Origin of the sequence: Streptomyces sp. NPDC058274 (assembly GCF_042881375.1) — a bacterium.
Taxonomy (GTDB): domain Bacteria; phylum Actinomycetota; class Actinomycetes; order Streptomycetales; family Streptomycetaceae; genus Streptomyces.
In genome coordinates, this window is the sequence record NZ_JBHVXW010000012.1 from 80118 (window position 1) to 137788 (window position 57671).

General features: G+C 68.7%; 41 protein-coding genes and 1 pseudogene (1 of these 42 only partly in view). 14 read left to right on the plus strand and 28 right to left on the minus strand.

Annotation, left to right across the window (positions count from 1 at the left end; translation table 11 throughout):
• Nucleotides 1-191: 191 nt before the first annotated feature.
• On the minus strand, nt 192-1316 hold the full coding sequence (locus tag ACFVYF_RS23380) for a hypothetical protein (RefSeq protein WP_389458164.1): 1125 nt from the start codon (nt 1314-1316) through the stop codon (nt 192-194).
• Nucleotides 1317-1460: 144 nt separating this feature from the next.
• Here ACFVYF_RS23380 and ACFVYF_RS23385 point away from each other — a divergent pair, with 144 nt between their 5' ends.
• Nucleotides 1461-1832 carry an NTP pyrophosphohydrolase gene (locus ACFVYF_RS23385; RefSeq protein ID WP_389458166.1) on the plus strand — a complete coding sequence of 124 codons (372 nt, stop codon included), beginning with the start codon at nt 1461-1463 and terminating at the stop codon, nt 1830-1832.
• 45 nt (nt 1833-1877) lie between these two features.
• On the opposite strand, the gene ACFVYF_RS23390 is transcribed toward ACFVYF_RS23385, so the two are convergent.
• From ACFVYF_RS23390 to ngcE, 10 genes are all read right to left on the minus strand, one after another.
• Entirely contained in the window at nt 1878-3383 is a 1506-nt protein-coding gene (locus ACFVYF_RS23390) for an ArnT family glycosyltransferase (protein WP_389458168.1), read from the minus strand.
• 74 nt (nt 3384-3457) lie between these two features.
• Complete coding sequence (locus ACFVYF_RS23395; protein ID WP_389458170.1) at nt 3458-4981, minus strand: amino acid permease; 1524 nt, start codon at nt 4979-4981, stop codon at nt 3458-3460.
• A 148-nt stretch (nt 4982-5129) separates the two neighbouring features.
• The gene (dxs, locus tag ACFVYF_RS23400) at nt 5130-7061 is read right to left on the minus strand and encodes a 1-deoxy-D-xylulose-5-phosphate synthase (protein ID WP_389458172.1); all 1932 of its coding nucleotides are present in this window, start codon (nt 7059-7061) and stop codon (nt 5130-5132) included.
• 200 nt (nt 7062-7261) lie between these two features.
• Entirely contained in the window at nt 7262-8554 is a 1293-nt protein-coding gene (locus ACFVYF_RS23405) for a sugar ABC transporter permease (RefSeq protein WP_389458174.1), read from the minus strand.
• The gene (locus tag ACFVYF_RS23410) at nt 8551-9339 is read right to left on the minus strand and encodes an ATP-binding cassette domain-containing protein (protein ID WP_389458176.1); all 789 of its coding nucleotides are present in this window, start codon (nt 9337-9339) and stop codon (nt 8551-8553) included. Before ACFVYF_RS23410 ends, ACFVYF_RS23405 begins: the two co-directional genes overlap by 4 nt.
• A gap of 183 nt (nt 9340-9522) precedes the next feature.
• Nucleotides 9523-10620: a substrate-binding domain-containing protein gene (locus ACFVYF_RS23415; protein WP_389458341.1), complete on the minus strand. Its 1098-nt coding sequence runs from the start codon at nt 10618-10620 to the stop codon at nt 9523-9525.
• 133 nt (nt 10621-10753) lie between these two features.
• Nucleotides 10754-11953 (minus strand): ROK family transcriptional regulator, encoded by a 1200-nt coding sequence (locus ACFVYF_RS23420; protein WP_389458178.1) that lies wholly within the window; start codon nt 11951-11953, stop codon nt 10754-10756.
• Between the two features lie 292 nt (nt 11954-12245).
• The gene (locus tag ACFVYF_RS23425) at nt 12246-13163 is read right to left on the minus strand and encodes a carbohydrate ABC transporter permease (RefSeq protein WP_389458180.1); all 918 of its coding nucleotides are present in this window, start codon (nt 13161-13163) and stop codon (nt 12246-12248) included.
• Nucleotides 13164-14087 (minus strand): carbohydrate ABC transporter permease, encoded by a 924-nt coding sequence (locus tag ACFVYF_RS23430; protein WP_389458182.1) that lies wholly within the window; start codon nt 14085-14087, stop codon nt 13164-13166.
• Nucleotides 14088-14149: 62 nt separating this feature from the next.
• A complete protein-coding gene (gene ngcE / locus ACFVYF_RS23435) occupies nt 14150-15598 on the minus strand; it encodes an N-acetylglucosamine/diacetylchitobiose ABC transporter substrate-binding protein (RefSeq protein WP_389458184.1) in 1449 nt (482 codons plus the stop codon).
• A gap of 440 nt (nt 15599-16038) precedes the next feature.
• Between ngcE and ACFVYF_RS23440 the strand changes: the two genes are divergently transcribed.
• On the plus strand, nt 16039-19839 hold the full coding sequence (locus tag ACFVYF_RS23440) for a GH92 family glycosyl hydrolase (RefSeq protein ID WP_389458186.1): 3801 nt from the start codon (nt 16039-16041) through the stop codon (nt 19837-19839).
• A 177-nt stretch (nt 19840-20016) separates the two neighbouring features.
• Nucleotides 20017-21015 carry an alpha/beta fold hydrolase gene (locus tag ACFVYF_RS23445; RefSeq protein WP_389458188.1) on the plus strand — a complete coding sequence of 333 codons (999 nt, stop codon included), beginning with the start codon at nt 20017-20019 and terminating at the stop codon, nt 21013-21015.
• A 94-nt stretch (nt 21016-21109) separates the two neighbouring features.
• On the opposite strand, the gene ACFVYF_RS23450 is transcribed toward ACFVYF_RS23445, so the two are convergent.
• The 4 genes from ACFVYF_RS23450 to acnA all read right to left on the minus strand — a co-directional run bounded on the left by ACFVYF_RS23450 (nt 21110) and on the right by acnA (nt 29751).
• On the minus strand, nt 21110-24388 hold the full coding sequence (locus tag ACFVYF_RS23450) for a GH92 family glycosyl hydrolase (protein ID WP_389458190.1): 3279 nt from the start codon (nt 24386-24388) through the stop codon (nt 21110-21112).
• Between the two features lie 365 nt (nt 24389-24753).
• Complete coding sequence (locus ACFVYF_RS23455) at nt 24754-26568, minus strand: ATP-binding protein (protein ID WP_389458192.1); 1815 nt, start codon at nt 26566-26568, stop codon at nt 24754-24756.
• Nucleotides 26565-26855, minus strand: coding sequence for a hypothetical protein (locus ACFVYF_RS23460; RefSeq protein WP_389458194.1), 291 nt, complete (start codon nt 26853-26855; stop codon nt 26565-26567). Before ACFVYF_RS23460 ends, ACFVYF_RS23455 begins: the two co-directional genes overlap by 4 nt.
• Nucleotides 26856-27036: 181 nt before the next feature.
• Nucleotides 27037-29751: an aconitate hydratase AcnA gene (gene acnA / locus ACFVYF_RS23465; RefSeq protein WP_389458196.1), complete on the minus strand. Its 2715-nt coding sequence runs from the start codon at nt 29749-29751 to the stop codon at nt 27037-27039.
• 245 nt (nt 29752-29996) lie between these two features.
• Here acnA and ACFVYF_RS23470 point away from each other — a divergent pair, with 245 nt between their 5' ends.
• From ACFVYF_RS23470 to tgmC, 3 genes are all read left to right on the plus strand, one after another.
• Entirely contained in the window at nt 29997-30194 is a 198-nt protein-coding gene (locus ACFVYF_RS23470; protein WP_389458198.1) for a DUF4236 domain-containing protein, read from the plus strand.
• 117 nt (nt 30195-30311) lie between these two features.
• Nucleotides 30312-31841 carry a helix-turn-helix domain-containing protein gene (locus ACFVYF_RS23475; protein WP_389458200.1) on the plus strand — a complete coding sequence of 510 codons (1530 nt, stop codon included), beginning with the start codon at nt 30312-30314 and terminating at the stop codon, nt 31839-31841.
• A gap of 1614 nt (nt 31842-33455) precedes the next feature.
• Nucleotides 33456-34565, plus strand: a complete 1110-nt coding sequence (gene tgmC, locus ACFVYF_RS23480) for an ATP-grasp peptide maturase system methyltransferase (RefSeq protein ID WP_389458202.1) — start codon at nt 33456-33458, stop codon at nt 34563-34565.
• Nucleotides 34566-34795: 230 nt separating this feature from the next.
• On the opposite strand, the gene ACFVYF_RS23485 is transcribed toward tgmC, so the two are convergent.
• Nucleotides 34796-35971 carry a hypothetical protein gene (locus tag ACFVYF_RS23485; protein WP_389458204.1) on the minus strand — a complete coding sequence of 392 codons (1176 nt, stop codon included), beginning with the start codon at nt 35969-35971 and terminating at the stop codon, nt 34796-34798.
• 736 nt (nt 35972-36707) lie between these two features.
• On the opposite strand from ACFVYF_RS23485, the gene ACFVYF_RS23490 reads away from it, so the two are divergent.
• On the plus strand, nt 36708-36833 hold the full coding sequence (locus ACFVYF_RS23490; RefSeq protein WP_389458343.1) for a hypothetical protein: 126 nt from the start codon (nt 36708-36710) through the stop codon (nt 36831-36833).
• A 901-nt stretch (nt 36834-37734) separates the two neighbouring features.
• Entirely contained in the window at nt 37735-37992 is a 258-nt protein-coding gene (locus ACFVYF_RS23495) for a hypothetical protein (protein ID WP_389458206.1), read from the plus strand.
• On the opposite strand, the gene ACFVYF_RS23500 is transcribed toward ACFVYF_RS23495, so the two are convergent.
• The gene (locus ACFVYF_RS23500) at nt 37952-39184 is read right to left on the minus strand and encodes an MFS transporter (protein WP_389458208.1); all 1233 of its coding nucleotides are present in this window, start codon (nt 39182-39184) and stop codon (nt 37952-37954) included. The two genes, ACFVYF_RS23495 and ACFVYF_RS23500, sit on opposite strands and share 41 nt — an antisense overlap.
• 198 nt (nt 39185-39382) lie before the next feature.
• Between ACFVYF_RS23500 and ACFVYF_RS23505 the strand changes: the two are divergent.
• Nucleotides 39383-39805 (plus strand): annotated as a pseudogene (locus ACFVYF_RS23505) (transposase); the annotation flags it as partial.
• 123 nt (nt 39806-39928) lie between these two features.
• On the opposite strand, the gene ACFVYF_RS23510 reads toward ACFVYF_RS23505, so the two are convergent.
• Together ACFVYF_RS23510 and ACFVYF_RS23515 are read right to left on the minus strand one after the other, a co-directional pair.
• Nucleotides 39929-40966, minus strand: a complete 1038-nt coding sequence (locus ACFVYF_RS23510; RefSeq protein WP_389458210.1) for an LLM class flavin-dependent oxidoreductase — start codon at nt 40964-40966, stop codon at nt 39929-39931.
• A gap of 28 nt (nt 40967-40994) precedes the next feature.
• A complete protein-coding gene (locus tag ACFVYF_RS23515) occupies nt 40995-41450 on the minus strand; it encodes a MarR family winged helix-turn-helix transcriptional regulator (protein WP_389458212.1) in 456 nt (151 codons plus the stop codon).
• Nucleotides 41451-41570: 120 nt separating this feature from the next.
• Between ACFVYF_RS23515 and ACFVYF_RS23520 the strand changes: the two genes are divergently transcribed.
• From ACFVYF_RS23520 to ACFVYF_RS23530, 3 genes are all read left to right on the plus strand, one after another.
• The gene (locus tag ACFVYF_RS23520; RefSeq protein ID WP_389458214.1) at nt 41571-42131 is read left to right on the plus strand and encodes an NADPH-dependent FMN reductase; all 561 of its coding nucleotides are present in this window, start codon (nt 41571-41573) and stop codon (nt 42129-42131) included.
• A gap of 122 nt (nt 42132-42253) precedes the next feature.
• The gene (locus tag ACFVYF_RS23525) at nt 42254-42847 is read left to right on the plus strand and encodes an ester cyclase (protein ID WP_389458216.1); all 594 of its coding nucleotides are present in this window, start codon (nt 42254-42256) and stop codon (nt 42845-42847) included.
• Between the two features lie 61 nt (nt 42848-42908).
• Complete coding sequence (locus tag ACFVYF_RS23530; RefSeq protein ID WP_389458218.1) at nt 42909-43097, plus strand: methyltransferase; 189 nt, start codon at nt 42909-42911, stop codon at nt 43095-43097.
• A 59-nt stretch (nt 43098-43156) separates the two neighbouring features.
• On the opposite strand, the gene ACFVYF_RS23535 is transcribed toward ACFVYF_RS23530, so the two are convergent.
• The 6 genes from ACFVYF_RS23535 to ACFVYF_RS23560 form a co-directional block, all read right to left on the minus strand.
• Entirely contained in the window at nt 43157-44335 is a 1179-nt protein-coding gene (locus tag ACFVYF_RS23535; protein ID WP_389458345.1) for an ROK family transcriptional regulator, read from the minus strand.
• Nucleotides 44336-44493: 158 nt separating this feature from the next.
• Nucleotides 44494-47592 carry an alpha-mannosidase gene (locus ACFVYF_RS23540; RefSeq protein WP_389458220.1) on the minus strand — a complete coding sequence of 1033 codons (3099 nt, stop codon included), beginning with the start codon at nt 47590-47592 and terminating at the stop codon, nt 44494-44496.
• Nucleotides 47585-49567: a DUF2264 domain-containing protein gene (locus ACFVYF_RS23545; protein ID WP_389458222.1), complete on the minus strand. Its 1983-nt coding sequence runs from the start codon at nt 49565-49567 to the stop codon at nt 47585-47587. The genes ACFVYF_RS23540 and ACFVYF_RS23545 overlap by 8 nt, the downstream gene beginning before the upstream one ends.
• Entirely contained in the window at nt 49564-51258 is a 1695-nt protein-coding gene (locus tag ACFVYF_RS23550) for an ABC transporter substrate-binding protein (protein WP_389458224.1), read from the minus strand. The genes ACFVYF_RS23545 and ACFVYF_RS23550 overlap by 4 nt, the downstream gene beginning before the upstream one ends.
• An 8-nt stretch (nt 51259-51266) precedes the next feature.
• Nucleotides 51267-52208, minus strand: a complete 942-nt coding sequence (locus tag ACFVYF_RS23555) for a carbohydrate ABC transporter permease (protein WP_389458226.1) — start codon at nt 52206-52208, stop codon at nt 51267-51269.
• Complete coding sequence (locus tag ACFVYF_RS23560; protein WP_389458228.1) at nt 52205-53182, minus strand: ABC transporter permease; 978 nt, start codon at nt 53180-53182, stop codon at nt 52205-52207. Before ACFVYF_RS23560 ends, ACFVYF_RS23555 begins: the two co-directional genes overlap by 4 nt.
• 626 nt (nt 53183-53808) lie before the next feature.
• On the opposite strand from ACFVYF_RS23560, the gene ACFVYF_RS23565 reads away from it, so the two are divergent.
• The gene (locus ACFVYF_RS23565) at nt 53809-55638 is read left to right on the plus strand and encodes a glycosyl hydrolase family 28-related protein (RefSeq protein WP_389458230.1); all 1830 of its coding nucleotides are present in this window, start codon (nt 53809-53811) and stop codon (nt 55636-55638) included.
• 65 nt (nt 55639-55703) lie between these two features.
• Here the strand turns inward: ACFVYF_RS23565 and ACFVYF_RS23570 are convergent, their stop codons facing one another.
• Nucleotides 55704-56168, minus strand: a complete 465-nt coding sequence (locus ACFVYF_RS23570; RefSeq protein WP_389458232.1) for a DUF6299 family protein — start codon at nt 56166-56168, stop codon at nt 55704-55706.
• A 540-nt stretch (nt 56169-56708) separates the two neighbouring features.
• Here ACFVYF_RS23570 and ACFVYF_RS23575 point away from each other — a divergent pair.
• Entirely contained in the window at nt 56709-56900 is a 192-nt protein-coding gene (locus tag ACFVYF_RS23575) for a DUF5999 family protein (protein WP_389458234.1), read from the plus strand.
• Nucleotides 56901-56952: 52 nt separating this feature from the next.
• Here ACFVYF_RS23575 and ACFVYF_RS23580 read toward each other — a convergent pair whose 3' ends face one another.
• Nucleotides 56953-57351, minus strand: coding sequence for a RidA family protein (locus ACFVYF_RS23580; protein ID WP_389458236.1), 399 nt, complete (start codon nt 57349-57351; stop codon nt 56953-56955).
• Nucleotides 57348-57671: the 3' end of an acyl-CoA dehydrogenase family protein gene (locus tag ACFVYF_RS23585; RefSeq protein ID WP_389458238.1), read on the minus strand. 828 nt of this gene lie beyond the right edge of the window; 324 of the gene's 1152 nt are visible here — the last part of the coding sequence; its start codon lies beyond the right edge, outside the window; it ends in the stop codon at nt 57348-57350. The genes ACFVYF_RS23580 and ACFVYF_RS23585 overlap by 4 nt, the downstream gene beginning before the upstream one ends.

The window sequence follows — 57671 nt, forward strand, 5'->3', positions numbered from 1 at the left end:
CGGACCCGGCCTCGCGTCGCAGGAGGGCGGACCCGGCCTCGCGTCGCAGGAGGGCGGACCCGGCCTCGCGTCGCAGGAGGGCGGACCCGGCCTCGCGTCGCAGGAGGGCGGACCCGGCCTCGCATCGCAGGAGGGCGGGTCTCGGCCGAGCAATGAAGCCCGCGTCGGCGGGAGTCACGCCCGGGCTGACGTCACACGCGGGTCGAAGGAGCCATCGCGAGGCCCGCCTCGTCGTTCTGCCGGGCGATGTACAGCGCGCCGTCCGCGCCGATCAGCCCGAGCACGACCCGGCCGTACCCGTCCAGCGCCAGCGCCGGTGCGCCCACGCACCGTTCGCCGGTCGGCGACCACCACAGGCCCGCCTGTTCGTTCTCCGTGCCGCAGGCGGCGAGCATGATCTGGCCGTCGAGATCGCGATGGGCCAGCACGGTGCAGTCGTATCCGTCCAGCACCGCCCGCAGCACCGCGACGGGGTCGCCGCCCGGCGCGCCGCCGAGCGGGATGACCCAGCCACCGGGCCGGTGGGCGACGATGCCGCCGGTCGCCGGATCGGTCCAGTAGTACGTGGCCCGGTCCGGCGCGGTCTCCAGGACCGACGCCGTGCCGGGGGCCAGGACGAGCGGGATGTTGCGGTCCTGGTGGAAGTCGCCGTCGGCCTCGGGCTGCAGCCACCGCATGGCGTCGCTCTCGCTGCCGGCCAGGACCTCGATCCGCCCGGAGGCGTGCCCGACCACGGCGAGTCCGTCCCGTACCCGGCTGCCCTTGAGGTCCGCCCACGCCTCCCACTTGCCGGTGGGCCCCTCACGGCGCAGCATGAGCCCGCCGCCGGCATTGCGCACGAAGACGTTCACCCGGCCCGACGCGCTGACCGCGCCGGCCGGAACGCCGAAGCGGGCGGCCTTCTCCCGGTCCTTGTGCGGGTTCCCGAGCGAGCGCCACTCGGTGACCGGACGGCCGGTCTGGTACTGGATGGCGTGCACGATGTCGACGGCGGGCGGCCCGTCGCCCTTGCGGACCTCGCGCCGGCCGAGGAAGTGGACGTAGGTGTCCGCGCCCTGGGTCACCGAGAGGTAGGTCAGGTCCCCCACCGGGAAGAAATCGGGTCCCGTCCACCGCGGGCCGCCCGGCCGGGTCTCGGTCCAGCGCAGCAGTCCCGTACGGGTGCGGGCGAAGGCGGTGAACCTGCCGTCCTTGCCGAGGACGAGCCAGGGACCGCCGACCGCGGCCTCGCCGGCGCGCCGATCGGTGCCCGTGTACTCGACGGCGTCGGACGCCGCCCTCCCCTGGGCGGCGGCGCGCCCGGATCTGGTCCGCATGACGTGACCTGCCCCTTCCCATGACGCTCGGCGCGGCTCCCCTGCCGCCTCCCCGTACCGGTACGGGGAAGGCCGAGCGCGCCCCATCATAGGATGAACGTTCGACGAAGACGGTGTGGCGGTCCTGCGTGCGACCCTGGCCCCATGGACGAACCCCTGCTCGTGATCATCGACGGCGCCAATGTCGTCGGGTCCGTGCCCGACGGCTGGTGGCGGGACCGGAAGGGTGCCGCGGAGCGGCTGCGTGACCGGCTCGCGGCGCACGGATTGCCCGGGCACGAGGGCCCCGTGGAGATCGTGCTCGTGGTCGAGGGCCAGGCGCGCGGTGTCGATTCGGTGCCCGGCGTACGCGTCGAGTCGGCGTCCGGGAGCGGCGACGATCACATCACCGACCTGGTCGCCGGGGCCCGCGGGAGGGACCGGCTCGTGGTGACGGCGGACCGTGAACTGCGCCGCAGAGCAGTCGAATGCGGAGCCGAGGTGACCGGCCCGCGAGCGGTGCTCGGGGGCGCGTGACGTGACGCGGGCCGGGAGCGTACGCCCGCTGAGGGCCGCCCCCGCTCACCCCCGCCCGTCGGCCCTCACGTACAGCACCGCCCCGTCCACCACTCCCGCCTCCTCGTACCGCGCCGCGAGGAGCCGGCGCAGTGAGGGGACCCGCTCCGGGGCGTACGGCTTGTCCCGGGAGTCGTCGATGACGAGGACCGGCGGATGCTCGGCCATCTCGTCGCGGAAGACCGGCCAGGCGCCCTCGACGGCGTACTTCTCCCCGACCTGCGGGCCGTTGCGGCCACCGCTGTAGTTCGTGAGGAGGCCGGCCGTCAGATAGCGGCTGGCGGGGGTCCGATCGGCGAGCCAGTACGTCTCCGGGTGTATCCCCCACACCAGGACCCGGTCGCCGGGGTCCGTACGGCGGGCCATCGTGTCCGCGAGGCGTTGCGCGTGCGTGAGGTCGGAGCGGGGCGCCAGCAGACCCCACGCGAGGAAGAGCGTGCAGCAGCAGGCCGACGTCAGGACCGCCCTCACCAGCCGCTCGCGCGGCAGGATCTGCAGCGCGGCGGTCGCCAACAGGGCGACCGGCGGGATGAGTTGCAGGTAGTAGTGCCCGAAGAAGTGGAACCCCAGCAACACGGCCGCCACCGAGGAGCCCAGCCACAGCCACAGGTCCCCCGACCCCGTGCGCGCGATACGCAGCACGCGCACGACCGGCGGCAACAGGCCCGCACAGGCCACGGCGAGGATCACGGTGTTGGTCAACCCCCGTGCCAGTACGTGGAGTTCGGAGCCCGTGAAGGAGGCGTACGCGGCGGAGCCCGTCACCGTCCAGAAGACGAAACCCGCCGGGTCGGTCAGCAGGGCCGCCGCGAGGACCGGCAGGACGGCACCCACCGCCAGCCGCAGGGCGCCGGGCTCGCGGGACCGCCACAGCAGCCACGCCACCGGCACCAGCACCGCCCCGCCCGTCTGCTTCGCCAGGAACGCGCAGGCGACGGCGGCCCCCGCCGCTCTCCAACGGCGCCTGTCCGCACACCACATGGCCAGCGCGGTGAACGGCAGCATGAAGACCTCGAAGGTCGCCGCCTGCGCGTCCTCGGGATTGAGCCCGACCGAGACCAGCAGGTACAGCACCCCCGCCGTACGGCCCGCGCCGTCGCCCCAGCGGCGGCGGGCCAGGGAGGCCAGCAGTGCGGCGGTCAGCAGCTGGGCCACGACCGCGAGGACCCGCACCGAGGTGAGCGATCCCGAGCCGAACACCGCGAAGGCGGCCTCGTACAGCCAGGGCACCAGCGGCGGTTTGCGGTCCACGACCGTCTCGTACAGCTGTCCGCCGTCCGCCAACAGCCGTGCCTGGACGGCGAGATAGCCCTCGTCCGGATTCCAGACCGGGCGCGCGAAAGAGGGGACGCGGGTCACGGCGGCCAGCGCAGCGAGCAGCGGGAGCAGGCGGCGCCAGTAGCCGCGCGCCGGGCAGCGGCGCTGTATCGCGGATACGGAGCGTGGCGGGACTGAGCGATGCCGGGGGCGTGCCCGCACTTCCCCGACACCGCCGAGGGGCTCGACGAGCATATGGTGCACGCTATCCGGCCCCGCAGTCTCCACCGAAGCAGGACATACGGGGCCGGAGCATCAACCGGGACCGATTACTCGCTGTCGCGGCCCGGCGGAGGTGTGACAGCGGCCGACGGGGCCTCCTCGCGCTTCGCGAGCCGGCTGTGCGTACGCCCGTAGAGGAAGTACACGACGAAGCCGATGGCCATCCAGATGCCGAACCGGAGCCAGGTCTCGGCCGGCAGGTTCAGCATCAGCCACAGCGACGCGAGAACGGACACGATCGGCAGGATCGGCACCAGCGGGGTGCGGAAGGAGCGGGGCAGCTCGGGTCGGGTCCGGCGAAGGATGATCACGCCGAGGGCGACGACGACGAACGCGAACAGCGTGCCGATGTTCACCAGTTCCGCGAGCTCGCTCAGGCTGGTGAAGCCGGCCACGATCGCGATGATCACACCGAGCAGGATGGTCGGGCGGTGCGGGGTCCTGAACCGCGGGTGGACGTGCGAGAAGAAGCGGGGCAGCAGTCCGTCGCGGCTCATCGCGAAGAAGACCCGGGTCTGGCCGAGCAACAGGATCATGCAGACCGTCGTCAGGCCGACGGCGGCGCCGAAGCTGATGAAGCCCGCGTACCAGGGATGCCCGGTGGCCTTGAACGCGTCGGCGAGCGGGGCGTCCACGGACAGCTTGGTGTAGTGCTGCATACCGGTCACGACGACCGACACCGCGACGTACAGGGTGGTGCAGATGAGGAGCGAGCCGAGGATGCCGCGTGGCATGTCCCGCTGCGGGTTGCGGGTCTCCTCGGCGGCCGTGGCCACGACGTCGAAGCCGATGAAGGCGAAGAAGACCACCGAGGCGGCGGTGAAGATGCCCATCACACCGAAGTTGGAGGGGGCCCAGCCGAACATCAGCTGGATGAGCGGGGACTTGAGACCCCCGCCCGCGTCCACGGGCTGCGCCTTCGGGATGAACGGGTCGTAGTTGTCGCCGTTGATGAAGAAGGCGCCCGCGATGATCACGACGAGGACGACGGTCACCTTGATGGCGACCACGACGGCGGTGACCCGCGCGGAGAGCTTCGTGCCGACCACGAGGATGGCGGTGAGCACGAGGACGAGGGCGGCCGCGAGGATGTCGAAGCCGAATCCGTCGGCCCCCTCCCGCCCGCTGAGCGCTTCCGGCAGATGCCACCCGGCGTTGTCCAGGAGCGAGGCGATGTAGCCGGACCAGCCGACGGCGACCACCGCCGTGCCGAGCGCGAACTCCAGGACCAGGTCCCAGCCGATGATCCAGGCCGGCAGCTCACCGAGCGAGGCGTACGAGAAGGTGTACGCCGAGCCGGCCACCGGGACGGTGGACGCGAACTCGGCGTAGCAGAGCGCGGCGAGCGCGCAGACGACCCCGGCCACCACGAAGGCCAGGGCGACGGCCGGGCCTGCGTTGTTCTTGGCGACCGTGCCGGTGAGGACGAAGATGCCGGTACCGATGATGACGCCGACGCCGAAGACGGTGAGATCCAGAGCGGACAGCGACTTCTTGAGTGCGTGCTCCGGCTCCTCAGTGTCCAAGATCGATTGTTCGACCTTCTTCGTCCTGAAGAGGGTGCTGCTCACGGGCGTACCTCCCACGCTTTGTCGTCCTCGACATGATCGAGGGGGCTGCTGCTCCGTATGCCCCGGCGCGGGCCGGTTCACGCGAATGGGCCGCTTCCACCACCCGTACAGGGTGCTGAAAGCGGCCCATTGGCCCTGTGGAGGTACGTCAGTCGCGGGCGGGCTCCACGGCGTCCACGGTCTGCGCCGCCTCTTCCTCGAACCGGCCGTCGAGCTTGGAGACCAGGCCGGTGACCTGGCGGGCGATGTCCGGGGCGGTCAGGCCGATCTCCGCGAGGATCTCGCCCCGGGAGGCGTGGTCGAGGAACCGCGGCGGGATGCCGAAGTCGCGCAGCGGCACATCGACGCCCGCGTCGCGCAGCGCCTGTGCGATCGCCGAACCGACGCCGCCGACGCGGGAGTTGTCCTCGACCGTGACGACCACCCGGTGCTGCTCGGCGAGCGGGGCCATGGCCTCGTCGACGGGCTTGACCCAGCGCGGGTCGACGACCGTGGTGGAGATGCCCTGCTGGTCCAGGAGACCGGCGATCTCCAGGCACATCGGCGCGAGGGCGCCGACCGAGACGAGCAGCACGTCGGGCGCGTCGGTGCCCGGCGCGCGCAGCACGTCCATGCCGCCGATCCGGCCGACGGCCGGCACGGCCGGGCCGACCGCGCCCTTGGAGAAGCGGACCACGGTGGGCGCGTCGGTGACCTCGACGGCCTCGCGCAGCTGGGCGCGGACCTGGTCGGCGTCGCGCGGCGCGGCCAGCCTGAGGCCCGGCACGACCTGGAGGATCGACATGTCCCACATGCCGTTGTGGGAGGCGCCGTCGGTGCCGGTGACGCCGGCCCGGTCCAGCACGAAGGTGACACCGCACTGGTGCAGGGCCACGTCCATCAGGACCTGGTCGAAGGCGCGGTTGAGGAAGGTCGCGTAGACCGCGAAGACGGGGTGCAGTCCGCCGGTGGCGAGGCCGGCCGCGGAGACGGCGGCGTGCTGCTCGGCGATGCCGACGTCGTACACCCGTTTGGGGAAGGCCTTGGCGAACTTGTCGAGGCCGACCGGCTGGAGCATCGCGGCGGTGATGGCGACGATGTCCGGGCGCTCCCGGCCGAGCTGGAGCATCTCCTCGCCGAAGACCGAGGTCCAGTCGGCGCCGGAGGAGGCGAGCGGCAGGCCGGTGTCCGGGTGGATCTTGCCGACCGCGTGGAAGCGGTCGGCCTCGTCCTGGAGGGCGGGCTGGTAGCCGCGGCCCTTCTCGGTGAGGCAGTGCACGATGACCGGGCCGCCGAAGCGCTTGGCGCGGGCCAGCGCCGACTCCAGGGCCTCGATGTCGTGGCCGTCGATCGGGCCGACGTACTTCAGGCCCAGGTCCTCGAACATGCCCTGGGGGGCGATGAAGTCCTTCAGGCCCTTCTTCGCGCCGTGCAGGGTCTCGTAGAGGGGCTTGCCGACGACCGGGGTGCGCTCCAGGAGGTCCTTGCCGCGGGCCAGGAAGCGCTCGTAGCCGTCGGTGGTGCGCAGGGTCGCCAGGTGGTTCGCGAGGCCGCCGATGGTGGGGGCGTACGAACGCTCGTTGTCGTTGACGACGATCACCAGGGGGCGGTCCTTGGCGGCCGCGATGTTGTTGAGCGCCTCCCAGGCCATACCGCCGGTCAGGGCGCCGTCACCGATGACCGCCACCACGTGGTCGTCGCGCTCGAGGACCTCGTTGGCCTTCGCGAGACCGTCGGCCCAGCCGAGGACCGTGGAGGCGTGCGAGTTCTCGATCACGTCGTGCTCGGACTCGGCCTGCGCGGGGTAGCCCGAGAGGCCGCCCTTCATCTTCAGCTTCGAGAAGTCCTGGCGGCCGGTGAGCAGTTTGTGGACGTAGGACTGGTGGCCCGTGTCCCACAGCACCCGGTCCTTCGGCGACTCGAAGACGCGGTGCAGGGCGATGGTCAGCTCGACGACACCGAGGTTGGGGCCGAGGTGGCCGCCGGTCTTGGAGACCGCTTCGACGAGGAAGCTCCGGATCTCCTCGGCCAGCTGGTTCAGCTCTTCCGGGCTGAGCCGGTCCAGATCGCGCGGTCCCCTGATGCGGGTCAGCAGCGGCACCCGTGCCTCCTTGCAGTAGAGCTGTTCGAGCTGTGACGGGTCTGTCGAGTCTAATGTTCCGCCTTTCACGACGGCGCCCGGGCTCCGCGTCGTACGTCACGCGATTGGCCGTAAAACACCGTACGCGCGTTCTCGCACGGACAGAAAAGTGCCCGGCACCTCAGGGGTGCCGGGCACTTTCGGGTCAGGAGTGGGAGCCGTCAGGCACGGCCCGCCGACTTCTGGGTCTTGCGGGTGACCGCGTCGATCACGACGGTCGCCAGCAGCACGCCACCGGTGATCATGTACTGGACCGGCGAGGCGATGCCCTCGAGGGCCAGGCCGTACTGGATCGAGACGATGACGAGCACGCCGAGCAGCGCGTTCCAGGTGCGGCCACGGCCACCGAAGAGGCTGGTACCGCCGATGACGGCCGCCGCGATGGCGTTCATCAGGAGGTCACCGCCACCCGCGCCCTGGTTGGCCGCGGTGATCTTCGAGGCGAGGAACAGACCGCCGATGGCGGCGAAGGTGCCCGAGATCGCGTAGACCGAGATCCGGACCCCCGTGACGTTGATACCGGCACGGCGGGACGCCTCGATGCTGCCACCGAGCGCGAAGATCTTGCGGCCGTACGCGGTACGGCGCAGCACGAAGTCCGTGATCACCAGGACCGCCAGGAACAGCACGACGGCCAGGGGCAGGCCCTTGTTCTGGTTGAACACGGCCGCGGCCGCGAAGGCGATGACCGCGAGGAGCACCGTACGGACGACGATCTCGCTCACCGGACGCGACGGCACACCCGCGGCCTCACGGCGGCGGTTGTCGAAGAACGAGGTGAGGAAGAAGACCACGACGGCGACCACGGCCAGGCCGTAGGCGGCCGCCACGTCGCTGAAGTAGTAGCCGCTGAGCTTGGCGACCAGGCCCGAGTCGTCCAGGTTGATCGTGCCGTTGCTGCCGAGGATCTGCAGCATGAAGCCGTTCCAGAACAGCAGACCGGCCAGCGTGACGGCGAAGGCGGGGACACCGACCCGGGCGAAGAAGAAGCCGTGGATCGTGCCCGCGACCGCGCCCGTGAGGATGGCGAGAATCAGCGCCAGCCACTCGGCCATGCCGTGGGTGATGTTGAGGACGGCGAAGGTGGCGCCCGCGACACCGCTGACCGAGCCGACCGAGAGGTCGATCTCGCCGAGCAGCAGCACGAAGACGATACCGACGGCGATCATGCCGGTGCCGACCATGGCGACGGCGATGTCGGAGAGGTTGCCCGCCGTGAGGAAGTTCTCGTTCAGGCCGGCGAAGATCGCCCAGATGACGATCAGACCGATGACGACCGGGATGGACCCGAGGTCACCGGCGCGGATCTTGCGCTTGAACTCGGAGAGGTAACCGGCGAAGCCCTGCTCGCGTACGAGCAGCCGGGGGTCGATGGCGACATCCGCACCCGCGGCGGCCTCCGGGTTCTCGACGGTGTGCTTGTCCGCGGTGGCGGAGGTCTTGTCGATGCTCACTTCTGAGCCTCCCCGTTGCGGGCCGCACGACGGGTCACGGCGTTGTCCGTGGCACCCGTGATGGCGGAGATGATCTCTTCCTGCGAGGTCGACTTGACCTCGAAGACGCCGTTGTTGCGCCCGAGGCGCAGGACGGCGACCTTGTCGGCCACGGCCTTCACGTCAGCCATGTTGTGGCTGATGAGGATCACGGCGTGGCCGCGCTCGCGCAGCCGCTCCACGAGGTCGAGGACCTGTGCGGTCTGCTCGACACCGAGGGCCGCGGTGGGCTCGTCGAGGATGACCAGCTTGGGCTCGCCGAGCATGGAGCGGGCGATGGCCACGGTCTGGCGCTGACCGCCGGAGAGCGAGGCGATCGGGATACGGACGCTGGGGATACGGATCGACAGCGTCTGGAGCAGCTCACGGGAGCGGCGTTCCATTTCGACCTCGTCCAGGATGCCGCGCTTGATCAGCTCGCGTCCCAGGTAGAGGTTGCCGACCACATCGATGTTGTCGCACAGCGCGAGGTCCTGGTAGACGGTCGCGATGCCCAGGTGCTGGGCGTCGTGCGGCTTGTTGATCTGGACGGACTTGCCGTCCCATTCGATGACGCCCTCATCGATGGGATGCACGCCGGCGATCGTCTTGACCAGCGTGGATTTTCCGGCGCCGTTGTCGCCCACCAGGGCGACCACTTCACCGGCGTGGACCTCAAGCTCTACGTCGGTGAGCGCCTGGACGGCACCGAACCGCTTGGAGATCCCGCGCAACGCCAGCACGGGCGTAGCGGACACGTGAACCATCTCCTTCGCCGCCTGACCCGGCGGGAGGTTGTGCAGAAAGTGTGGGAGGGGTGTTCCGTCCGGCGCCCCGCCCTAGCTTTGCGGGGCTGATGGATGCGGGGCGCCGGAGGGGTTTGGAGTGCGCAAGCCCCGTACGGGAATTCAATAGCGAATTCCCGTACGCGGTAAGGGACTTGCAGCTACTTACTTGAGACCGATCTTGTCGCAGGCCGCCTTGTACTTGGCGGTGCAGATGTCGTTGACCGTGTAGATGCCGTCCTTGATGACGGTGTCCTTGATGTTGTCCTGGGTCAGCGAGACGACCGGGACGATGACCGAGGGGACGGCCTTGGTGGTGGGGCTGTCGACCTTGTCCTTGGCGATGTCGCTGAGCGACGTGCCCTGGGCGAGCGCGACGGCCATCTTGGCGGCGACCGCGGCCTCTTCCGGGTAGGACTTGTACACGCTCATGTACTGGTCACCCGTGACGATGCGCTGCACACCGGCGAGCTCGGCGTCCTGGCCGGTGACCGGGACCTTGATGCCCGCGGCCTTGAGCGCGGTGATGATACCGCCGGCCATGCCGTCGTTGGCGGAGTAGACGCCGACGATGTTGTTCTTGCCGAGGGCGGAGATGGCGCCCTCCATGTTGGCGTTGGCGTTCTCCGGCTTCCACTCCTTGGTGTCGTACGACTTCGCGATGTCGACCTTGCCCTTGAGCTCGGCAAGCGCGCCCTTCTTGAAGAAGGCGGCGTTCGGGTCGGTGATCGCGCCGTTCATCATGACGATCTTGGCGGAGGGCTTGGCCTTGTCGCCGAGCGCCTTCAGGAGGGCCTTGCCCTGGACGTGACCGACCTCTTCGTTGTCGAAGGAGGTGTAGGCGTCGATCGGGCCCTCGGCCAGGCGGTCGTAGGCCACGACCGGGATGCCGGCGTCCTTGGCCTTCTTGACCGAGGTGGCGATCGCCTTGGAGTCCACCGCGTCCACGATCAGCACGTCGACCTTGTTGGTCACCATCGTGTCGACCTGCTGGTTCTGGGTGCTGGCGTCCTGCTTGGCGTTGGCGTAGACGACCTCGCCCTTGCCGTTGGTCAGGTCCTTGACCTGCTTCTCGATGATCGGCTTGTCGAACTTCTCGTAGCGCGCGGTCTGGTTCTCCGGAAGGAGCAGACCGACCTTGATCGCGTCGCCCTTCTTGGGGCTCGAGGAGCCGTTGTCATTGCCGGAATCCTTGGCACTGCCACAGGCAGCCAGCGAAACGGCCATCGCACCTGCGGCAACAGCAACGGCGGCACGACGCATACGCGTGTTCACTTCAGAAACCTCCCTGACGAGGCCGCGACGTTGCGGCCGAGGTGGCTGGAAGTCAACTCGGCCGCACGTGCGACGTCAAGAAGTAAATCCTTAACGAGATGGCAACGGTGCCATCCGTTCTCTAAGTGAAGGCAGGAGTCACTGCGGGCAGCGAGCCATCCAAAAGGGTCGAATCACCCATCTCGCTCAGCGCGAGGGCGAGTGCTCCGAGCACCTCCGCACGGCCCCCAAGGGCCCCTGGCAACACCGAGAGCTGACGCGCGGCGCTGGGGATCGCATAGCGGCCGACGGACTCCCTGATGGGCCCCAGAACCAGCTCTCCGGCCTCGGCGAGATCGCCGCCGAGAACCACCCGGCTCGGGTTGAGCAAATTGCAGAGGTTCGCGACTCCACTGCCGATGTGGCGGCCGACGTCGGCGATCACCCGACGGCAGCCCGGATCACCGTCCCGCGCCAGCCTGACGACGCCCTCCATGCTCAGATCCGTGCCGTGGCTGGACTGGAGGAGCGGCAGCACATAGCGGGCGGCCGCGAAGGTCTCCAGGCAGCCCCGGTTTCCGCAGCGGCAGACGGGGCCGGACTCATCAAGAGTAATATGCCCGATTTCTCCCGCTGTGCCACCCGGGCCCCGGTAGATCTTGCCGCTGATCACGAGCCCCGCGCCGACACCGCTCGCGACCTTGATGTACGCCAGGTCCCTGACCCCGCGGCCACTGCCCCACACCAGCTCACCGAGGGCGCCCAGGTTGGCGTCGTTGTCCACGTGCACGGGCACGCCGAGCCGCCCCCGCAGCTCCTCGGCGGGCTTCGTACCGGTCCAGCCCGGCAGGATGGAGGTGGAGCCGAGCGTCCCGGACTCGACGTCGATCGGTCCCGGCACGCCGAGGCCCACGCCGGCGATCTTCGAACGGTCGACTCCCGTTGCTGCGATCAGGCGACTGACCAGCTCTTCGGCCCGGTCGAAGCCCTGCGCGGCGGAGGCGTCCACATCGAGGGGCTCGGACTCCTCGGCCAGCACCTGATGGGCCAGGTTCCCGACCGCGACGCGCAAATGCGTGTGTCCGAAATCGACACCTATGACAATGCCGGCATCACCGCTGAGCGAGACGCTGCGGGCCCGGCGGCCGCCCGCCGAAGTGGGCGTGACCTCGACCGTTCCCCCGTCCTTGAGCTCGCGCACGATATTGGAGACCGTTGCGGCGGACAGGCCGGTCGTCCTCGCGATCTCCGCCTGCGTGAGCGACCCGGCAAGGCGCACCGCACGGACGACGCGCTCCAGATTTGCTCGGTGCAGCGACGACTGCGACCCCGGAGTCTCCATCGACTCATCCACTCCTGCCGTCAGCCGGACGGCGCCGATGCCGTCCGTGTGGCCCAGGTCACACCAGTGGAACCCGGGTCACTTACAAGTTGTGAACTCCAAGCTCCGCTGAACGGGTTACCGCAGTCAAGTCCTTGACGGAAAATCGGGGACAACGGGTCGGACCGCTCATGGCTGCGCCGGCGCCGCCCCGGGTTCACGGGCGCGACGCCGGCGTGTGCGACAAGTGGTTGCCCGGGGCACCGTACGACCGGCGCCCGGGACCGGACGGCTATGTCCGTGCAGGGCGCAGCTACTTCAGCGCTCCCGCGGTCAGGCCCTGCACCACCTGGCGCTGGAAGATGATGTACGCGGCGAGGACGGGCAGCATCGCCATCACCAGGCCCGCGAACAGACCCGACCAGTCGCCCTTGTAGCCCTGGCTCGTCGCGAGCTCCACCAGGCCCTGGGCGAGCACCTTCCGGTCGCCGTTCATCAGCACCGTCGGCAGCATGTACTGGTTCCACTGCCCGAGGAAGTTGAAGATGCCGACGCTGATCAGGCCCGGCTTCGCCATCGGCAGCATGATCTGGAAGAACGTCCTGGTGTGCGACGCGCCGTCGACGAAGGCCGCCTCGGCGATCGACGACGGCAGCGTCCTGAAGAACGACGTCAGGAAGAAGACCGTGAACGGCAGCGAGTAGGCGATGTAGACGAGGATCAGACCCGGCAGCGTGTTCAGCAGGCGCATGTTGTTCAACACGTAGAACAACGGCACCAGGGCCAGCATCACCGGGAAGCTCATGCCTCCGACGAAGAGGTAGTAGATGAAGCGGTTGCCCGGGAACTCGAAGCGGGCCAGGACGTAGGCCGCCATCGAGCCGAGGACGAGCGTGCCGACCAGCGAGAAGCCCACCACGATCAGCGTGTTGGCGAAGTACTCGCTCATGTGTGCCTCGGACCAGGCACGCGACCAGTTGTCGAAGTGCAGCTTGTCGGGCAGCGACCAGGGCGAACTGAAAATGGAGGCGTCGTCCTTGAAGGACGTCATCACCGCCCAGAGGAGCGGCATCACGACCATGATCGCCCAGAGGATCAGGACGCCGTGCGAGAAGACGTTGAGGACGCCTCCCTCGCTGCTCTTCGCCTGCTGGGGCACGGCCGGCGTCTTCGTCACCCGGGGGTGGTCCTCGACCGGACCCGCGGGCGGCGGGGTCTCAGTGGTCTTCATCTAGAACTCCAGCCGCTCGCGCCGGCCCAGCCGCATCACGACCACCGCGAAGAGCAGCGTGACGATGAGCAGGGCGACACCGATCGTCGTTGCGTAGGCGGCGTTCGCGTCGCGGAACGCCGATTGGTACACGTACAGCGGAAGGACCGTGGTCGAGTAGTCGGGACCACCGGGACCCACCGTCATGATCTGCACGGCGGCGAACGCCTCGGCGCCGAGGGACAGGATGCCCATGTAGACCCAGCCGGACTGCACGGTGTCCCAGAGCAGCGGAAGGGTGATTTTGAAGAACGTGGTGAAACGGCTCGCGCCGTCCAGGAGTGCCGCTTCGTAGAAGTCCTTCGGAATGGAGGCCATTCCGGCGGAGAAGAGCACGACGAAGAATCCGACCGTGCTCCACAGCAGCGCCGCCATCACACACCACAGGGCGAGATTCGGGTCGCCCAGCCAGTTCGGCTGCACGCTGTCGAGGCCAATGGCCTCCAACGTCCCGTTGATCACGCCGTCATTGGGGTTGTACGCGAACTGGAAGAGCAGGGCGACGATCGAGATCGACAGTACCTGTGGAAAGAAATAGGCGATCTTGTAGAAACCGGAACCGCGCACTCCGGTGATGGCGGCGCCCTTACGGCGCCGCCCACCGACATTGAGCATGAAGGCGAAGAAGAGCGCGAGACCCAGCGTCACCAACGGCAGCAACAACGCGAATACCAGGCTGTGCTGCAACGATTTCCAGAAGACGTCGTCGTCCAGCATTCTGGTGTAGTTCGCGAACCCGACCATCTTGAAGTCCGGGCTCAGGCCGGTCCAGTCCGTGAACGAGTAGTAGATCGCCTGGATGAACGGCCAGATCACAAAGATCGCGTACAACGCCAAGGGGGCCACCAAGAACCCCGCAATGAACCTGTACTTGCCGTGTTGCATGGTTACCGACCCCGATCGTTTCGCGGGTGCCGCCGCTGGTGACGCGTCCGCACGTGCTGCTACTAGTGCTTGTAGTGCTTGATGGACTGGTCCTTGGCCGCCGCGTCCGCGTAGCCCTGGATCTTCTTGATGGCCTCGGCCGGGGTCAGTCGCCCTGCCATCATCTCGCCGAGACCGGAGACACCGATCTGCTCCTTCTGGAGCTTCACGTACCAGTCCTGCAGACGCGGGTTGACCACGTTGTCGCCGGCCTTGTCCAGAGCCGCGACACCGGACTTCAGGCCTGGGGTGAGCTCGATGCCGTCGGTGCCGCCGTTGAACGCGGTGAGGGACTTGACCTGGCTGGTGAAGTTCTTCGACGAGGCCTCGCTGAGCATGATGCGCAGCTGCTCCATGCCGCCCTCGGCGTTCTTCGCCTTGGCGGGCACGATGAAGGGCTCACCGCCGGACGCCCAGATGGTGCCGAACGGCATCTTGTCGGAGCTGTCGAGGCCGGAGGGCCCGCTGACGGCCAGGTTGAAGTCCTTCGGGATGACCTTCGCGGACTCGTTCTCCACCCAGGACCCGTTCGGGATGAAGAGGGCCTCGCCCTTGGCCCAGGCGGTCTGCGACTGGATGTGGTCGATGCCCGGGGTGCCCTTGAGGACGTAACCCTTCTTGTAGAGCTCGTAGTACGCCTCGAAGGCGGACTTGACGGCCGGGTCCTTCCAGGCGTTCGGCTCCAGGTTGTCGATCTTGTCGAGAACCTCGCGGCCACCGATCTTGGCGATGAAGGGGTACAGCGAGAACGGCAGGTAGTACGGGTACTTGCCCGCGTACGTCCAGCCGGCGATGCCCTTCTTCTTCGCCTTCGCGCAGAGCGCGAGCATCGCGTCCCAGTCCTCGGGGTACGTCGAGTCGAGCTTGTCGAGGGCGGTCTGCGAGTACCAGACGCCGTACACCGTGTAGGCGTAGTACATGATCCAGACGGGGTCGCCGTCGAACTGGCCCATCTCGACGATGCCGGGGCGCAGCGTGTCGCGGACCTTCTTCGCCGGGTCGTCGATCGACGGCGCGTCGAGGAGCGGCGTGAGGTCGGTCAGCTGCTTCTTGCCGACGAGGACACCCATGTCCATCTGCTGGGCGCCCGAGTTGTCGATCAGGTCCGGCGGGGTACCGCCGTTGAACTTGGGCTGCAGCTCGGACTGGATCTTCTGGGTCGGGTGGAAATCGATCTTGGCCTTGGGGAACGCCTTCTTGTACTCGGCGTTCGCGTCCGTCGCGTACTTCGTGCCGAAACCGCCGTCGAAGATGACAACGGCAAGCGGGGCGGTCTCGTTGACGCCCAGCGGATTCTTGTCCGTCTTCTTGCCGGTCTTGGCCTTGCCCTCCGAACCACTGTCGCTGCTCGCACAAGCAGACAAGAAGCTCATCGTGGGAACGGAGATCAGGCCCAGCGCAGCGGACCGCTTGATCAGGTCGCGGCGGCCGACGCCTCCGGTGTTGCTGTTCTCGGCGGAAGTGGATCCCATGCTCAAGTCCTCGCCTTCTCCAGGACTCAGGCGGTGAACCGGATCCTCCCCGGCACCGCGGTTGGTGAAGCTGGGGTCGTGCATGGGGGATTCAGCTGGCCCGCTCGGCATTGGACATGCTCGACGCAGACCGTGACATCGCGATTCCCCCCGGGTCCTGCCTGTCCACGACCGTGGAACGGCGGGGGCAGATGCCGACAGGTATAGTCCACTTCCCGCCAACGGAGCAAGATCGAATGCAGGTTTGGCCGACGTTCTTTCCCGAGTTGAGACCTCCCGGAAATATCGGACGTCTCTGTGCCGCTTCCGAGAGAAATCATCAACATCGAGCCCGAATGCCACATTCAACACCCTTGACATCACTGGCAACTTGACTCCCTACTGGTCCATGCGCAGCGAAGTTGACAACGTTGTCCAAGGCGCAGGGAGGGTGCTCGCGCATGCATCTCAGAGCTCGGCACAGATGGAGTTCCTCGGCGGTCGTGGCAACGACCGCCTTCGTCGTGGTGGTGGCCTCACAGGGGGCCGCCGTCGCCAGGCCCGCCCAAGCGGCCAAGGCCGACCGGGAGTTCGCCTCCTCGTTCGAGACCGGTGAACCCGCACCCGACTGGCTCAATACGGTGGATACGGCATCGGACGGGACGAAACGCTCCTCCGGAGTCGACGGCGGATACAGCAGCGGCATTCCCGGCAACGTGACCGACCATGTCACGGATGTCCGGGCCAACGACGAGAACACCGGCGGCGGGGAGGTGAAGGAGAACCTCGTCGACGGCGAGCCGAGCACCAAATGGCTGACCTTCTCGCCGACCGGCTGGGCCGAGTTCGACCTGGACGCGCCGGTCAAGCTGGTCACGTACGCGCTGACGTCCGCGAACGACCACGACGAGCGCGACCCCAAGGACTGGACCCTGCAGGGCTCCACCGACGGCAAGGACTGGAAGACCCTCGACAGCCGCTCCGACCAGTCCTTCTCCGAGCGCTTCCAGACCAAGACGTACGACCTCGCGGCTCCGGCGGAGTACGCGCACTTCCGGCTGGATGTCACCAAGAACAACTCCGGTGACATCCTGCAGCTCGCCGATGTCCAGTTCTCCACAGGCGGCAGTACCGACCCGACGCCCAAGGACATGCTGTCGCTGGTCGACCGCGGTCCGAGCGGCTCCCCGACCGCCAAGGCCGGCGCGGGGTTCACCGGCAAGCGGGCCCTGCGCTACGCCGGCTCGCACAAGGCCGACGCGCGCGCCTACTCGTACAACAAGGTCTTCGACGTCAATGTGGCCGTCGGCCGGGACACCGAGCTGTCGTACCGGATCTTCCCCTCGATGGCGGACGGCGATCTGGACTACGACGCCACGAACGTGTCCGTGGACCTGGTCTTCACGGACGGCACCTATCTGAGTGACCTGAAGGCCACCGACCAGCACGGGTTCGCGCTGACCCCGCAGGGCCAGGGCGCGTCGAAGGTCCTTTACGTCAACCAGTGGAACAACGTCCAGTCGCGGATCGGGTCCGTCGCGGCGGGCCGCACGGTGGACCGGATACTGGTGGCGTACGACTCCCCGAAGGGGCCGGCGAAGTTCCGCGGCTGGCTGGACGACATCGCCCTGAAGACCGTCGCGCCCGAGAAGCCGAAGGCGCACCTCTCCGACTACGCCTCCACCATCCGCGGCACCAACTCCAGCGGCGGTTTCTCGCGGGGCAACGACTTCCCGGCGACCGCCGTGCCGAACGGCTTCAACTTCTGGACGCCGGTGACCAACGCGGGTTCCCAGAGCTGGCTGTACGACTACGCCCGCGCGAACAACTCGGACAATCTGCCCACGATCCAGGCGTTCAGCGCGAGTCACGAGCCCAGCCCCTGGATGGGTGACCGGCAGACCTTCCAGGTGATGCCGTCGGCCGCGTCCGGAACCCCGGACACCGGCCGCACCGCCCGTGCGCTCGCCTTCAGGCACGAGAACGAGACGGCGCGCCCGTACTACTACGGCGTGACGTTCGAGAACGGCCTCAAGGCGGAGATGGCGCCCACGGACCACGCGGCCGCACTGAAGTTCACCTATCCCGGTGACGACGCGAGCGTGGTCTTCGACAACGTCACCGACCAGGCCGGGCTCACGCTCGACAAGACGAACGGGATCGTCACCGGCTACTCGGACGTGAAGTCCGGGCTGTCCACGGGGGCCACCCGGATGTTCGTCTACGGCGTCTTCGACGCGCCGGTGACGGACAGCGGCTCGTCGGGCGTCAAGGGCTATCTGAAGTTCAAGCCCGGCTCCGACCACTCGGTCACCCTGCGGCTGGCCACCTCGCTCATCAGCGTCGACCAGGCCCAGGACAACCTGCGGCAGGAGATCCCGGACGGCACGTCCTTCGGGACCGTCAGGACCCGGGCCCAGCAGCAGTGGGACAAGATCCTCGGCAAGGTCGAGGTCGAGGGTGCCACGCCGGACCAGCTGACCACGCTGTACTCCAGCATGTACCGGCTGTACCTGTACCCCAACTCCGGCTTCGAGAAGGTCGGTTCGAAGGACCAGTACGCCTCGCCGTTCTCCCCGATGCCGGGTCCGGACACCCCGACCCACACGGGCGCGAAGATCGTCGACGGCAAGGTGTACGTCAACAACGGCTTCTGGGACACCTACCGGACGACCTGGCCGGCCTACTCGTTCCTGACCCCCGGCAAGGCCGGAGAGATGGTCGACGGGTTCGTGCAGCAGTACAAGGACGGCGGCTGGACCTCGCGCTGGTCCTCGCCCGGATACGCGGACCTGATGACCGGCACGTCCTCCGACGTGGCCTTCGCCGACGCGTACGTGAAGGGTGTCGACTTCGACGCGGAGTCGGCGTACAACGCGGCTCTGAAGAACGCCACGGTCGTCCCGCCCTCCTCCGGCGTGGGCCGCAAGGGCATGACGACCTCGCCCTTCCTCGGCTACACGAGCACGGACACGCACGAGGGCCTGTCGTGGGCGCTTGAGGGCTACCTCAACGACTACGGCATCGCCAAGATGGGCCAGGCGCTCTACAAGAAGACCGGCAAGAAGCACTACAAGGAAGAGGCCGCCTACTTCCTCAACCGGGCCCAGGACTACGTCACCCTCTTCGACCCCAAGGCCGGCTTCTTCCAGGGCAGGGACGAGAAGGGCAACTGGCGGGTCGAGTCCTCGAAGTACGACCCGCGTGTGTGGGGCTACGACTACACCGAGACGAACGGCTGGGGGTACGCCTTCACGGCCCCGCAGGACAGCCGTGGCCTCGCGAACCTGTACGGCGGCCGCAGCGCTCTCGCCGACAAGCTCGACACGTACTTCGCCACGCCCGAGACGGCCGCCCCGGAGTTCGTCGGCTCGTACGGCGGGGTCATCCACGAGATGACGGAGGCCCGTGACGTACGGATGGGGATGTACGGCCACTCCAACCAGGTGGCGCACCACGTCAACTACATGTACGACGCGGCGGGCCAGCCCTGGAAGACGCAGAAGAACGTCCGCGAGGTCCTCTCGCGCCTCTACATGGGCAGCGAGATCGGCCAGGGCTACCACGGCGACGAGGACAACGGCGAGCAGTCCGCCTGGTACCTCTTCTCGTCGCTGGGCTTCTACCCGCTGGTGATGGGCAGCGGCGAGTACGCCGTCGGCTCCCCGCTCTTCACCAAGGCGACCGTCCACCTGGACAACGGCAAGGACCTGGTGGTCAAGGCGCCGAAGAACAGCACGAAGAACGTGTACGTGCAGGGGCTGAAGGTCAACGGCAAGAAGTGGACGTCGACCGCCCTGCCGCACACGCTGCTCTCCAAGGGTGCCGTCCTGGAGTTCGACATGGGCTCGAAGCCGTCCTCGTGGGGTACCGGCAAGAACGCGGCGCCCGTGTCGATCACCGACGACGACAAGGTGCCCGCTCCCCGCTCGGACGCCCTCAAGGGTGACGGCGCGCTCTTCGACAACACCTCGGCGACGAACGCGAGCGTGACGTCGGTGGACCTGCCGGTCGCCGCGCGCACCAAGGGAGTTCAGTACACGCTGACGTCCGCCGACCACACGAAGGCACCGACCGGCTGGACCCTGCAGGGTTCCTTGGACGGCACCCACTGGTCGACGCTCGACAAGCGCTCCGGTGAGTCGTTCACCTGGGACAAGCAGACCCGCGCGTTCTCGGTGCCGGCTCCGCGGCCGTTCACGCACTACCGCCTGGTCCTCACCGGCGAGGCGACGCTGGCGGAGGTGGAACTGCTGTCCTGACCTTCCCCCCACGGGAACGGAGCGGGCGCGGAGCATTCTCCGCGCCCGCTTCGTCGTACCGGGGCCGTCCGCGTGGTGTCCCGGCGGCGGTTTTGCCGGACCGGCAAAATTCTCGTCGACCGCCGTGGGCTGCTGCGATGTTGGTCGTGACAGCCGACGGAGCCAGCGGGAGTACCCATGCCACAGCCCACGCAGCCCCCCGCCCCGAAGCAGGCCGCCAGGCATCGCCTGGTGCGCGTGCCCGGTGGCCGCGTTCACCTCGTCGAGCAGGGCACCGGCCCCCTGGTCCTGCTCGTGCACGGCTTTCCCGAGTCCTGGCGGTCCTGGCGCCACCAGCTGCCGGCTCTCGCCGCGGCGGGCTTCCGCGCGGCGGCCGTCGACGTACGCGGCTACGGCCGCTCGTCGAAGCCGCGCGAGGTGGAGGCCTACCGGATGCTCGAACTCGTCGACGACCACACCGCCGTCGTGCGCGCCCTCGGCGAGTCGTCGGCGGTGATCGTGGGCCATGACTGGGGTGCGACCATCGCCGCCCAGTGCGCGCTGCTCCAGCCGGATGTCTTCACGGCCGTGGGACAGCTCGGGGTGCCCTACAGCCCACGCTCGGGGCCCCGGCCCAGCGAGGTCTTCGCGCGGATCGGCGGGGACGACGAGTTCTACGTCAGCTACTTCCAGGAGCCCGGGCGGGCCGAGGACGAGATCGAACCCGATGTGCGCGGCTGGCTGGCCGGCTTCTACGCCGGGCTCTCCGGGGACACCAGGCCTGCGGCCGGATCGAGCCGTCTGTTCTTCGTGCCCAAAGGGGCGCGGATGCGCGACCGCTTCGATGCCGGCAGGCTGCCGTCCTGGCTCACCGAGAACGAACTCGACGCCTGCGCCGCCGAGTTCGAGCGCACCGGCATGACCGGGGCGCTCAACCGCTACCGCAATGTCGACCGGGACTGGGCGGATCTCGCGCCCTGGGACGGCGCGCCGATCACCCAGCCGGCCCTGTTCCTCGGCGGTGAACTGGACTCCACCACGGCGTGGATGGCCGATGCCATCGCGGCCTTTCCGACCACCCTCCCCGGGCTGACCGCCTCGCACATCCTCGAAGGGTGCGGCCACTGGATCCAGCAGGAACGCCCCGACGAGGTCAACCGGCTCCTGACCGACTGGCTGCGGCTCATCGGCGCCTAGGGGGTGTCGTCCACCGGGGCCCGCGGCCCGGCGCGGACGCCCGTGCGGGCCGGGCCTGTCCTCGTCGAGCGACAGGGCCGGCCCGCGGGCGAACTCAGCTCACCGCGAGGGTGAACACGTGCAGATCCGCGTTGTCAGGCAGTTTCACGCTCCTGATGGTCTTGCCGGCCGGGGCCTCGAAGGGCTTGGTGGCGAAGACGTAGGTCGCCACCGGGTCCTTGTCGGCACCCGCGACATTGCGGTACAGGGCCTTGGCGACGACCTCGTTGCCGTACTGGACGGTGCCGCCACCGCCGCCGACGGTCCAGTCCGTGAAGGAGAGGTCGACGGTGCCGGTGCTGCCGTCGGTGTACGTGACGGTCGCCTTGGTCTGCTGATTTCCGTTGACCGCGCTGCCGACGAAGCTCAACTTGGCGGACGGGGTGGGCAGATCGATCGTCTGGGACGCGGCCGAGGCGTTGTCGGGACGGCCCGACGGGGAGTCGGGCCAGGTGAAGGCGAGGCCGCCCGGCACCGTGCCCTGCTTGCCGGGGGTCAGGCCCGCGGTGGCCAGCGCCTGGCGGGAGTAGCTCCAGCCGCCGCCGTCGTAGTCGGCCTCGTCGTGGTCGCCCGCGTCGTCCGAGACACCCGTGCTGTTGTAGGCGGCGAGGAGCGAGCCGGGCGCCGCCACCGTCAGGGCCACTGGCTGCTCGTACGACGAGTCGGCGGACGTCACCGACACCTTGACGTCATAGAAGCCCTGCCGGGCGCTGTCAGCCGCTGTCAGGACGATCTGCTGCGCGCCGTCCGTCACCGTCCCCTCGGCGGGAGTGGCCTTGACGCCGTCCGGCACGTCCACGTGGAAACGCACCTCCGGGCCCGCGCCGCCGCTCAGCGCGAGGGCGCGGATGTCGAGCTTGGTGCTGCCGCCCGGCGCGAGCGTCGCGGTGGTCGGGCCGACGCCGATCTGGTACGGCTGCTCGCCCGCCCGGAAGGACGGCGGGGCGTCGGCCTCGGCGCTGCCCCACTTCTTGTCCGGCGTGCCGCCGAGCGTGTAGTCGAGCGTGCCGCCCGTGCGGACGAAGGAGGCCGGGAGCCAAGGGCGGTCACTGGAACGGCCGTTGACCTTCAGCGACCGCACATAGGGTGCGTCCGCCGCCGCTCCGGCCGCGCGGATCCTGATGTCCTTGCCGCCCGGACGCGAGATCTCCACCCGGGGGAACAGCGGTGAGGACAGCACCAGTTCGGCGCGGGAGGGAACCTGGGGGTACATGCCGAGGGACGAGAAGACGTACCAGGAGGACATCTCCCCCAGGTCGTCGTTGCCGGGGATGCCGCCCGGCTGCGTGGACCACAGCTGCTGCATGGCGGCGCGGACCGTGTCCTGCGTCTTGTAGGGCGCGCCCGCATAGGCGTACAGGTAGGGGACGTTGATCGACGGCTCGTTGTCCAGTTCGGACTTGTCGCCGCCGCTGCCCGTGAACGCCCAGCTGCCGTCGGCGTCGTGGAAGAAGGTGTCGAGGCGGTCGAGGGCCTGGTCACGGCCGCCCATAGCGGCGAACAGTCCCGCCGGGTTGTGCTGCACCATCCAGGTGTACTGGGCCGCCGTACCCTCCACGAATCCGTTGCCGGTGCCGGGGGTGAAACCGGTGACCCAGCTGCCGTCCGCCTTGCGGTTGGCGATGTAGCCGCCGGTCGGGTCGGCCGCGAGGTTGAAGTTGTTCTGCCACCACTGGGAACGTCCGGCGAAGTCCGTCGCCGTCTTCTTCTGCCCGGCAGCGGTGGCGAGTTGGGAGATCGCGAAGTCCGCTCCCGACATCTCCAGCGTCTCGGCCGCGCCGCCCCACGCGTTGGAGACGGACGGCATGTAGTGCTGGTCGAGGTACTTGTCGAGGGAGGGCCGCTGGCCCACGGACAGGACCGGCTTGCCCGCCGACGACTTGTCCTGCTCCGTCGGCACGGTCGCCGCCTTGACCAGCGAGTCCAGCGCGCCGCGCAGATCGAAGTCCGTGCCGCCGAAGGCACGGATGCCGGCGAGTGCGGCCGGCGACGGGTCTCCGTTCATGACGTGCGTCCCGCTCGCGCCGTGCAGCCAGCGGTCCCACACTCCCCCGTTCTGCCGGGCGAGTTCGAGCAGCGACTGCGCGATGTCGGAGCCGACGTCCGGGTTGAGGAGGGTCAGCAGCTGGACCTGGGAGCGGTAGACGTCCCAGCCGGAGAAAGTGCCGTACTGGGCCTGGTGGCCGCGCCCGACGACATGGACCTTGTCGTCGCTGCCCCGGTATCTGCGGTCGGCGTCACTGATGACGTTCGGATGCAGGAGGGCGTGGTAGAGCGCGGTGTAGAACGTGGTGCGGTCGGTGCCGGTGCCGCCGCCGACCTTGATCGCGCCGAGCCGTTCGCGCCAGGCACGCCCGGTCGCCTCCCGTACGGAGGCGAAGGACCGCGACGGCGGGTTCTCCTTGGCGAGGTTGGCCGTCGCGCCCGCCCGGCTGACGTACGAGATGCCGACCTTGACGTTCACCGGGCCGGAGCCGGGCGCGAACTCCACATAGCCGCCGGCGCCCTTGCCCGCGACGGGCCGGCCCCCGTTGGAGAAGCCGCCCGTGCCACCGCTCGCCTCGGTGGACCCCGGGCTCAGCTTGTCGTCCTGCCAGGTGCCGGTGGTCTTGAACTCCCGGTCGAAGCGGGCGGTGAAGTACAGCGTGTAGTAGCTGCGTTGTCCCTCGGGGTCCAGATATCCGCAGAAGTTGCCGGACGTGACGGACCCGGAGACCGTGCGGGTGGCCGGGTCGATGCGTACGTCCGAAGCCGTCGACCCGACCTCGGAGTTGGCGGTGCGGATCAGCAGCGAGGCGGGCTTGTCGGTGGGGAAGGTGAAGCGGCCCGAGCCGGTGCGGGTGGTCGCGGTGAGGTCGGCGGTGACGCCGGAGGCGAGGCCGACCTTGTAGTGACCGGGCTCGGCGGTCTCGTCGGTGTGCTTGAAGTCGGACGCGTACACCGCGTCCTTGGTGTCGCTCGCCGGGGAGGACGTGACCTCGCCGGCGTACGGGAAGAAGGGGATGTCGCCGCTGCCGCCCGCGCAGCCCGTGCCGGACATGTGCGTGAGGCTGAAGCCCCGGATGCGGGTGGCGTCGTACTGGTAGCCGCCGGGCGCGGCCGTGCTGGTCGCGCTGCCTCTGGTGTTCTCGGGGCTCCAGGAGAGCATGCCGAAGGGGGCGACGGCGCCGGGGAAGACATTGCCGCCGTTCTTGGTGCCGATGAGCGGATCGACGTACGCGGTCGGGTCCTTGACGAGGTCCGGCGGACCGGACGCGGACGCGGCAAGGGCCGGGGTGGCACCGCCGGCCGTCAGGGCGACGGCGAGCAGCACGGATGACGGACGGAAACGCATGACGCGGCCCCTCCTCCTTCGGACGGGTCGCGCACCACAGGTCGCACAAGCCGCAGGGACAGTAGCGTGCGCCACCCGTACCACGGAAGACCGCATGCGCCGCGGGCGGCTCGCCGGGCCCTCGCACCGTGCACTCCGCCGGCCCACCGAGGCCCCGCAGTTGCCGCACCAACTGGCTTGACATCGTTGTCGGTTGAGGCGATAGAGTCATGAGAAGACCATGAGACAACGTTGTCGCACGCCACGGTCGTCACAAGCCACGCACCATCCCGGGCGGCCCTTCCCCCCTCAGCCTCCTGGGCTCGCGGACCGGGTGAGTCCTCCAGCACTCACCCGGTCCGCCCTGAGCCGACAGCACAGCGCTGTCATCTGCCCGCCGGTCCCGCCGCGTCGGCGGCCCGGAACAGACCGGCCGGCTCGGCTCCTCCGGAGTGCTCGGCCTCCGTACCCTGCCCCTGCGCAGCCGGCAGCTCGATCCTGAACTCCGTGCGGCCGGGGACGCTTTCGGCCTGGACCCGGCCGCCGTGCGCCGCCGTGATGGCCGCGACGACGGCGAGGCCGAGGCCGGAGCCGCCCTGGGCGGGGTCGCTGCGGGAGCGGGACGTGTCACCCCGGGTGAAGCGTTCGAAGACCGTGGGCAGCAGGTGCTGGGGGATGCCGGGGCCGTCGTCGATCACACGGACGACGCAGTGGGCGCCCGTGGCCTCCACCGAGGTGACGACCGTGGTGCCGGCAGGAGTGTGCACACGTGCGTTGGCCAACAGGTTGGCCACCACCTGTTGCAGTCGTGCCTCGTCGCCGACGACCAGGGCCGGGGAGTCCAGCAGCAGCGCCAGCTGCCAGTTGTGCCCGTCCCCGCCGGCCCGCGCGTCCCACACGGCCTCGGTGACCACCGCCGCCAGGTCGACCTCGCCGGACTGCAGGGGCCGCCCGTCGTCGAGCCGGGCGAGCAGCAGCAGATCCTCGACGAGACCGGTCATCCGCGCCGACTCGGCGGACACCCGGCTCCAGGCGAGCGTCGGTTCGATCTTCCCGGCGCCACGGTTCATCAGCTCCGCGTACCCGGCGATGGAGGCGAGCGGCGTACGGAGTTCATGGCTGGCGTCGGCGACGAAGCGGCGCATGCGTTCCTCGCTGCGGCGCAACTGCTCCTCGCCGCGCAGGCGTTGGGCGAGCGAGGACTCGACGTGGTCGATCATGCGGTTGAGCGCGGCGCCGACCTGGCCGGCCTCGCTGGCCGGATCGGTGTCCCGGTCGGGCACCCGGACGAGTCCGGTGACCTCCCCGTGCCCCAGCGGCGCGCGCGACACCTCCACGGCGGTGGCGGCGACCCGTCCGAGAGGGCGGAGCTGTCGCCGGATGACGACCGCGCAGACACAGCCCGCGACGGCCAGCCCCGCGCCGGCCACCACGGACTCGATCAGGACCAGCCGGTGGATCACGTCCTGGACCTCGCTCATCGGAAGCCCGGTGAGGACCGGGGTGCCGTCGGCGCCGAGCGCGGTCACCCGGTAGGCGCCGAGGCCCGGGACGGTGCGGGTGTGCAGGGTGCCGTCGGCCGTGATGCCGTCGAGGGCGGCCCGTTGGGCGGCCGTGAGCGTCTGCTGACCGCCGTCCTGGGTCACGACCTCGGCGGCGGTGACGGTGCCCTGGTCGTCGAAGCGGGCGGCGAGCGTCCCGACGGCCTGCCCCCGCTCGTCGAGGAAGCCGAGGCCGGTGGACCGCTCCTCCCCCGCCCGCGCCTGGAGTCCGCCCTGGCTGCGCTCGGCGGCGTCGGTGACCCGGTGGTCGAGATTGCCGAGGAGGTAGGAGCGCTGGGCGAGCACCGAGGTGAGCGCCATGGTGGCGCAGACGGCGGCGAGCGCGACGGCGATGAACACGAGGAGGCGGGTCCTCAGCGAGCGCCCTGCCGGACGCGCCGGCAGCGAGCGCCGCTTCAGCCACCCCGGCGGCAACCGGCGCTTCAGCCGCCCGGACAGCGGGCGCGCCCGCCCCGGCCGGCCCTGCGGCAGCGAGCGGTCCTTGCGCCGCCTCGTCGGCGCGTACTCCGTCCCCCGGGTCGACGGCGACCGCTCCTCCAGCGACGTCTCCGGCGCGGCGGAGCGACCGTGCGGCCCGGTCCGCGGCCACCGCCCGTCCGGCTGCCCGCGCAGCCGCTCCCGCGCCCATATCCCGGTCATCTCCCCGCCTCCGCCGGTCTGGTGGCGTATCCCATCCCGCGCACCGCCTGGCGCGCCGCCGAGAAGAAAGGTTTCGGCAGAGAGTCCTCGGCACCCGTGGCGAACCCGTCGACGCCCCGCTCGGACGCGTCCCGGACGCCGAGCACGCGGACGGGCGGCCCCGGATGCCCGTACCGCAGCCGGCGCAGTCCCTCGGTGGCGGCGAGGGACGGCAGCTCGGTGCGTGCCCGCTCGTCGTCGACGTCGACGTTCACCACACGGACGCGGTCGCTTCGGGTGCCAGACATGAGAAAAGGGTGTCCCCCGCACCTGGCAGAACCCTGTGTTCCGTCTGAGGCCCACCCATGTCCGTAAATGAACGGCGAAGAGTCACGCACGGGACAAGCCCGAGGGCCGCACCCCCGTCTCCGGGAATGCGGCCCTCGACTGCCGTACGCCGCAGGTGCGTCACCGCACCTGCGGAACCGGCTACTTGCGGATCAGGCTGCGCAGCACGTACTGCATGATGCCGCCGTTGCGGTAGTAGTCCGCCTCGCCGGGGGTGTCGATGCGGACGACCGCGTCGAACTCGACACCCGTGTCGGTGGTGACCTTGACCGTGCGCGGCGTGGTGCCGTTGTTCAGCTCCTCGACGCCGGTGAAGGAGAAGGTCTCCTCGCCGGTCAGGCCGAGGGCCTCGGCCGAGGCGCCCTCCGGGTACTGGAGCGGAAGGACGCCCATGCCGATGAGGTTCGAGCGGTGGATGCGCTCGTACGACTCGGCGATGACGGCCTTCACACCGAGGAGCGCGGTGCCCTTGGCGGCCCAGTCGCGGGACGAGCCGGAGCCGTACTCCTTGCCCGCGAGCACGACGAGCGGGATGCCCTGCTCGATGTAGTTGCGCGAGGCGTCGTAGATGAACGACACCGGCGCGTCCGGCTGCGTGAAGTCGCGGGTGTAGCCGCCCTCGGTGCCCGGCGCGATCTGGTTGCGCAGGCGGATGTTGGCGAACGTGCCGCGGATCATCACCTCGTGGTTGCCGCGGCGGGAGCCGTACGAGTTGAAGTCACGGCGCTCGACGCCGTGCTCCGTGAGGTACTTGCCTCCGGGGGTGTCGGCCTTGATCGCACCGGCCGGGGAGATGTGGTCGGTGGTGACCGAGTCGCCGAGCTTGGCGAGGACGCGCGCACCGGCGATGTCCGAGACCGGGGTGGTCTCCATCGTCATGCCCTCGAAGTAAGGGGGCTTGCGCACGTACGTCGACTGCGGGTCCCACTCGAAGGTGTTGCCCTCGGGGATCGACAGCGCCTGCCACTGGGCGTCGCCCGCGAAGACGTCCTGGTAGGACTTGTTGAACATGTCCTCGCCGATGGCGTTCGCCACGACGTCGTTGACCTCGGCCTCGGTCGGCCAGATGTCCTCGAGGTAGACCGGCTTGCCGTCCTGGTCCAGGCCCAGCGCGTCCTTGGTGATGTCCACCTTCATGGAACCCGCGAGGGCGTACGCGACGACCAGCGGCGGGGAGGCCAGGTAGTTCATCTTGACGTCGGGGTTGATACGGCCCTCGAAGTTCCGGTTGCCGGAGAGGACCGAAGTGACCGCGAGGTCATGGTCGTTGACGGCCTTGGAGACCTCCTCCGGCAGCGGGCCGGAGTTGCCGATGCAGGTGGTGCAGCCGTAGCCGACGAGGTTGAAGCCGACCTTGTCGAGGTAGGGGGTGAGCCCCGCCTTGTCGAAGTAGTCGGTGACGACCTTGGAGCCCGGGGCGAGCGTGGTCTTGACCCACGGCTTGCGGGTCAGGCCCTTCTCGACCGCCTTCTTGGCCACCAGCGCGGCGGCGACCATGACGTACGGGTTCGAGGTGTTGGTGCAGGAGGTGATCGCGGCGACCGTGACGGCGCCGTGGTCGATCTCGTACGTCGAACCGTCGGGGGCCGTGACCGTGACCGGGTTGGAGGGCACGCCGTTGGTGGCGGCCGGGGAGTCGGAGGCCGGGAAGGACTCCTTGCCCGCCTCGTCGTCGTCGGCGACGTAGTTGCGCACGTCGCTCTTGAACTGCTCGGCCGCGTTCGCGAGGACGATGCGGTCCTGCGGGCGCTTCGGGCCGGCGATCGAGGGGACGACCGTGGAGAGGTCGAGCTCCAGCTTCTCGGAGAAGTCGGGCTCGGCGGCCGGGTCGAGCCAGAGGCCCTGCTCCTTGGCGTACGCCTCGACGAGCGCGACCTGCTGCGCGTCACGGCCGGTCAGACGCAGGTACTTCAGTGTCTCGTCGTCGATCGGGAAGATCGCGGCGGTGGAGCCGAACTCCGGCGACATGTTGCCGATGGTGGCGCGGTTGGCGAGGCTCGTGGCCGCCACACCCTCGCCGTAGAACTCGACGAACTTGCCGACGACACCGTGCTTGCGCAGCATCTCGGTGATGGTCAGCACGAGGTCGGTGGCGGTGGTGCCGGCCGGCAGCTCACCGGTCAGCTTGAAGCCGACGACGCGCGGGATGAGCATCGAGACGGGCTGGCCGAGCATCGCGGCCTCGGCCTCGATACCGCCGACGCCCCAGCCGAGGACACCGAGGCCGTTGACCATGGTGGTGTGCGAGTCGGTGCCGACCAGCGTGTCGGGGTAGGCCTGGCCCTGGCGGACCATGACCGTACGGGCCAGGTGCTCGATGTTGACCTGGTGGACGATGCCGGTACCCGGGGGGACGACCTTGAACTCGTCGAAGGCGGTCTGACCCCAGCGCAGGAACTGGTAGCGCTCCTTGTTGCGGCCGTACTCCAGCTCGACGTTCTGCGCGAAGGCCTCGTGCGTGCCGAACTTGTCGGCGATGACGGAGTGGTCGATGACCAGCTCGGCCGGGGCCAGCGGGTTGATCTTCGCCGGGTCGCCGCCGAGCTCCTTCACGGCCTCACGCATCGTGGCAAGGTCCACGACGCAGGGCACGCCGGTGAAGTCCTGCATGATCACGCGGGCCGGCGTGAACTGGATCTCCTGCGACGGCTGCGCCTGGGAGTCCCAGCCGCCGAGCGCCCGGATGTGGTCGGCGGTGATGTTCGCGCCGTCCTCGGTACGGAGCAGGTTCTCCAGCAGCACCTTCAGGCTGTACGGAAGGCGAGCCGAGCCTTCCACCTTGTCCAGCCGGAAGATCTCGTACGACTCGTCGCCCACCTGCAGCGTGCTGCGGGCGTCGAAGCTGTTCGCCGACACGACAGTCTCCTTCATTGATTGCGCGTACCCACCGCAGAATCCTGCCGCCACGACGATTGCCCTATCCGCTAAGGTAAGGCTAAGTTAGGTAACCCTTATCGGGGTGGCGGCTGCGGCGCGCCTCGGCAGATATCTCGATGTCGAGATAACTCTAGTACATGGGGACCGCCTGGTCATGCGCGGCCTTCTTCGGGGTACCCGGAGTCCACCGGGAACCACCCGGGGTAACCGCAGAGGGGGAACCCATGGCGCTCACGTTCCGCAAGAGTTTCCGCATCCTTCCCGGGGTGCGGCTGAACATCAACCGCCGCTCCTGGTCCATCACGACCGGCGGCGACCACGGGCCGCGGCACACCCGCAGCAGCACCGGACGCCGCACGACCTCGATGGACCTGCCCGGCCCCTTCGGCTGGCGCCGGACGCGCAGCGCGAAGCGCAGCTGACCGGCCGCGCCTCTCGGCGCACCCCCGACCCGCGTACCCCCAGGCGTCACTGACGGCCCGTCACTCGTACGGACCCCCTGAGATGTGCCATCTCATATCTGAGATAGCCTCGTCCCCATGGCAGACGACTACCTCGTACGTATCGGCAAGCTCATTCGTGACGCCCGGCAGCACCGGGGCTGGACACAGTCGCAGCTTGCCGAGGCGCTCGGCACCAGCCAGAGCGCCGTCAACCGCATCGAGCGCGGCAACCAAAACATCAGCCTTGAGATGATCGCTCGAATCGGTGAAGCCCTGGACAGCGAGATCGTGTCGCTGGGGTACGCGGGTCCCATGCACCTCCGGGTCGTCGGCGGACGTCGTCTGTCCGGCTCGATCGACGTCAAGACCAGCAAGAACGCCTGTGTCGCGCTGCTCTGCGCCACGCTGCTCAACAAGGGCCGCACCGTGCTGCGCCGGGTCGCCCGCATCGAGGAGGTGTACCGCCTTCTGGAGGTGCTGGGCTCCATCGGCGTACGCACCCGCTGGATCAACGACGGCGTCGACCTGGAGATCGTGCCCCCGGCCGACCTCGACATGGGCACCATCGACGCGGACGCGGCCCGCCGCACCCGCTCGATCATCATGTTCCTGGGCCCGCTGCTGCACCGCCTTGACCGCTTCAAGCTGCCGTACGCGGGCGGTTGCGACCTCGGCACGCGCACGATCGAGCCGCACATGATCGCGCTGCGCCGCTTCGGCCTGGACATCGCGGCGACCGAAGGGCTCTACCACGCCCAGGTCGACCGCTCGGTCTCCCCCGACCGCCCGATCGTGCTGACCGAGCGCGGCGACACCGTGACCGAGAACGCGCTGCTGGCCGCCGCCCGCCACGACGGCGTGACCGTCATCCGCAACGCGTCCTCCAACTACATGGTCCAGGACCTCTGCTTCTTCCTGGAGGCGCTGGGGGTCCGGGTCGAGGGCATCGGCACCACCACGCTCACCGTGCACGGCGTGCCGAACATCGACGTCGACGTGGACTACTCCCCCTCCGAGGACCCGGTCGAGGCGATGAGCCTGCTGGCCGCCGCGGTGGTCACCGAGTCCGAGCTGACGGTGTGCCGGGTGCCGATCGAGTTCCTGGAGATCGAGCTCGCGGTCCTGGAGGAGATGGGCCTCGACCACGACCGCACGGCCGAGTACTTCGCCGACAACGGCCGTACGCGGCTGGTGGACCTGACGGTGCGGCCCTCCAAGCTGGAGGCGCCGATCGACAAGATCCACCCGATGCCGTTCCCGGGCCTGAACATCGACAACGTCCCGTTCTTCGCGGCCATCGCGGCCTCCGCGCAGGGCAAGACGCTGATCCACGACTGGGTCTACGACAACCGCGCGATCTATCTGACCGACCTGAACCGGCTGGGCGGCCGGCTCCAGCTCCTCGACCCGCACCGGGTGCTCGTCGAGGGCCCGACCCGCTGGCGCGCCGCCGAGATGATGTGCCCGCCCGCGCTGCGGCCCGCGGTGGTCGTCCTGCTCGCGATGATGGCGGCCGAGGGCACGTCCGTGCTGCGGAACGTGTACGTCATCAACCGCGGTTACGAGGATCTGGCGGAGCGCCTCAACACGATCGGCGCGCAGATCGAGATCTTCCGCGACATCTGAGAAATAGGGCAAATCGTCAAAATTGCCACACATGACGATGGCCGCTGAAGTTGCCCATTGACCTGAGAAAGACCCTCCGACACCTTCCCGCGACTTCCCGCAGCTTCCGGCACCTTGTGCAGTCGATGTGCAAGATGATCAAGCAACGCTGACGGCACGTCAGGGACGATTTTCGCGCGACCGAGGCCCCGTCACTCTTTACGGAGAGTAGCGGGGCCTCGATGTGTTCCCAGGTCAAAGCCACGAAGGTCTCCCGGCCAGCAACTCTCTGTGCTAACTCCGCTCGGACATGAAGGCACCGCTCCATACGGGCCAGCCATCGCGTGCAAACTTCACGGCGCCCTGCACCCGCCTCGGCGGAACAGAGCGGTGGCAACACCGGCGGCCACGCAACGCAAAGCCCCGAAGCGCGTAAGCACTCCGGGGCTCTCTGTGAAACGGACCTGCCGGTCCTGTTAACCAACCGAAGACCGCGCTTATCAACTTTGGCGAGTAGAGCGCGCGGAAACCGGCCTCAGAAAACAGGTCCGAACCGATGTTTAGTCTGCCACGCGGCAGGCTGCCCGCACGAGTCGACGAGCCAACTCAACCTGCCGTTTTGCCTCCTGCTGGCCTGCCTGCACCACGCCCTCCGGGCAGTGGCCCCACCGTCGCTGTCCCAGTCGAACCCTTCCTGACGATCATGCCCCTGGCGTGGCTGGCGCCCCTTCCCAGGGACGCTGTCCGTGTCGCCAGTCTTGTCATTGACCTCGGTCACAGGGGGCAGGGGTCGTACGCGTCTGATCAGTGGATCGCCGACGCCCTCAGCCTGCACCGCGTGACCGTCAACGGCTACATGCGCGAGTTGGAACGGCTGGAAGACGGAACCGCCATGACCGCGGTCTCCACCCACCGCTCCACCCTCACCCGCAGACTTCGACTGCTGCGCCGTGACGAGAACGGGGCGCCAGCGGAACGCTTCTTTCGCGCTTCCGCATACGCCCGCAATGCTCTGCGCGGCAACCGTTTCAAGGTCTACGCGTACGCGTCGTTCTGCGCCGACACCGGGACCGAATTCCGTAAGGCGCAGGCCGGCCGCACCTGCGGCATCACGGGCAAGGACACCGTCCGCCTCATCGTGCGCAGCCTGGTGGCCGAGGGCTGGCTTACCCAGACCCAGGAAGGCGGCGGCCTCCACGGCGCACGGTACGAGGCTCATCCGGCCCCAGTCCCCCACCCCGATCCGACTACACCCGCGGCCCCCGAAACGGCTACAGGCCCCCACCCCGATCCGGCTGCACAGAACACCACCCTCGGAACACAACTCTCGGAACAAGCGCGCGAGGTCGTCTGTGGTTCCGCCCGTAGGGCGCGTCAGGTTATAGCGCGAGACCCTGGGGACACCCCGGCCGCGAAGGCGTTTCCGAAGGCAGTGGCCGCACGCGAAGCGGCTTCGCCGGAACCGCCGGGCTCGCCCACCTATCTGACCGTCTCGGCCGACGCCCACCACGTCCTCCGGGTGTTTCCGGTGGAGCTGAGCCCCTGGCAGCGGTGGAAGACAGGCGAGTCCATCGATAGGGCCGTCAGCGAAGTCTGCGGCGACATCGAGCGCATCGCGCACCGGATCAGAACGGGGTGCCGCAATGCGGCACGCCGCGCTTGGCCGGCAGCAGCCATCTGCACACCGAGCCCTGGCGGGAGGCGGTGGAAGCAGTCCCGCGCCACGAGTTCCTGCGAGGCGGATTCTTCGAACAGGTCGAGGGCTCGGCGCCTACTGCCTGGGCGCCGGTCATGCCAAACGATCCTAGGTGGCTGGAGCGCTGCTACGACGACGACTCCTTGGTGACGCAGATCGCGGGCACGATCGTTCCCGGCGACATCCGGGGCGAGATCATGCGCACCCCCACCTCGTCCAGCACCATGCCCAGCCTGGTCGTGCGGATGCTTGAAGACCTCCAAGTCCAGGACGGTCACCGTGTCTTGGAAATCGGTACGGGCACCGGTTACTCAACATCCCTGCTGTGCCACCGTCTCGGCGAAGACCTGGTGACCTCCGTCGAGGTCGATGAGGATGTGTCCGTCCGTGCCCGAACCGCGCTGGGCAGATGCGGCTTCGCCCCGAACCTGATCGTGGGCGACGGCGTGGCCGGACACAAGGACGGTGCTCCCTATGACCGCGTGATCGCCACGTGTGGCCTCCGCACAGTCCCACGCGAGTTGATCGAGCAGACCAAGCCCGGCGGGATCATCCTCGTCACCCTCTGCGGATGGCTGTACTCCTCCGAACTGGCCCGGCTAATCGTCCACGAGGACGGCACGGCGTCCGGTCCCTTCCTCGGCGGGCAGATCTCGTTCATGCTCGCCCGTCCGCAACTCCCGCCGCCGCTGGGGCTGCTTCCCGACCTCGACGAGGGCACCGAGCGTCACGCAGCCCTCGGGGCTGACATCGTTGATGACTGGAACACCCGGTTCGTCGCCCAACTCGCCGCTCCCGGTGCTCAACGCGTCACCCTGACCCGTGACGGCCGAACAGAACATGCGCTGGTCGATGTCGACACCGGCGCCTGGGCAGTGCTGTGGGAGAACGACGGACAGTGGTTGGTCCGGCAGAGTGGACCGTCCCGCATGTGGGACGCCGTCGAGGACCACATCACCCGGCGGCGCGCTGCCGGTACGCCGCCACTGGAGCAGTTCGAGATCTCGCTGACGTCCGATCGGCTGTCGATCACCTGGCCGCGCTGCTGACCGCGTCAGCTAAACCTGCGCTCCGCCCCACGATCATCAGGGGGCGGAGCGCGTCGGTGTCGGTGAGCGATCAGTGCTGAAGTATTCACCTTGAGCTGCAAGTTAAGGTCCCGATGGACTCTCGCAAAAGCCTAACGAGAGTCAAGAACGTTCACACCTCGCTGCATGCCATTCGTTATTACCAACGGCTGCAATGTCACTTTCACCAGCACAGGCTTCCGCACGCAGCCTCAGAACCTTTCGGGTTTCGATTCCAGACAAGAGCCACAGAGTGACAATCCGTCGTCCTCCACAGCGGGAGTCCCGCAGCTATCACAAGAACTCATGGGTCCGTGCTGTGTTCCACATTGGAAGCAGAAGTATTCAATGGTTCTCCCGGATGCCATTTCCACGTCGGCAACGAGTGCTTCATACTCACAATCCGGGCAGGAAGTGACCAACGCGTCGCCGCCGCCCGCTATCTGCTCGTAGATGCTATGCCTTTGGACATTCTCGACGTAGGCTGCTGCCGCGTCTCCCCCATCACGCCAAACCATCTGGCAAAAGCGACAGTCCGGTTCGCCGTCTACCAGAAGTGCGTTCTGCATACACAGCGGACAACACACCGTCTCGTCGAGGAGCGGCTTCAGCTCCTCACTCAGCCGGCTCCACCGTGTGGTCAGGAACCTCTTGATCGCTGCAAGGCCCTCGCTGACCGATTCCATCTCTCGGTCCAAGGCATGGCGTTCTCGGGGCTCCAGTGCTGGCCTAAGCTGATCACGGACGAAGACCAAGAGGAAGTCGAGAACGTTCGCTGCCAGTTTCTCCACGGCTGGAGCCGGCACAGTCAGACCGTAGTGCTGTAGCGCGTTGCGCCACTTCACGAGCTTGTTCAAGTTGTTGTCGATGGAGCCGCTTACACCTAGATCGATGCCCGCAATATCCTTCAAACGCTTAAGGGCATCTGTCGTGCCGCAGCTAGGAAAATCTGCCTTCTCGAAGTCCTCACGAGAAGCCTTCTCAGGCCTCTCGAAGACGAGCGCCCAATGTTCAAGCTGGAGACGTGACTTCAACAGCACTTCGGTGGCCGCCTGTAGGTGAAGAACAGCATATTTCAGATCGCGAGGGCTCGGATTATCGGCGAGGTGCTCAGTCACGCTAAGGAGGTAGTCGATGCCGTTTTCTACTGGCTGGAATGTTAGCTCCACGGGACCGCGCTTCCGTCTGATGCGGATAACACGCTTACCTGTTCCAGTCACTTTTCCCCCCAAGCCCAGATGATCTGAACTGGCCCTGGTTTCTTCAGCCGAGGCGTCAGCCTCCGACGTGGGTGACTCGGCGGATATTGCAGGGGTCGGTTCCTCGACCGGCTCACCCCTTGCGCCTTTTTCCGCCTGCCCGGTGCTGCCGTCAGCGGCTTCGGTCATTCTCTCCCCAAACTGATACCTGAACTAACCGTAGTTATCGGAGGAGCCCGACGTGCACGTCTGTCCTCGAAGGCCTGACGCGTCCTCGACTCCCCCTAGTTGAGCCGGGGTCACCAACCCTTGCACACACACCAGGGCCTCGCAGTGGCCGAGGCGGGGCCTAGTTGATGTCGTGGCACCAACCCGTCTCGCACGTCACCACCATTGCACGGTCCGTCGTCGGACAGGCGATGTAGGTCTCTTGGTCGGCGGGCACGCCTCAATGTCAGTGGTCTGGGCGAGACTTCGGGGATGGATCTGTTGAGCTACAGGCCGGTCAGGTGGGCCGTTCTAGCCGCCTTGATCGTGATCGCCTGGGGCGGACTACGTGCGTGGAAGCGTTGGGGCCGACCGTTTACGCGGGCTTGGGTATTCGAACCAATACGTGCCAAGTTGGACGCGTTCTCGACCGGCCTAGCCGAAAGTGTCAACCGTGCGATGCGCGAGGCATTGCCGGGCGTCCTGACCCAGCTGCCGGAAACTCGGCGGCTCGTGCCCGCATGCGTAGATCGCTGGGCCCGCGCCTTTCCGGTCGCCATGCTGTTCCGGCTCGGCTTTCTGCTGGCTGTCTTCGTCGTTGTGCGGTTCGTCATGATGCCGAACACCGACGCGATCGGCAGGGCATGGCAGCATCAGAGACACCCCCGTGAGCTTGATCCGTTGTCGGGGCTGACGGCCGGCACCGTCGACGCGGTGCATTGGGTGTGGACAGTGCTCGTCGGCCTGCCCGGGACAGCCGTGCAACTGTGGGAGCACCCCGGCCAGATCATCGGACCGTTGCAGGTGCCTTTGCTGTGTCTGCTGGTCGTCGTTGCGCTGGTAGTCATGTGGCCGTTGGCGCTCGCGCAGAGCGCAGGCGACTCGCAGACCCCTCCGAGGCAGACGCAGAGGCGCGAGGCGGCGAATGCCGACATGCGCCACTGGCCGGTCGTCGTGCTGGCGCTGTGCGCCGTGCAGTGTGGGCGCGCGTACTGTGAGTTCCAGGAGCAGACGCAAGCGCCAGCGGGTGTACTGGAGTTCCGTCGGGTGTCAGTGAAGCGGGCAGAACGCATAGTCCGGCGAGCCTGGCGGACACGGTACGCGAACATGCCAGGGCAACGGGTTCGCCGTCACCAGCGGCAGGCGCTCAAAAGCCACGCGGCCCATGTTGTGGCCGCACTCCGGGCGGCGGAGACCCGCCAGGACCGGGACACGACCGAGGCGCTGCGGACGCTGGCCACGATGCTCATGACGATCGCCGAGCGGTACGCCGAAGGGCGGATTGGCGAGCTGCTGGACGAGGAGCAGCTAGCGGGGGTGGTACCGGTCGCTGACTGGTCATGGCTGCGCCTGCTGTCCGGTGGGGTGCTGATCACGGCCGCACTGGTGGGCATGGCGCAGGTGGGCCTACCGGACGTCGCCGCTGGGCCGATTGCCGCGATGGTCATCACCGTTGTCTTGACGATGGTCTACCGAGGCCGCTTGCCGGGTCTGGGAGATCTGATCGACATCACGCGCGGCGCGGACCGGCGTTCGCTGTGAAACGAATGTTCCCCAGAGTAGGCCCAACGTGTGTGTGACCCGCCGCTTAAACCGTGTCCTACATGGTCTAAGCGGCCCGGAGAGCAGACGCCCACGGTGAGCAGGCACCATGGCGGGGCGACGGTGCTGCTCGCTACGGTCGCCTGACGACATTCAATGATGAGTTCGCGGCCGACTTACGACAGAGCGAGGCGCCAGCCGGCGTGATCGTCAATGCACTGCGCTGGGACATACTGAATGACTGGGTCCGGTACCTGAACGACGATGCACACCCGGACAAGACGGCTGAGATGGCGTACGTCTGGGGGTTCATCAAGCGGGATTTCGGCGGCGACGCGCTGCGGTGTCTGTGGAGCAAACACCAGACCAGCTACGGCATGTTCACCGAGGTCGTGTGGTCGCCGTCGCGGAGCCGTGTTGTCACGTGGCGGCGCGCCGGAGCGACCCTGTCGTCGTCGTGATCAGCGCGGCGGAGAAGGTGATCACGGCGCTCGCGGCGAGGACGGACCCCGCCCCCCATGCGGCGGCGGCCACACCGGTCAGGGGGTACAGCAGCGGAGCGAGCCCCACAGTGGCCAGCGTCAGGGCGGCGGTGACGCGCCCCAGGTACGCGGGCGCGCAGTGGGTCTGCACCAGGGTGTGGGCCACCACCCCCGCGACGCCACTCGAAGCCCCCATGAGTGCGGCAAGGCCGGTCGCGAGAGCCAGGCCGGGTGCCGCGGGGAGCAGAGCCGTCGCGACCGCGGTCAAGCAGAGGAAGACCGCACACGTCAGCCCAGCCCGTGGCAGGCGCGATCGGGTGGCGAGAGCGACGGCGCCCAAGGCCCCGCCGATGCTAAAGGCGCCCAGAATCCATCCCACGGACGAGGCGCCCCAGCCCCGCTCGTCGACGAGCACGATCAGAGCGAGACTCACGGGCCCTGAGAAGCACATCTCGCTCAGTCCGATGACCGCCAGCAGCGGGGTCAGAAACTTATGGCGGCGGATGTACCGGAGGCCGTCCTTGAGATCCCCCCACGCCGGCCTTTCGGGCTGCGTCGCCTCGGCGGCGGGCAGCGGACGGGTACGTACCGCCAGGAGCAGGACCAGCGAGACGAGGAAGAGCGCGCCGGACGTGGCGAACGCGGCGGGCGCCTCGCCCACAACCAGGGCGGCGCCCGCGACAACCGGACCGATCAGATTGCTGGTCCGTATCGCCAGGGCGCGCATCGCCTGGACCCGTCCCAACTGATCGGGCCGGGCGATGCGTGGCGGGAGCGCCCCCACCGCGGGCATGAACACGGCGTCGACCACGCCGAACAGGGCTGCCAATAAAAGCAGCAGCCAGAGTCCGGGGGATGCCAGCCACAGCCAGCAGGCCGCTCCGAGGATGATCACGCAGCGCGCCGTGTCGCTGGCGATGATGGTGCGCCGCGGTCCGAAGCGGTCCGCCAGTACGCCCCCCACGAGCATCAGTACGGCTCTGGGCAACGCGCCTACCGCCGTGACCACCCCGGCGGTCGACGGTCCGCCGACGGCCACGGCGGTCCACGAAAGAGACAGGAAGTAGATCGAGTCGCCGGCGACGGACGCGGTGTAGGCGGAGACCCACCGCAGCACGTTCCTGTCGCGGTACGCCGGCCGCTGCCTCCGCGCCTCCGCGATGTTCGTCAACAGCTGTCACCCCTCGAAGTCTTCGTGGAACCCACTGGCGCGATCTAGGGACGTCACCGTCTCCCCGATACCCCGTCACCTGTCAACAAGGCCCACCGGTCGCCTATGGCCGATGCCGTCGACGCACCGGCGGTCGACGGAAGTTCGGGCTTGAACAGCGGTGGCGAGTGCAGCGCGGTGTGCATGGCCATGAAGAGAGTGGCCGTTGTCGGCGACGGGGCGCTCGGCTTCTGGAACGCGTTGAACGAGGAGTTCCCCGAAACCCGTCACCAACGGTGCTGGGTGCACTAGACCGCGAACGTGCTCGACGCGTTGCCGAAGTCGGCCCACCCCGCGACGAAGCGCGCCATCCAGGAAATTCACAACGCCGGGGACAAGGAGCACACGGCCATGGCCGTCGCAGCGTTCGCCAAGCAGTACGGGGCGAAGCACCCCAAGGTCGTCAAGCGGATCACGGACGACGAGGAGGAACTGCCGGCGTTCTTCGACTTCCCCGCAGAGCACTGGATCCATCTGCGGACCACGAGCCCCATCGAGTCGACCTTCGCCACCGTCCGGCTACGCACCAAGGTCACCAAGGGCGCCGACAACCGGGCCGCCACCCTCGGCATGGTCTTCAAGCCCCGGCACCACCCGCCCACGCCGGCGGGGCGAGTACGACGAGCCTCTGACAGCGACGGACTGATCAACCCCCGGAGGACTTCCGGAGCCAACCGCTCAGAGGCTCGGGCCGGGGCGGCCGCGTCAGCCGCCCGTCATCTCGCGTACCAGGGGTGCCACCTTGGTGCCGTACAACTCGATGTTGGTGAGGAGCGCGCTGTGCGGCATGCCGGTCATCGCGTACTTGAGGTCGAAGCGGGTCGCGTCGAGTTCCTTGAGTGTCGCGGTGATCTTGCGGGCCACGGTTTCGGGTGATCCCACGTGCAGCGCGCCACCCGGGCCCACATCACGCATGAGGCTCTCGCGGGTGGGGGTGCGGAAACCACGCTGCTTGGCCACGCCGCGAATCACTGCCTCGAACGCGGGCAGAAACTCCTCCACCGCTTGCTCGTCGGTGGCAGCCACATGGCCCGGCGCGTGAACGCCCAGGGGCCGCCGGGGCTGTCCGAACTTCTCCAGCGACTGCTGGAACAGCTGGGAGAACGGCGCGAAACGGGCCGTGTCGCCCCCGATGATCGCGAGCATCAGCGAGAAACCGTAACGGGCGGTCCGGACGACCGACTGGGGGCTGCCGCCGACACCGACCCAGGTCGGGATCGCCCCCGACTCGCTGCGCGGGTAGATGGAGAGGCCGTCGAGCGACGCGCGGGTCCTGCCCGACCAGGTGACGGGCTTCTCCCGCAGCAACTCGGCGAACAGGTCGAGCTTCTCCTCGAACAGTTCCTCGTAGTCGTTCAGGTCATAGCCGAAGATCGGGAAGGACTCGGTGCTCGATCCCCTGCCGAGGATCACCTCGGCGCGGCCACCGGACACACCGTCGAGCGTGGCGTAGCGCTGGAACACCCGGACGGGATCGTCGGAGCTGATCACCGTCACCGCGGAGCCGAGACGGATGCGCGAGGTGCGGGCCGCGACGGCCGCGAGCACGACGTCGGCGGCGGAGAGCGGCATCGTCTCGGTGTGGTGCTCGCCGATCGCGAAGTGGTCAAGGCCGACCTGGTCGGCGAGGACACCCTCCTCGACCAGTCCCCGGAGGGTTTCGCCGTGCGTCAGCGGTGTGCCCTCGGCGTCATGTGTCACGTCGCCGAAGGTGTCGAGCCCGAGCGTGATGTCTGTGGCCATGTCGTGCTCCTCGGGTCTGCACCGGGTCTCAGGTCGCGATGCGCCTCAGTGCGTGGATGAGCTGGGTGAGGTCGGCGCCTTCGAGATGGTCGAAGACGTGGCGTCGGGCGCTGGCCAGGTGGGCGGGCCATGCCTCCCGCAGGCGGGCGAGGCCGGCGTCGGTGAGCACGGCGTTCCACCCGCGGGCGTCCTCGTCACACCTGGCGCGTTCGATCAGGCCCTGGTTCTCCAGTCGGGTGACGATGCGGGTCATCCCGCTCAGCGAGAGGTTGGCGATGGCGGCGAGCTCGCTCATGCGCATCCGCCGGTCCGGGGCCTCGGACAGATGCATCAGCGTCGTGTACTCGGAGAGCGGCAGGCGCTGCTCACGCATCATGTCGGTGTCGATCACTCGGGGCAGGACGATCATCACCCTGCCGAGTTCACGCAACAGCGCTTCCTCGTGCGGGCTCAGGGGGTGCAGTGGCTCTTCGGCGCTCGGCATGCCTTCATATTACTTCCTTGACGCAACAAGTATCACAGGATTTACTTGACGCGGCAAGCAGATCCGCGGATGGAGCCAGTATGCGCGGATGCATCAGCAACGGCTTATGGAGGAACGGTCATGACCAAGATCGGGATCATCCTCGGCAGTACCCGTCCGGGACGCAACGGGGAGGCCGTCGCCCGCTGGGTGCACGAGGTCGCCACACAGCGCACCGACGCGGAGTTCGAGCTGGTCGATCTGCTCGACTACAAGCTCCCGCACCTCGACGAGGCGTACCCGCCGTCACTGGGCCAGTACACGCAGCCGCACACCCTGAACTGGGCGCGCAAGATCGCCTCGTTCGACGGCTTCGTGATGGTGACGCCGGAGTACAACCACTCCACCTCCGGCGCGCTGAAGAACGCCATCGACTTCCTCTATGCCGAGTGGAACAACAAGGCCGTCGGGTTCGTCAGCTACGGCTCGGCCGGTGGTACGCGCGCGGTGGAACACCTGCGGCTGATAGCCGGCGAGCTGCAGATGGCCGATGTGCGGGCCCAGGTCGCGCTGTCGCTGTTCACGGACTTCGAGAACTTCAGTGTGTTCAAGCCCAGCGACTTTCAGCGGGAATCGCTGGGCACCACGCTTGACCAAGTCGTGGCCTGGAGCCAGGCGTTGGCGCCGCTGAGGGCCTCCTGAGGGGCGCGTGAGGGCCGCTTGAGAGGAGCGCGGGAAGGCTCTTCGCCCTCTCCGCCGCCGGCCGCGAAAGGTACGCAACAGGACCCGCGAAGGTACGCAGTGGAACCCGCGAAAGGTGCGCCATGGGAATAAATGCAACGGATCTGGCCCACGGGCTTTTCCGGGTACTTGAAACTGGCGATCCGTCTCTGGCCGCCGACACGGTGGGCGAGAACTTCCACAACCGCGAAGCGTCTGTCTCACCCCCAGCCTGCGCGATCCCAGGACCGGCAGGAGTTCTGGCCTCGGCCGCATGGATGCGTTCTGCCTTCAGCGACCTGCGTTTCCCCATCCTCGGCATGGCCCGCAACGATGACCAGGTATGGGTGCGACTGCGCATGCAGGGGCAGCACACCGGCCCTTTCGTACGCTTCCGGGACGGTGCGCTCGACCAAGCCGTACCCCCGACCCACCGCGAGATCGACTTCGAGCAAACACACGTGCTCGATGTGCGTGACGGCAAGGTGGTCAAGCACGAGGCGGTACGGGACGACATCACCATGCTCGGCCAGCTCGGCGTTTTCCCGCCGGCCCCAGCCACGGCTCTGCGCATGCTCGCCTGGCGGGTCTCCGGGCGAGCCGCTCGCGCGGCCGCCCAGGTCTCGGCGCAGGCGGCCGAGGCGGCCGCTCTCCTGCAGGATGCGTCGCACAGGGGCGCAGCACCTGACGCTCTCTGAGTGGCACGACACTCACGCATCTGCCCGAGGCCCCGAATTTTTTCCGCATACGAGCGGCTGAATGGTGATTCTCGAGGACAGCTCCCCCCATCCTGCCAAGGTGCTTGATGTGGCGATGATGGCCCTGTTCGGCGGCCGCGAGCGTACTGCCAAGGAATGGTCCGCCCTGCTGCACGCCGGCGGTTTCACCCTGGACCGCATCATCGAACGGCCGTCCCCCGTCTGGCTCATGGAGGCAACGCGGAGCTGACGAGGCCGCCCTGCAGAACGCGGGAGTTCGCTGACAACCGCCACCTGACCTCGGGGCTTTCAGCCCAGCAGCAGTGACCTGGGCTGCGCGGAGAGAGCCCGGTCGAGGACCAGGGACGCCGCTCCCACGGCGGCCACGTTCTCGCCCAGCGTGGTCGAGACGACCGCCGTCGGATGAGTGGCCCGTACGAACGGGGACGTTGCGACCATCGGCTCGATGGTGGCCAGGAGGCGGTCGGCGAGCAGCTGCCAGGTCGGTCCGCCGAAGACGACGGTGTCGACGTCCAGGAGCGTCGCCGCCGCGCAGACACCCCGGCCGATCCGGATCGCCAGGCGCTCGATGATGCCGTCCGCCTGTCTCTCCCCGTCGGCGGCGAGCGCCGCCAACCGCTCCAGACCACGCTGGGCGTCGGCCGGATTCGTCACCGTGTACTCGGCGCCGAGCACGCCCAGGGCGATGGCCTCCTCGACGAGCGTCCGCGTCGAGCAGGCCGCGCCGAGCCCACCCACCTCGCCCGCGTTCCCGGAGACCCCGCGCAGCACGGTGTCCTCCACCACGAGTCCCATCCCGGATCCGGTGCCGAGGTAGAAGAAGAGCAGGTTGCGGCTGTCGTTGGCCGCTCCCCTCCAGCGCTCGGCGACGACGGCGGCCGTGACGTCCTTGTCGAGGAGGGCCGGGAATCCGGTCGCCTCACTGAGCTTGTCGCGCAGCGGGTAACGGCCCCAGCCGCGCAGCTCGGGAGGGTCGACGACCCAGCCGGCGGCCGCGTCGATGGGCCCGGGTGCGGCGATCCCCAGGCCCAGTATCCGCTCACGGTCGGCGCCCGACTCCGCCACGATCGCGGCCACCGAGGCGGCCATGTCCGCGACGACCCCATCGGTGTCGCCGCCACTCGGTGTCCCTTGGCTGCGCTGCGCCACGACCGTGCCGAGCAGATCCACCAGTACGCAGGTGATGACCGCCGGGTCGAGGTGCACTCCCACCGCACAGCGGGCCGCGGGGACGATTTCGAGGAGGGTGCGCGGCTTCCCGCTGCCCATGCTCCGCTTCCCCGATTCACGCGCCACGCCCTGGTCGAGCAGGCGGCGGGTGATGTTCGAGACGGTCTGCGCGGACAGCCCGGTGGCGTGGGCGAGTTCCACCCGGCTCAGCCCCGTGGGGTGCCGGCGAATGGCGTCGAGGATCACCGACTCGTTGAAGTCACCGACGCGTGGCAGGTTGGTGCCGCGCCGGATCATGGACTTCCCGGTGCCCGCCGTCGTACTCGTCAACGTTCTCTCCCAGCCTCGGGCGGCGGCACCCTGCATCCGCCCCTCCGACGCATCCCACCACTGGAATGCTATGACACAGCTGTGCCGCCCCGACCGTCCCCGTCCAGGGCGGCCAGGCCAAGGAGTCAGGCGCCTGCCGGCCTTCCGCCGGCCGGGCGCAGGCGCAGCGTGCGGATCTGGAAGGGCCTGAGCCTGAGGTCGGTGGCCGCTTCGCCGGAGGCGAGTGCCAGCTCGTGTTCCGGCTGCTCCAGCAGATCGCAGTCGAAGACGGCGGCAAGCGCGAACCCCGCCGACAGACGCGCCGAGGTCGCTCCCCCGCACGCTTCGTACAGGCGGACCACGACATCACCGCTGCGGTCGTCCGCGAGCTTGACCGACTCGACCAGCACATCAGTGGTGTCGACTGCGACCAGGGCCCGAGCCGCGGCCGGGGCCGGTCGCAGGGGCAGGTTCAGCGCGTAGCCCCCGGCGATGGCCTCCTCGATCCCGGCGCCCGCGAGCAGCGCGTAGCTGAAGCTGTGGCTGCCGCGGTCGGCCTGCGGGTCGGGGCTGTGCGGCGCCCGGAGGAGGGAGAGCCGCACCGTCGTGGTGGTGCCGCCGTCCTCCCGGGTGTCGCGGCGTACGTCGTGACCGTAGGTGGAGTCGGTGAGCAGGGCCGCGCCCCAGCGCCGTTCGCCCACGTGTACCCAGCGGTGCGCCCACAGTTCGAAGCGGGCCGCGTCCCAGCTGGTGTTCTCGTGTGTGGGCCGCTGCACATGACCGAACTGGATCTCGGCGCTCTCCCGTTCCGCGTGCACGTCGAGCGGCCAGGCCGCCTTCAGTACGGTGTCGCGCTCCTGCCAGTCGATGTCGTTGCGGACGGTCACCTGCCGGCTCTCGGCGGTGAGCTCGATGTGCTGGACGAACCGGGAGGATCCGTGGGCGCGCTCGACCCGCACCGACGCCAGCAGCGGTCCTTCGTCCACGAGCGTCACCGACTCGGCCTCGTCCAGGTCGCGCACGGTGTCGCGGTAGTACGAGTCGAGGTTCCACGCCGACCACAGATTGGGGTCGTCGGGGTGGAGTTGGAGGAGGTTGCCGGCGGCGCCCGGGGCGATGGCCTCCCGCTGCGCGGTGTGGTCGTACACCGAGGTGAGCAGGCCGCGCCGGTCGACGACTACGGTCAACACCCCGTTGTCGAGGACGAATCCACCGTTTTTCGCCTCGGCGGTGACAGCCTCCCGGGGCGCCTTCACGGTGCCGCCCGAGGCGAGGGGGCCGGCCTCGGCGAGGACGGCGGTACGGCCGTCCGCCAGGCGCTGCCCACCGGCGAATTCGGGGACGGCCACCACCTCGCGGCGCGCCAACGGCCCGGCGTTGAGGAGCGCGGGGCCTCCGGGGAGCCGGCCGACCGCGTCGGCGATCACCGCCTCCAGTTCACCGTGGATCTCCGCGTACTCGCGCTCGGCCTGCCGGTGCACCCAGGCGATGGACGAGCCCGGCAGGATGTCGTGGAACTGGTTGAGCAGGACGCGCCGCCACAGCGATTCCAGACGCTCGTACGGGTACGGTGCGCCGGCCCGGATGGCGGCGGTGGCCGCCCAGAGTTCGGCCTCGCGCAGCAGTGCCTCGCTGCGCCGGTTGCCGCGCTTGGTGCGGGCCTGGCTGGTGTAGGTGCCGCGATGGTTCTCCAAGTACAACTCGCCACGCCATACGGGACGTTGATCGCGTTCGGCACGGGCCGCGGCGAAGAACGTGTCGGGCGGCTCGATCACGACCTTGGGCGAGCCTTCGAGGTCGCGCAGACGGCGTGCCTTCTCCAGCATCGAGCGGGTGGGGCCGCCACCGCCGTCACCGTGGCCGAACGGGGCCAGCGAGCGGGTGGCCACCCCCTTGTCGGTGAAGTTGCTTTCCGCGTGGGCGAGTTCACCCGCCGTGAGGGACGCGACGTAGCTGTCGACGGGTGGGAAGTGGGTGAAGATGCGCGTTCCGTCGATGCCTTCCCAGTCGAAGGTGTGATGCGGCAGCCGGTTGGTCTCGTTCCACGAGAGCTTCTGGGTGAGGAACCACTGGGCGCCGGCCAGCTTCGCGAGCTGGGGGTAGGCGGCGGTGTACCCGAACGAGTCGGGCAGCCACACGCCGTGCTGCTCGACGCCGAACTCCTCGGCGAAGAACCGCCGTCCGTACACGAGTTGGCGGGCCAGTGCCTCGCCGCCGGGGAGATTGCCGTCGGCCTCGACCCACATGCCGCCGACGGGCACCCAGTTCCCGTCGGCCGCCGCCTTCTTCATCCGGGCGAAAATCTCCGGCCGTTGCTCCTTCATCCACGCGTACTGCTGGGCCGAGGAGCAGGCGAAGACCAGCTCGGGGTACTCCTCGGCCAGGGTGGTCATGTTGGTGAAGGTGCGCGCGCACTTGCGTACGGTCTCCCGGACCGGCCACAGCCAGGCCGAGTCGATGTGGGCGTGGCCGACCGCGGCGATCGTGTGCGCGGAGGCGTGCGCGGGCCGGGACAGCACATCTGCCAGTCGGTCCCGGGCCGCTGCCGCGGTGTTCGCCACATCGGTCGGGTCGACGGCGCCGGCGGCCCGGCGCAGGGCATGGAGGATCTCGTGGCGTCGGGAGGAGCCCACTGGAAGCTCGTGCATCAACTCGTCGAGCACCTCGATGTCGTGGATGAGGTGCCATACGTCGTCCTCGCGCACCGCGATCTCGGCCTGTTCGAGCCGGTAGAGGTGCGCGGTGCCTGCCGTCTCCAGTGAACCGTGGTGAATGTGCAGACCGGCGCTGGCGACGATCGGCGGATTGGCGGCCAGCTCGATCAGCAGGTCGACCCGGTCGCCGCCGGTGGCGGAGCCGGCGAGCAGCACGCTGCGGCTGTAGGGGTGCAGGCCCTGCATCGGCGAGCCCTGGGCGTCGTGGACCAGACCCTCCGCCTGGCCGCCCGGTCCCTTGGTCAGGTCGAAGCCCAGGTCGAAGACGGCCTCGACGCGGCGCCCCGACCACTCCGCCGGGATCTCCGCACTCGCCCGCATCCAGGTCGTCGCCCAGGGGCCGCCCCAGGTGGTGCCGAGCGTGAACGGCTCGTAGTCGGCGTGCAGCGCGTCGGCCACGGGGACCGGTTCGCCGTCGACATACCAGGCGCTCAGGTCGAGGGGGCGCGCGGCGCTGTAGAGGGCGGGGCGGACGACCCGGTCCAGCAGCTTGCGGATCCGGGCCTCGATGATCCGGCGGTCGTCATGCACGGCGCTGGTCCTTCCAGGGGTCGTACACGGGGTCGGGTGCGGGCAGCCGGATCGTGTCCCGTACGCCGTCCGGCCAGGTCACGTCCGCGAGCAGGGTGGTGCCCTGGGCGCGGGTGGTGACCTGGGGCAGCGCCGTGGGGTCGGTGCCGCCGAGGTGGATCAGGGCGATGTGGGCGGTGCCGTGCGCGACAGGGCCGTCCGTCTCCACGACGGGGGTCGCGGATGCGGCACCGAGGGCGTTGCTGTCGGTGCCAAGTACCAAGGAGGCATGGGGTAGTTGGTGTGCGCCGACGACGACGGAGACCAGCCCGTCGACGCCCGCGGCCCGGGCGGTGGCACCGTCTGTCGCGCCGGACGCGGACTGCGGATCAACCGCCAACGCCCAGCCACCGACGCGCAGGACGTGTTCGGCCGGTTCGTCACCTGGGTCGGGGTCGACGCGTACGGCCCGCACCTCGGCCGACCCGCGCAACGCGGAACCGACGGTGATCCAGGGGCCGAGCGTGAAGCGGGTGGTGGGGCCGCCGAACGGATCCCATGTCGCGTCCAGGGGCCAGTGCGCTCGGGAGCGCGAGACGGCCGTGGCGCCCTCCAGTGAGACCCGTGTTGCCGGACGCCGGTGGGAGGCGCGCCCCGCCGCGTCGAGCAGGACGACCGCGTTGTCGAGTGGGTCGGCGTCCGCGCAGGCACCGACGCCCGCGGTGGGATCACCTGGGGTCTCGGGCGCGGTGTGTGTCGAATAGGCGAGGCGCGCGTAGCAGGGGTCGTCCGCATGCGGGCGGGCCGGGTCGGCGTGGTCCCCGCCGTGGTTGACGACGCGGACGACGCCGTCGGCGGCGGTGCCGGAGACGAGCCAGCCGGGCGCGGCCAACGCCCGGGTGAAATCGGCCTGTTCGACGGCGAGGGGGACCTCCTCCTCGGTCCACACCGGGTGGTCGGGCGGCAGGGCGAGACCGATGAAGCCCTTGCTCGCCCAGTACGGCGAGGCGGGCCCCGAGTACACCTGGAGGATGCCGCGGAAGGGCCGGTGCCAGCCCAGCGTGAGCAGGCCCGCTTCGTCGGTGGCCCCGTGGCCGGTGAAGTGGTCGAGCATCCGGTTCGCGATCGCCCGGGTCTCCCCCGGCGCCAGGGGTGTGGCGTCGAACAGGGCGCCGGTCCACAGCGGGGCGAGCGCGGCGTGGCGGTAGGTGAGCGAGCGGCCCTGGACGAGCGGTGAACCGTTCGCCCCGACCAGGAGCCGCTGGTCCTCCAGGAAGCGGCGCAGCCGGGCCCGGTAGCGGTCGAGGAGCCCGCTGGGTGCGGCGTCGCCGAGGATGCGGCAGAACCACAGCGGGTAGAGGTGCATGGCCCAGCCGTTGTAGTGGTCGAAGTTGCGGTGTTCGCCACCGGTGAGCCCGTCGGAGTACCAGCCGTCGCCCGCGTACCAGCCGTCGGTGAGCGCGATGACACGGTCGAGGTCCTGCTGGCGCCACTCCCCTTGGGCGGTGCGGGCGAACGCCTCGGTGACGCCCTGGAACCAGATCCAGTTGTTGCCCGGCATCGCGTCGCCGGCCATCGGGGCGAACCAGTCGAGGACGTGCTGTCTGACCGTGTCGTCGAGACGGTCCCAGATCCACGGCCGGGTCTCGTGCAGCGCGAGCGCGATGGACGCGGCCTCGACCTTGGCCTGGTTGCACTCATGGAAGGTGGGCCAGCGCTCCGGGTTCTTCGGGTCGGTGCCGGCGGCCAGTCCTGCCGCGTACCAGCCGGCGAGGTCGTGCGGGTCCGCCCCCGCCGCCCCTGCCAGCCGGAAGCCGGCCAGCAGAAAGGTACGGGCGAACCCCTCCAGTCCGTCGCTGCGTGTGCCGCTGCTGCTCGGCACGCCGGGCAGGTCGACCAGGGCGTGCCCGTCGGTGGCGTACGGCCGTACGGCGAGCAGCAGTTGGTCCGCGGTCCGCTCCCAGTGGGCACGGTCCTCGGCGGGGGTACGGGTCATGAGTTCCGGGTCTCCCATGCCTGCTCGAACTCGCGGCGGATCTGGTCGCCGGCTTCCTTGCGCCAGTTCTTCATCGCGTCGTCCCACTCCTTGAGCGGGAGGCGACCTTGCATGATGCCCTTGCGGGTGTCGTCCAGGAGGGTGCCGAACAGCTTGGACTTCTTGGAGTCGGTCGGCGAGTACAGCGGCTCGGCGGGGTTGGGGATCAGCACCTTGACGGCTTCCTTCTGGAAGGCGTACTGGTCGTGCACGATGTCCGGCTTGGCCGGGTAGTACAGCGTGAACGGCGCGTCCGTCGCGAAGATGGTCGGCAGCGTGGCCTCGGCCTGGCCCTGCGGGGTGAGGACGGGGTCGGTGCCCTTCAGGGTGTGGTCCGGGCCCCGGACACCGTACTTGCGCAGCAGGTAGGCGTCGGTCCCGAAGGGGGCGGCGAGTGCGTTCATCGCGCGCAGGATCTGCTGGATACGGGACTTGGACGCCTTCTTGATGATGAGCGTGGCGTAGTTGGCCGAGCCCTGCCACTGACCGCCCTCGCCGCCGTCGAAGCCCGGCGCCATCAGGTAGCCGAGATCGAAGCCCTCCGTGGTCGGGGCGAAGTTGGTGTAGTAGTCGTTCCACGCGGCGGGGGCATCGGGGTTCATGACGGTCTGTCCGCTGCCGAACCACTCCTTCGCCTTGCCGAGGACGCTGTAGGTGTCCGGGTGCATCACGCCGGCCTGGGTGAGCCGGCGGACCGCGTCCAGGGACTGCTTGGCCTCCTCGGTCTCGTAGTACCAGGTGAACCTGCCGTTCTCCTCACGCCAGTTGTTGGGGGCCTTCAGCATCTTCATGACGAGCTCCCAGGCGGTGACGCTGTCGCCGAGGGCGTACTGGTTGGCCTTCGGGTCCGTGACGTCCTTGCACAGCTGGACGAACTCGTCCCAGCTCCGCGGATTCGGGTCGAGTCCCCGCTTCTTGATCAGGTCGAGCCGGGTGTAGGTGGGGCCGCCGGAGAGCGGGCGGGGCATGGGCAGCGCGTAGATACCGCCGTTGCGCACGCAGGGCGCCCAGGAGGCGGTCGGGATGTTGGCCAGGAACGGGTAGTCCCGGATGTTGTCGCCGGACAGATGCGGGGTGAGGTCCTCGAAGAGGGTGTCCAGCATGTCGGGGGTGGCCGCCGAGTTCTGGTCCGGCCGGAGCATCAGCATCGCGTCGGGCAGATCGCCGCCCGCGATCGTCACGGCGAACTTGGGCGGGTAGTCACCGACCGGTGTGATCGCGAAGTTGAGGTCGCAGCCCACGCTGCCGTTCAGGTTCTGCCACAGGACGTTGCGCCCCTCCGGCGGCGGCACCGGGTTGAAGATCAGCGTCATGATGTCGATGCCGGGGCCCTTGGCGGGCGGGCCGTCCGGGAAGGCCTTGACGGGGTCGGCCGGGTAGTTCAGATAGCCGGGCGCGACACCGTCCGAGGTGGCCGGCATCGACGTCGTCACGCCTTTGTAGGGGATGTACGTGGGTAAGCGGGCCTGGGCGTTGGCGTCACGCGCGGTCGCGAGGCGGTAGTCCCCGCAGCCGGCCAGGGTCAGGCCGGCCGAGACACCGACGGCGGAGGCGAGGAAGCCGCGACGGCTCAACGCTGGGCGTGGCAGTGACTGCGGTGGCTGCATCGGCTCCAGTGGCTGCAGTGGCTCCAGTGGCTCCAGTGGCTCCATGGGGCTGTTCATCCCTTCACCGCCCCGATCATTACGCCCTTGTTCATGTGCCGCTGAAGGAAGGGGTAGATGACCACGATGGGCACGATCGACAGGACCAGGATCGCCGCCTGCAGCGACTGGGCCGGCGGCAGCGGCGCCCCGGCCGCGACATCCACCTGCCCGCCGCTGAGCGCCGCGTTGTTGACGACGTACGTCCGCAGCACCAGCTGCATGGGCCACTTCGACGCGTCGTTGATGTACAGCAGGGCGTTGAAGAACGCGTTCCAGTACGTCACCGCGTAGAACAGGCCGATGACGGCGACCGAGGCCTTGGACAGCGGAAGCACGATCCGCGTGAGGATGTGTCGCTCGGACGCGCCGTCGATGCGGGCCGAGTCGATGAGCTCCTTGGGCACGCTCATGAAGAAGGAACGCAGCACGATCACGTTGAACGCGTTGATCATGGTGGGCAGGATCAGCGACCAGTAACTGTTGATCAGACCCAGCTGCTTGACCATCAGATAGCTGGGGATGACACCCGGCACGAACAGCATGGACATCAGCAGCAGGAGCAGCACGGGCTTGTGTCCGAAGGACCCGGGCCTGCTGAGGCCGTAGGCCAGCATGATGGACGAAACCAGGCTGAGGGTGGTGCCGACGACGGTGATCCCGACGCTGACGAGCATGGCCTTGGAGACGATCCCGCCGTTGAGCAGTGCCTGGTACGCGGAGAGGGTGGGGTGGTCGGGCCACAGGACGTAGCCGCCCGCCTTGGTGACCTCGGCGGAGTCGGCGAGCGAGGTCGAGACGATCGCCACGAACGGCAGCACGACGAGGATCACGCAGATCAGCAGGATCAGCGACTTGACGGAGCGCCAGGGCAGCGAGCCCGGGGTCTCCCCGGGGATGGCGCTGTAGGCGCGGCGCGGTCCGCGGCGCCCGGGACGGGCCGGCGAGAGCGTTGTCATGACCGGTAGACACCTTCTTCCCCGAAGAGATGGGCGATCTTGTTGGCGCCCAGGACGAGCACCACACCGACCATGCCCTTGACGAGGCCGACGGCGGCGCTGACGCCCCAGTCCCCGGCGATCAGGCCGTGGTTGTAGACGTAGGTGTCCAGCACCTCGCTGTTGTCCAGGCCGACGCCGGTCTGCTGGAGCAGGATCTGCTCGAAGCCGACGGACAGCGTGTCCCCGAGCCGGAGGATCAGCAGCAGGATCACCAGGCCGCGCAGCGCCGGCAGGGTCACGTGCCAGGTCTGCCGCAGGCGGCTTGCGCCGTCCATGGCGGCGGCCTCGTAGAGGTTGGTGTCGACGCGGGAGAGGGCGGCGAGGAAGAGGATCGTGCCCCAGCCGGTGTCCTTCCAGATGACCTGCGAGGTCAGCAGCGACTTGAACAGCTCGGGGTTGCCGATGATGTTCCAGGTGCCCATGTCATGCGCCTGGAGGAACAGGTTGAGCATGCCGCTGCCGCCCAGCAGCTGCTGGAACAGGGAGACGACGACCACCCAGGACAGGAAGTGCGGCAGGTACAGCACGTTCTGCACCCACTTCTTGGCGCGTTCACTGACCAGGCTGTTGAGAGCGAGCGCGAGGAGAATCGGTGCGGGGAAGACGAACACGACCTGGATCAGGGTCAGTTCGAGGGTGTTGACCAGAGCGTGCAGAAACTGCTGGTCGCCGTTGAAGATGACGTCGAAGTTGTCGAGCCCGCTCCACGGGCTATGCATGATGCCGATGTAGGGCTGGTAGTCCTGGAACGCGATGACGTTGCCGAGCAGCGGGATGTACTGGAACAGCAGCAGTACCAAGAGGCCTGGTATCAGGAACCAGAAGAGGGCCATGTCCCGGCGCCTGCGCGGACGCGGTCTTCGCAGGCGGCCCTTGTCCGGCGGCCTGCCCTCCTCGGCCGGACGAGCGGCCGCATGGTGAAGCGTTGTCATGACGCGAGGCCCTTTCGCCGTGAGACGGGCGCAGTCCGGCGACCCCCGGGAACCGGCAGAAGTATGTAAATCCAATCGATTGGCTAAGGTCAATGCTTCTGACAGGCAAACCCACGTCGCGCCGTTCCGGTGCGGCCGGGGTTCGCGGCAGCATTCGGTAAGCGCTTACCCAGAACGGGCGGTGGCACCTGGCCGATCGGAGCGCGCCCAGCCGCCCAACGCGCCCTGCCTCAGGCCCCGTCGCCGGTCCCTGCCACGCACTTCTGCCCCACGGCGCCACCTCGGCCCGAAGCCTGAAGCGGGCGTCTGGCAGCGAACCTCCCGTTCGCCGCGAACCCCAAGATCCGCTCGCCGCGCCCCGCATTCATGCCGTCGGACGCATTGACTAACGCAACTTGATGGATTTACATGACCGCGCGGCCGCGCCATCAGCCACACCTGCTCCTCCCCCCCACCTCCGCACAAGATGCTCGGCATGCCCCAACATGCCCGCACATCAAAGGATTTGGCGCGGTCTGATGATTTCGACACCTTGATCGCCAACGTGTCAGACCTCCGACGGACGAGCCCTCTTGCTCGCGGGCGCTGATCCCGCCCTGTCGCCACCCCCCACCAAGAGGTGAAAGATGCACAGAAAAGTTCGACGAGTCTCCAGGTGGCTTCCTGGCATCGCCGCGCTTGCCGCCGGCACTCTGTTCGTACTTCCGGGCGCCGAGGGCCACGCGGAAGCGACTGCGGGGACTGACGCCGCGGCGGTCGCCGCCGCGGCCGGTGCCACAACGCCCTTCGCCACGGTCGAAGCCGAAACCGGGACGCGTGGCGGCGGCGCCGTCATCCGCTCCCTCACCCCGGGAGCGGCTGCACCGACCGCGGCCTCCCTGGAGACCGAAGCCTCGGGCTACTCCCTGGTCGAACTGAAGGCCACCGGCTCTTCGGTGGCGATAACGAACAACACGGGTAAAAACGCCAATACCCTCGTGGTCCGCGCCTCGATTCCGGACGCGGCGGCGGGCGGCGGCATCACCGCCTCGCTGAACCTGTACGTGAACGGCGTGTACCGCCAGGCGATCTCACTGAGTTCCCAGCAGGCGTGGAACTACCGTGACGCGACCACCAATCCGGACGACCCCAAGGCCGGCGGGTCGCCCTACCGCTTCTACAACGAATTCCCGGTCTGGGTCACGGGTGCTCCCATCGCGGCGGGCAGCACGATCAAACTCCAGAAGGACGCTGCCAACACAGCTGCCGTCTACGACATCGATTCCGTCGATCTGGAGAACGTCGGGGCCCCACTGTCCCCGCCGGCCAACTCGCTCTCCGTGGTCGACTACGGCGCGGATCCCGGCTTCGCGAAGGATTCGACGGTCGCGATCCAGAACACGGTGAATGCCGCCAGAACACAGGGAAAGTCCGTGTGGATCCCGCCGGGCAAATATCTGACGAACAGCCTTGCGGCCACTCCGTTGAACTTCACCGGCGTGAAGGTGCAGGGCGCCGGTATGTGGCACTCCACCCTCTACCGGAAGGTTCCTCTTCCGACCCCCTCCGGGTGGCGTTCACAGATCCTGGTCGGCTCGGGCACCACGCTGACAGACCTTCAGATCGACGCCAATGCCACCTGGCGCGGTGTCGGCGGTAACGGGGGATCGGATTACGGAATCAATGCCAGCGGTGCCGGCGGCTGGCTGGTCGACCGGATCTGGACCCGCCACATCGACGCCAACTGGCTGTCGGGCACCAACGGCATCGTCCAGAACAGCCGGACAGCGGACACCTACGGTGACGGTTTCAACGTCAACAACGGCAACACGCCGAATCCGGACAAGCTCGGCAAGAACATCACGGTCCGGAACAACTTCGCCCGGAACACCGGTGACGATTCCTTCGCGACGTACTCCGACGCAGGAGCCGGCGGCAAGAACCCTCAGGTGGACGGCACGAAAATCCTCAACAACACCGCGATCGCGCCCTGGTGGGCCAACGGTCTACGGGTGGCCGGCGGGGCGAATATCGAGGTGAGGAACAACCTCGTGAACAGCGTGTCATCGAACAGCGCCCTGGACCTCGGCGTGTTCGGAGACACGGGGAATCCCCTGACGTCCGTCACGGTCAGCGGAAACGTCCTGAACGGCGGCGGCGGCTGGAACGGCACCCGGCACGGCGTGCGGATCAGTTCTCCCTCCAGCACCTCGCAGTTCCCCACCGCCTATTCGAACGTCACCATGACCGACAACGTCTTGCGAGGGTCCCTCCGTGCGGGCCTCTACATCGACAAGTCGCGCGTCAATGTGACGCTGAAGAACAACACGATCGACCGGCCGGCCAAGCAGGGAATCTGGGTCCCCTCGGGAGTCACGGGCACCGGCACCTTCACGGGCAACACGGTGACGAATCTGTTCCCGGGTCAAGTCGCGACCCAGAACGACTCACCGGCCACGTTCAAGATCACCGGCTGAGTACACCCACTGACGCCTGGAGCCGCCGTCCCCCGTGGGGGCGGCGGCTCCGGTGTGACGGTCTCTCAGGGCTGGGCGGGCGCGGCGATCTGCTGCCCCCCGGCCTGCACGAGGGTGACCTCCTGCTGCCGGGCTGCATGGAACCGCGGCAGCGGGAGGCCGCCGGCCGTGGGGCGCAGCTCCATCAGTGTGGCCTCGACATCGGCCGCGCCGGCCTTGAAGCGGCCCAGTTCGGGGCGGTCCGAGTTCGTCCAGCGGTGCTCCGCGCCGTCACAGACCGCGCTGGTGCCGCCGATGCCGTGCCGCACGTTGCTGTCGCCCTGGCGCAGGGACGAACTCACGAACACCGCGCCGGTGCCGTCCGTGCAGCGGTAGGTGCCGGAGAGGGTGATGGTGCCGTCCGGCGCGATGGTGCCGGCCGGGTCGACGGTGACCGACTCGAAGGGGTCGATGAGCGCGTGTGCGGCGGGGGCGGTGAGCAGCAGCAGCGCGACACCGGTGGCCGCGCACGCGACCTGGCGCAAGGACATGGGAGTACCTCCTGGAACGGGGCCCGGAACGGGGGCGGGGGAACGGGGGTTCCACAGGTACCGGGCCACCGGGCCGGGGGCGGTGACCGTCACTCCTTCGGTGGCGAGTCCGGGGAGCCGGGAGCGCGCAGGTGCGGCCGCGATGGGGATGGTGAACTCAGCTCAGCTCAGCCCGGCCCGGCTCGGACGGAGGGGCCCGAGGTGGTGGCTCGGGACGGCGGGCCCGAAGTGGCCCGGGAGGGGCCCGGGAGGGATCCGGCGGGGGGGTCCGGGAGGGATCCGGCGGGGGGTCCGGGAGGGATCCGGCGGGGGGTCCGGGACGGGTCCGGCGGGGCTCCGGGAGGGGCCCGGCGGGCGGATTTCGCCGCGGATCCGCCGCGACCGTCTCGGCGGCGTCCGCGTGTTGTCCGCATGTTGTCCGCGTGTTGTCACGCTCAAGGGCAGGGTGTTCCGATGAGTTCGCGGCGGGAGGATGGTCTATCCATGCGAGGTGGCGACGGCGCCGCCGACCACTCACCGCATCCGACGTGGAGGTGCGCCATGTGTTCCCACCAGACTTCGGACCGTCCCGGCCGCGAGGCCGCGCACACCGTCGCCGCCCACCCCGAGCAGGGGTGGAGCCTGCGGTGCGACGGGGCGATCGTCTTCGACGACACCGGCGAGCTGCTGGCCGACGGCAGTGTGGTCGCCCCGCACCGGCTGCCCGTCGGTCAGCTGGCCGTCGCCGCCTGAGCGTCGGCGGGCCCCCCGTCCGCCGCGCCCCCAACCTCACAGGGCGATACACCTACGGCAACACCGCGAACCCGTCGAGCTCGACCAGTGCCTGTTCGTCCCAGAGGCGTACGACACCGATGACGGCCATCGCGGGGAAGTCGCGGCCCGCCAACACCCGCCAGATACGGCCGAGTTCGGCGGTGTGGGCGCGATAGTCCGCGACGTCGGTGGCGTAGACGGTGACGCGGGCCAGGTCGGCGGGGGTGCCGCCGGCGGCCCGGAGGGCGGTCAGCAGACCGGTGAGCGCCGTCTCGAACTGTTCCGGGAGATTCCCCCCGACGACTTTGCCGTCGATGTCGAGTGAAGTCTGGCCCGCCAGGAAGACGACGCGGCTGCCGGTGGCGACGACGGCGTGCGAGAAGCCGGTGGGCGGCGAGAGTTCCGGCGGGTTGATGCGCTCGGGGGTCATCGGACCTCCACCTCCCGGTAGGCGTCGGCGACGGGCTTCTTGTACAACTCCTTGGCGATGACGGCCCGTTGGACCTCACTCGCCCCTTCATAGATCCGCGGGGCGCGCACCTCCCGGTAGAGGTGTTCGAGCAGATGGCCGCGGCGCAGGGCGCGGGCTCCGTGGAGCTGGACGGCCGCGTCGACGACGTACTGGGCGGTCTCCGTGGCCAGCAGTTTGGCCATCGCGGCCCGCTGGGGCACGTCCGGGCCTCCGGCGTCGTACGCCGCCGCGGCCGCGTACACCATGAGGCGGGCGGCCTCCGTGCGCAGGGCCATCTC

What these genes read in the sequence shown, in the direction of transcription:
- ACFVYF_RS23440 (WP_389458186.1), top strand. Translation starts at nt 16,039, where the DNA reads ATGCATCTCAGAGCTCGGCACAGATGGAGTTCCTCGGCGGTCGTGGCA.
- ACFVYF_RS23570 (WP_389458232.1), bottom strand. Translation starts at nt 56,168, where the DNA reads ATGTCCTTGCGCCAGGTCGCGTGCGCGGCCACCGGTGTCGCGCTGCTG.
- ACFVYF_RS23410 (WP_389458176.1), bottom strand. Translation starts at nt 9,339, where the DNA reads ATGGTTCACGTGTCCGCTACGCCCGTGCTGGCGTTGCGCGGGATCTCC.
- ACFVYF_RS23415 (WP_389458341.1), bottom strand. Translation starts at nt 10,620, where the DNA reads ATGCGTCGTGCCGCCGTTGCTGTTGCCGCAGGTGCGATGGCCGTTTCG.
- ACFVYF_RS23510 (WP_389458210.1), bottom strand. Translation starts at nt 40,966, where the DNA reads ATGGCCACAGACATCACGCTCGGGCTCGACACCTTCGGCGACGTGACA.
- ACFVYF_RS23565 (WP_389458230.1), top strand. Translation starts at nt 53,809, where the DNA reads ATGCACAGAAAAGTTCGACGAGTCTCCAGGTGGCTTCCTGGCATCGCC.
- ACFVYF_RS23380 (WP_389458164.1), bottom strand. Translation starts at nt 1,316, where the DNA reads ATGCGGACCAGATCCGGGCGCGCCGCCGCCCAGGGGAGGGCGGCGTCC.
- ACFVYF_RS23450 (WP_389458190.1), bottom strand. Translation starts at nt 24,388, where the DNA reads ATGCGTTTCCGTCCGTCATCCGTGCTGCTCGCCGTCGCCCTGACGGCC.
- ACFVYF_RS23460 (WP_389458194.1), bottom strand. Translation starts at nt 26,855, where the DNA reads ATGTCTGGCACCCGAAGCGACCGCGTCCGTGTGGTGAACGTCGACGTC.
- ACFVYF_RS23445 (WP_389458188.1), top strand. Translation starts at nt 20,017, where the DNA reads ATGCCACAGCCCACGCAGCCCCCCGCCCCGAAGCAGGCCGCCAGGCAT.
- ACFVYF_RS23470 (WP_389458198.1), top strand. Translation starts at nt 29,997, where the DNA reads ATGGCGCTCACGTTCCGCAAGAGTTTCCGCATCCTTCCCGGGGTGCGG.
- ACFVYF_RS23485 (WP_389458204.1), bottom strand. Translation starts at nt 35,971, where the DNA reads ATGACCGAAGCCGCTGACGGCAGCACCGGGCAGGCGGAAAAAGGCGCA.
- ACFVYF_RS23455 (WP_389458192.1), bottom strand. Translation starts at nt 26,568, where the DNA reads ATGACCGGGATATGGGCGCGGGAGCGGCTGCGCGGGCAGCCGGACGGG.
- ngcE (WP_389458184.1), bottom strand. Translation starts at nt 15,598, where the DNA reads ATGGGATCCACTTCCGCCGAGAACAGCAACACCGGAGGCGTCGGCCGC.
- ACFVYF_RS23555 (WP_389458226.1), bottom strand. Translation starts at nt 52,208, where the DNA reads ATGACAACGCTCTCGCCGGCCCGTCCCGGGCGCCGCGGACCGCGCCGC.
- ACFVYF_RS23425 (WP_389458180.1), bottom strand. Translation starts at nt 13,163, where the DNA reads ATGAAGACCACTGAGACCCCGCCGCCCGCGGGTCCGGTCGAGGACCAC.
- ACFVYF_RS23560 (WP_389458228.1), bottom strand. Translation starts at nt 53,182, where the DNA reads ATGACAACGCTTCACCATGCGGCCGCTCGTCCGGCCGAGGAGGGCAGG.
- ACFVYF_RS23385 (WP_389458166.1), top strand. Translation starts at nt 1,461, where the DNA reads ATGGACGAACCCCTGCTCGTGATCATCGACGGCGCCAATGTCGTCGGG.
- ACFVYF_RS23520 (WP_389458214.1), top strand. Translation starts at nt 41,571, where the DNA reads ATGACCAAGATCGGGATCATCCTCGGCAGTACCCGTCCGGGACGCAAC.
- ACFVYF_RS23390 (WP_389458168.1), bottom strand. Translation starts at nt 3,383, where the DNA reads ATGCTCGTCGAGCCCCTCGGCGGTGTCGGGGAAGTGCGGGCACGCCCC.
- ACFVYF_RS23420 (WP_389458178.1), bottom strand. Translation starts at nt 11,953, where the DNA reads ATGGAGACTCCGGGGTCGCAGTCGTCGCTGCACCGAGCAAATCTGGAG.
- ACFVYF_RS23525 (WP_389458216.1), top strand. Translation starts at nt 42,254, where the DNA reads ATGGGAATAAATGCAACGGATCTGGCCCACGGGCTTTTCCGGGTACTT.
- ACFVYF_RS23475 (WP_389458200.1), top strand. Translation starts at nt 30,312, where the DNA reads ATGGCAGACGACTACCTCGTACGTATCGGCAAGCTCATTCGTGACGCC.
- ACFVYF_RS23580 (WP_389458236.1), bottom strand. Translation starts at nt 57,351, where the DNA reads ATGACCCCCGAGCGCATCAACCCGCCGGAACTCTCGCCGCCCACCGGC.
- ACFVYF_RS23575 (WP_389458234.1), top strand. Translation starts at nt 56,709, where the DNA reads ATGTGTTCCCACCAGACTTCGGACCGTCCCGGCCGCGAGGCCGCGCAC.
- ACFVYF_RS23545 (WP_389458222.1), bottom strand. Translation starts at nt 49,567, where the DNA reads ATGACCCGTACCCCCGCCGAGGACCGTGCCCACTGGGAGCGGACCGCG.
- ACFVYF_RS23535 (WP_389458345.1), bottom strand. Translation starts at nt 44,335, where the DNA reads ATGATCCGGCGCGGCACCAACCTGCCACGCGTCGGTGACTTCAACGAG.
- ACFVYF_RS23515 (WP_389458212.1), bottom strand. Translation starts at nt 41,450, where the DNA reads ATGCCGAGCGCCGAAGAGCCACTGCACCCCCTGAGCCCGCACGAGGAA.
- ACFVYF_RS23530 (WP_389458218.1), top strand. Translation starts at nt 42,909, where the DNA reads ATGGTGATTCTCGAGGACAGCTCCCCCCATCCTGCCAAGGTGCTTGAT.
- ACFVYF_RS23430 (WP_389458182.1), bottom strand. Translation starts at nt 14,087, where the DNA reads ATGCAACACGGCAAGTACAGGTTCATTGCGGGGTTCTTGGTGGCCCCC.
- ACFVYF_RS23550 (WP_389458224.1), bottom strand. Translation starts at nt 51,258, where the DNA reads ATGGAGCCACTGGAGCCACTGGAGCCACTGCAGCCACTGGAGCCGATG.